This is a genomic window from Alkalilacustris brevis (assembly GCF_003350345.1).
GTDB classification, from domain to species: Bacteria; Pseudomonadota; Alphaproteobacteria; order Rhodobacterales; family Rhodobacteraceae; genus Alkalilacustris; species Alkalilacustris brevis.
This window is the reverse complement of record NZ_QNVJ01000070.1, coordinates 1-57,671: the sequence shown is the minus strand read 5'-3', so window position 1 is coordinate 57,671 and position 57,671 is coordinate 1. Positions and strand designations below refer to the sequence as shown.

At 63.2% G+C, this 57,671-nt stretch carries 44 protein-coding genes and 4 pseudogenes (1 of these 48 running past the window's edge); 25 read left to right on the top strand and 23 right to left on the bottom strand.

Annotated elements, in window-relative coordinates:
• The 4 genes from DQ229_RS11635 to DQ229_RS11620 all read right to left on the bottom strand — a co-directional run.
• Nucleotides 1-579, bottom strand: partial view of an aldehyde dehydrogenase family protein gene (locus DQ229_RS11635; protein ID WP_114966440.1) — the beginning only. The gene continues 891 nt to the left of window position 1, outside the view; the window shows 579 of its 1,470 coding nt (coding positions 1-579); its start codon is at nt 577-579; its stop codon lies beyond the left edge, outside the window.
• Nucleotides 580-589: 10 nt separating this feature from the next.
• Entirely contained in the window at nt 590-2,179 is a 1,590-nt protein-coding gene (locus tag DQ229_RS11630) for a sulfatase family protein (RefSeq protein ID WP_114966439.1), read from the bottom strand.
• Nucleotides 2,176-4,191, bottom strand: coding sequence for a TRAP transporter permease (locus DQ229_RS11625; protein WP_162300849.1), 2,016 nt, complete (start codon nt 4,189-4,191; stop codon nt 2,176-2,178). Before DQ229_RS11625 ends, DQ229_RS11630 begins: the two co-directional genes overlap by 4 nt.
• Nucleotides 4,192-4,363: 172 nt before the next feature.
• Nucleotides 4,364-5,386, bottom strand: coding sequence for a TAXI family TRAP transporter solute-binding subunit (locus DQ229_RS11620; protein ID WP_114966437.1), 1,023 nt, complete (start codon nt 5,384-5,386; stop codon nt 4,364-4,366).
• A 96-nt stretch (nt 5,387-5,482) separates the two neighbouring features.
• Here DQ229_RS11620 and DQ229_RS11615 point away from each other — a divergent pair, with 96 nt between their 5' ends.
• Nucleotides 5,483-6,403: a LysR family transcriptional regulator gene (locus DQ229_RS11615; RefSeq protein WP_114966436.1), complete on the top strand. Its 921-nt coding sequence runs from the start codon at nt 5,483-5,485 to the stop codon at nt 6,401-6,403.
• 67 nt (nt 6,404-6,470) lie between these two features.
• Here the strand turns inward: DQ229_RS11615 and DQ229_RS11610 are convergent.
• From DQ229_RS11610 to DQ229_RS11595, 4 genes and pseudogenes are all read right to left on the bottom strand, one after another.
• Nucleotides 6,471-6,848: pseudogene (locus tag DQ229_RS11610) on the bottom strand (DDE-type integrase/transposase/recombinase); the annotation flags it as partial.
• A gap of 157 nt (nt 6,849-7,005) precedes the next feature.
• Nucleotides 7,006-7,780: pseudogene (locus tag DQ229_RS11605) on the bottom strand (transposase); the annotation flags it as partial.
• A gap of 264 nt (nt 7,781-8,044) precedes the next feature.
• Complete coding sequence (locus tag DQ229_RS11600) at nt 8,045-10,726, bottom strand: DEAD/DEAH box helicase (protein ID WP_114966435.1); 2,682 nt, start codon at nt 10,724-10,726, stop codon at nt 8,045-8,047.
• 2 nt (nt 10,727-10,728) lie between these two features.
• Entirely contained in the window at nt 10,729-12,279 is a 1,551-nt protein-coding gene (locus DQ229_RS11595) for a site-specific DNA-methyltransferase (RefSeq protein WP_114966434.1), read from the bottom strand.
• A gap of 209 nt (nt 12,280-12,488) precedes the next feature.
• Here DQ229_RS11595 and DQ229_RS16835 point away from each other — a divergent pair, with 209 nt between their 5' ends.
• Nucleotides 12,489-12,953 (top strand): helix-turn-helix domain-containing protein, encoded by a 465-nt coding sequence (locus DQ229_RS16835; RefSeq protein WP_114966482.1) that lies wholly within the window; start codon nt 12,489-12,491, stop codon nt 12,951-12,953.
• Nucleotides 12,954-13,082: 129 nt separating this feature from the next.
• Here DQ229_RS16835 and DQ229_RS11585 read toward each other — a convergent pair whose 3' ends face one another.
• From DQ229_RS11585 to DQ229_RS11575, 3 genes are all read right to left on the bottom strand, one after another.
• Complete coding sequence (locus DQ229_RS11585; RefSeq protein WP_114966433.1) at nt 13,083-13,883, bottom strand: alpha/beta fold hydrolase; 801 nt, start codon at nt 13,881-13,883, stop codon at nt 13,083-13,085.
• A gap of 151 nt (nt 13,884-14,034) precedes the next feature.
• Nucleotides 14,035-15,798: a thiamine pyrophosphate-binding protein gene (locus DQ229_RS11580; protein ID WP_114966432.1), complete on the bottom strand. Its 1,764-nt coding sequence runs from the start codon at nt 15,796-15,798 to the stop codon at nt 14,035-14,037.
• Nucleotides 15,799-15,835: 37 nt separating this feature from the next.
• Nucleotides 15,836-17,818, bottom strand: coding sequence for a tripartite tricarboxylate transporter permease (locus DQ229_RS11575; RefSeq protein WP_238381055.1), 1,983 nt, complete (start codon nt 17,816-17,818; stop codon nt 15,836-15,838).
• Nucleotides 17,819-18,046: 228 nt separating this feature from the next.
• On the opposite strand from DQ229_RS11575, the gene DQ229_RS11570 reads away from it, so the two are divergent.
• From DQ229_RS11570 to DQ229_RS11555, 4 genes are all read left to right on the top strand, one after another.
• Nucleotides 18,047-19,099 carry a tripartite tricarboxylate transporter substrate-binding protein gene (locus DQ229_RS11570; RefSeq protein ID WP_162300848.1) on the top strand — a complete coding sequence of 351 codons (1,053 nt, stop codon included), beginning with the start codon at nt 18,047-18,049 and terminating at the stop codon, nt 19,097-19,099.
• 160 nt (nt 19,100-19,259) lie between these two features.
• Nucleotides 19,260-20,891 (top strand): UbiD family decarboxylase, encoded by a 1,632-nt coding sequence (locus DQ229_RS11565; protein ID WP_114966480.1) that lies wholly within the window; start codon nt 19,260-19,262, stop codon nt 20,889-20,891.
• 56 nt (nt 20,892-20,947) lie between these two features.
• Nucleotides 20,948-22,018, top strand: coding sequence for an AbrB family transcriptional regulator (locus tag DQ229_RS11560; RefSeq protein WP_114966430.1), 1,071 nt, complete (start codon nt 20,948-20,950; stop codon nt 22,016-22,018).
• A gap of 83 nt (nt 22,019-22,101) precedes the next feature.
• Complete coding sequence (locus tag DQ229_RS11555; RefSeq protein WP_338014170.1) at nt 22,102-22,812, top strand: GntR family transcriptional regulator; 711 nt, start codon at nt 22,102-22,104, stop codon at nt 22,810-22,812.
• A 71-nt stretch (nt 22,813-22,883) separates the two neighbouring features.
• On the opposite strand, the gene DQ229_RS11550 is transcribed toward DQ229_RS11555, so the two are convergent.
• Complete coding sequence (locus DQ229_RS11550) at nt 22,884-23,450, bottom strand: UbiX family flavin prenyltransferase (RefSeq protein WP_114966429.1); 567 nt, start codon at nt 23,448-23,450, stop codon at nt 22,884-22,886.
• Between the two features lie 82 nt (nt 23,451-23,532).
• Nucleotides 23,533-25,833 carry a xanthine dehydrogenase family protein molybdopterin-binding subunit gene (locus tag DQ229_RS11545; RefSeq protein ID WP_202909564.1) on the bottom strand — a complete coding sequence of 767 codons (2,301 nt, stop codon included), beginning with the start codon at nt 25,831-25,833 and terminating at the stop codon, nt 23,533-23,535.
• Between the two features lie 252 nt (nt 25,834-26,085).
• On the opposite strand from DQ229_RS11545, the gene DQ229_RS11540 reads away from it, so the two are divergent.
• From DQ229_RS11540 to DQ229_RS11520, 5 genes are read left to right on the top strand one after another with little or no spacing between them, the layout of a single operon-like run.
• Nucleotides 26,086-28,455 (top strand): xanthine dehydrogenase family protein molybdopterin-binding subunit, encoded by a 2,370-nt coding sequence (locus tag DQ229_RS11540; RefSeq protein WP_238381053.1) that lies wholly within the window; start codon nt 26,086-26,088, stop codon nt 28,453-28,455.
• A 16-nt stretch (nt 28,456-28,471) separates the two neighbouring features.
• Nucleotides 28,472-29,401 carry an ABC transporter substrate-binding protein gene (locus tag DQ229_RS11535; protein ID WP_114966428.1) on the top strand — a complete coding sequence of 310 codons (930 nt, stop codon included), beginning with the start codon at nt 28,472-28,474 and terminating at the stop codon, nt 29,399-29,401.
• 19 nt (nt 29,402-29,420) lie between these two features.
• Nucleotides 29,421-30,023, top strand: coding sequence for an SRPBCC family protein (locus DQ229_RS11530; protein WP_114966427.1), 603 nt, complete (start codon nt 29,421-29,423; stop codon nt 30,021-30,023).
• A 14-nt stretch (nt 30,024-30,037) separates the two neighbouring features.
• Nucleotides 30,038-30,538 carry a (2Fe-2S)-binding protein gene (locus tag DQ229_RS11525; RefSeq protein ID WP_114966476.1) on the top strand — a complete coding sequence of 167 codons (501 nt, stop codon included), beginning with the start codon at nt 30,038-30,040 and terminating at the stop codon, nt 30,536-30,538.
• Nucleotides 30,539-30,557: 19 nt separating this feature from the next.
• Nucleotides 30,558-31,373 carry an FAD binding domain-containing protein gene (locus DQ229_RS11520; RefSeq protein WP_114966426.1) on the top strand — a complete coding sequence of 272 codons (816 nt, stop codon included), beginning with the start codon at nt 30,558-30,560 and terminating at the stop codon, nt 31,371-31,373.
• A 266-nt stretch (nt 31,374-31,639) separates the two neighbouring features.
• Here the strand turns inward: DQ229_RS11520 and DQ229_RS11515 are convergent.
• From DQ229_RS11515 to DQ229_RS11505, 3 genes and pseudogenes are all read right to left on the bottom strand, one after another.
• A pseudogene (locus tag DQ229_RS11515) lies at nt 31,640-32,174 on the bottom strand (integrase core domain-containing protein); the annotation flags it as partial.
• Nucleotides 32,175-33,032: 858 nt separating this feature from the next.
• Nucleotides 33,033-34,532: a DUF3987 domain-containing protein gene (locus tag DQ229_RS11510; RefSeq protein WP_114966425.1), complete on the bottom strand. Its 1,500-nt coding sequence runs from the start codon at nt 34,530-34,532 to the stop codon at nt 33,033-33,035.
• The gene (locus DQ229_RS11505) at nt 34,529-35,413 is read right to left on the bottom strand and encodes a DUF7146 domain-containing protein (protein WP_114966424.1); all 885 of its coding nucleotides are present in this window, start codon (nt 35,411-35,413) and stop codon (nt 34,529-34,531) included. The genes DQ229_RS11510 and DQ229_RS11505 overlap by 4 nt, the downstream gene beginning before the upstream one ends.
• 738 nt (nt 35,414-36,151) lie before the next feature.
• Here DQ229_RS11505 and DQ229_RS16530 point away from each other — a divergent pair.
• The 4 genes from DQ229_RS16530 to DQ229_RS16340 all read left to right on the top strand — a co-directional run bounded on the left by DQ229_RS16530 (nt 36,152) and on the right by DQ229_RS16340 (nt 37,785).
• A complete protein-coding gene (locus DQ229_RS16530) occupies nt 36,152-36,358 on the top strand; it encodes a hypothetical protein (RefSeq protein WP_162300847.1) in 207 nt (68 codons plus the stop codon).
• A 179-nt stretch (nt 36,359-36,537) separates the two neighbouring features.
• Nucleotides 36,538-36,906, top strand: a complete 369-nt coding sequence (locus DQ229_RS16345; RefSeq protein ID WP_155326507.1) for a hypothetical protein — start codon at nt 36,538-36,540, stop codon at nt 36,904-36,906.
• Nucleotides 36,893-37,309 carry a helix-turn-helix domain-containing protein gene (locus DQ229_RS11490; protein WP_114966422.1) on the top strand — a complete coding sequence of 139 codons (417 nt, stop codon included), beginning with the start codon at nt 36,893-36,895 and terminating at the stop codon, nt 37,307-37,309. The genes DQ229_RS16345 and DQ229_RS11490 overlap by 14 nt, the downstream gene beginning before the upstream one ends.
• Nucleotides 37,306-37,785: a hypothetical protein gene (locus DQ229_RS16340; protein ID WP_155326506.1), complete on the top strand. Its 480-nt coding sequence runs from the start codon at nt 37,306-37,308 to the stop codon at nt 37,783-37,785. The genes DQ229_RS11490 and DQ229_RS16340 overlap by 4 nt, the downstream gene beginning before the upstream one ends.
• Before the next feature lie 35 nt (nt 37,786-37,820).
• Here the strand turns inward: DQ229_RS16340 and DQ229_RS11485 are convergent.
• Together DQ229_RS11485 and DQ229_RS11480 are read right to left on the bottom strand one after the other, a co-directional pair.
• A pseudogene (locus tag DQ229_RS11485) lies at nt 37,821-38,030 on the bottom strand (transposase); the annotation flags it as partial.
• A gap of 328 nt (nt 38,031-38,358) precedes the next feature.
• Nucleotides 38,359-39,552: a tyrosine-type recombinase/integrase gene (locus tag DQ229_RS11480; protein ID WP_114966421.1), complete on the bottom strand. Its 1,194-nt coding sequence runs from the start codon at nt 39,550-39,552 to the stop codon at nt 38,359-38,361.
• 312 nt (nt 39,553-39,864) lie between these two features.
• On the opposite strand from DQ229_RS11480, the gene DQ229_RS17035 reads away from it, so the two are divergent.
• Nucleotides 39,865-40,137 (top strand): Arm DNA-binding domain-containing protein, encoded by a 273-nt coding sequence (locus DQ229_RS17035; protein WP_420796866.1) that lies wholly within the window; start codon nt 39,865-39,867, stop codon nt 40,135-40,137.
• 153 nt (nt 40,138-40,290) lie between these two features.
• Here DQ229_RS17035 and DQ229_RS11475 read toward each other — a convergent pair whose 3' ends face one another.
• From DQ229_RS11475 to DQ229_RS16335, 3 genes are all read right to left on the bottom strand, one after another.
• Nucleotides 40,291-40,848 carry a DUF2231 domain-containing protein gene (locus DQ229_RS11475; RefSeq protein ID WP_114966420.1) on the bottom strand — a complete coding sequence of 186 codons (558 nt, stop codon included), beginning with the start codon at nt 40,846-40,848 and terminating at the stop codon, nt 40,291-40,293.
• A 2-nt stretch (nt 40,849-40,850) separates the two neighbouring features.
• Complete coding sequence (locus DQ229_RS11470) at nt 40,851-42,218, bottom strand: ethylbenzene dehydrogenase-related protein (protein ID WP_114966419.1); 1,368 nt, start codon at nt 42,216-42,218, stop codon at nt 40,851-40,853.
• 180 nt (nt 42,219-42,398) lie between these two features.
• Nucleotides 42,399-42,731, bottom strand: a complete 333-nt coding sequence (locus DQ229_RS16335) for a hypothetical protein (RefSeq protein ID WP_155326505.1) — start codon at nt 42,729-42,731, stop codon at nt 42,399-42,401.
• A gap of 9 nt (nt 42,732-42,740) precedes the next feature.
• On the opposite strand from DQ229_RS16335, the gene DQ229_RS11465 reads away from it, so the two are divergent.
• Complete coding sequence (locus tag DQ229_RS11465) at nt 42,741-43,430, top strand: cysteine hydrolase family protein (protein ID WP_114966418.1); 690 nt, start codon at nt 42,741-42,743, stop codon at nt 43,428-43,430.
• A gap of 27 nt (nt 43,431-43,457) precedes the next feature.
• On the opposite strand, the gene DQ229_RS11460 is transcribed toward DQ229_RS11465, so the two are convergent.
• Nucleotides 43,458-44,009 (bottom strand): cupin domain-containing protein, encoded by a 552-nt coding sequence (locus DQ229_RS11460; protein WP_114966474.1) that lies wholly within the window; start codon nt 44,007-44,009, stop codon nt 43,458-43,460.
• A 329-nt stretch (nt 44,010-44,338) separates the two neighbouring features.
• Here DQ229_RS11460 and DQ229_RS11455 point away from each other — a divergent pair, with 329 nt between their 5' ends.
• The 8 genes from DQ229_RS11455 (at nt 44,339) to DQ229_RS16330 (ending at nt 52,738) form a co-directional block, all read left to right on the top strand.
• Nucleotides 44,339-45,952, top strand: coding sequence for an ABC transporter substrate-binding protein (locus DQ229_RS11455; protein ID WP_114966417.1), 1,614 nt, complete (start codon nt 44,339-44,341; stop codon nt 45,950-45,952).
• A 123-nt stretch (nt 45,953-46,075) separates the two neighbouring features.
• The gene (locus DQ229_RS11450; protein ID WP_114966416.1) at nt 46,076-47,017 is read left to right on the top strand and encodes an ABC transporter permease; all 942 of its coding nucleotides are present in this window, start codon (nt 46,076-46,078) and stop codon (nt 47,015-47,017) included.
• 61 nt (nt 47,018-47,078) lie between these two features.
• Complete coding sequence (locus tag DQ229_RS11445) at nt 47,079-47,975, top strand: ABC transporter permease (RefSeq protein WP_238381050.1); 897 nt, start codon at nt 47,079-47,081, stop codon at nt 47,973-47,975.
• 46 nt (nt 47,976-48,021) lie between these two features.
• On the top strand, nt 48,022-49,068 hold the full coding sequence (locus tag DQ229_RS11440; RefSeq protein WP_114966414.1) for an ABC transporter ATP-binding protein: 1,047 nt from the start codon (nt 48,022-48,024) through the stop codon (nt 49,066-49,068).
• Nucleotides 49,065-50,036 carry an ABC transporter ATP-binding protein gene (locus DQ229_RS11435; protein ID WP_114966413.1) on the top strand — a complete coding sequence of 324 codons (972 nt, stop codon included), beginning with the start codon at nt 49,065-49,067 and terminating at the stop codon, nt 50,034-50,036. The genes DQ229_RS11440 and DQ229_RS11435 overlap by 4 nt, the downstream gene beginning before the upstream one ends.
• A gap of 17 nt (nt 50,037-50,053) precedes the next feature.
• On the top strand, nt 50,054-51,205 hold the full coding sequence (locus tag DQ229_RS11430; RefSeq protein WP_114966412.1) for a M20 family metallopeptidase: 1,152 nt from the start codon (nt 50,054-50,056) through the stop codon (nt 51,203-51,205).
• A gap of 10 nt (nt 51,206-51,215) precedes the next feature.
• Nucleotides 51,216-52,535 carry an amidase gene (locus DQ229_RS11425; protein ID WP_114966411.1) on the top strand — a complete coding sequence of 440 codons (1,320 nt, stop codon included), beginning with the start codon at nt 51,216-51,218 and terminating at the stop codon, nt 52,533-52,535.
• A gap of 50 nt (nt 52,536-52,585) precedes the next feature.
• On the top strand, nt 52,586-52,738 hold the full coding sequence (locus DQ229_RS16330; RefSeq protein ID WP_155326504.1) for a hypothetical protein: 153 nt from the start codon (nt 52,586-52,588) through the stop codon (nt 52,736-52,738).
• 466 nt (nt 52,739-53,204) lie between these two features.
• Here the strand turns inward: DQ229_RS16330 and DQ229_RS11420 are convergent, their stop codons facing one another.
• The gene (locus tag DQ229_RS11420; protein ID WP_114966410.1) at nt 53,205-57,548 is read right to left on the bottom strand and encodes a hypothetical protein; all 4,344 of its coding nucleotides are present in this window, start codon (nt 57,546-57,548) and stop codon (nt 53,205-53,207) included.
• Nucleotides 57,549-57,671: the final 123 nt, after the last annotated feature.

Genomic DNA, 57,671 nt, shown 5'->3' with positions numbered 1-57,671 from the left:
CGCGATAACCTCGGCCAGAACCGTGGCGGACCCGGGCGTCTCCTCCGAGGGTTTGGCGATGGCCGCGTTGCCCATTACCAGCGCCGGCGCCAGTTTCATGATCATCAACAGAAGCGGCATATTCCAGGGTGCGATGCAAGCGATCACCCCGCGCGGGCGCTGTTGCGTATACCAAAGGCCCTGTGCCCCGTCGCTCCCGGTGAAGCTGGCAGATCGATTTTCCATCGCCAGCGCCAGGTCGCAGTAGGCATCGAACTGCCGGATTGCCCGTGCGCCATCGAAGTTCCGCGCCTGCCAGAGCGACCGCCCCGTATCTGCCATATCGGCCTCGACCAGATCATCCATGCGCGCCATGAGCGCCCGGCTCAAATCGCGCAGGATCTGGGCCCTGGCGCGCAGCGGCATTCGCCCCCAACCGGTCTCCACAGCACGACGCCCGGCCATGACGGCTTCGTCTATCATCGAGTCAGTAGCAACGTGGACCCGAGCCACCAGGCGCCCGTCGAACGGACTTGACTTGTCGAAAACCTCAGTTGAGCTGCGCCACGTTCCGTTGATAAAGTTGTGTAGTTCCTTCATGTCGTTCCCTTCATGCTCGCCGGCGCGAACGTGGGCTTTCGTCCATCTGTCCGATCAGACTGTGCGCGAGCGCTTCGGTCATCCGGGCACGTTCTGAAGCATGCTGCGGATCATCCCAGAGATTGCTCAGCTCTAACGGGTCGTTGCGGCGGTCATAGAGTTCGCCCCATTCCTGATCGCGATAGACCGATATCCGCCAGCCATCATGAATCAGCGTCCGCACCCGAGCGGGGGATTCAAACCCCATGCGCAATCCGCTGTCGTTGAATTCGATCAAGAGCCGGTCGCGCGGAACGGTGGAGGGTGTGGTCTCCGTCTCAGCTTGCAGACATTCAGCGAGAGCAATCCCCTGCATGCCGTTGAAGGGCTGCAGTCCGGCCCGGGCAAGGATAGTTGGTGCAATATCGATCGTGGACCCCATCGCCTGGCTGACGCGCGCCCGGCGATCCAATGGATCGGACCAGATGAAGGGCACACGTGAGATACTGTCGCGTTGCCAAGCACCCTTTAGCAGCAGGTCGCTGTCGCCCAGATAGTCGCCGTGATCCGAGTTGAAGACGATCACCGTGTTCTCTAACTGCCCGGTCTTTTCAAGCGTCTGCAGGATGGCACCGATTGCATCGTCCACCATGGTGATCATGCCCGCGCTGAGCGCCATCGCCTCCTGCAAAGACCGGGTATCGGCCATGAACGAGACCTGTTGATGCGCCGGCGTCTTGCCGCTTTCGAACATGGCGCGCGCATGGGTCAGCGGCGGCGGTGGAAAGGCGTGATCGTCGTAGCGCACCTCGGGGGTGAAATCGGCCGGATCATACAAGTCCCAGTAGCGCCCCGGCGGATTGAACGGATGGTGCGGGTCGGGGAAGCTGACGAAGGCAAAGAAGGGCGCATCGCTGCCCGCTCGGGCGGACAGGAAATCTTGCGCGCGGTCGCGTATGTAGAAGGTCGGATACAGATCCTCCGGGATCGGCGTGCGATAGGCCTGCGGGCAGGAATAGTTGTGTGGAAGCTCATTGGTCGGATCAGCCAGTGCCTGCCATTCGGGGGCCGCCTCGCGGAACCACTGCCGGTAGTGCCCCCCTGCTCGATCACCGTGCCCGGTAACCATATCCACATGGTCATAGCCGTAATAGGGCGTCTGAAAGACATAGCGACCGTCGGCCTCATAGCGGCCCGGCTCTTCCTGACTGTAGTTCGCGCTGTCGGGTTTCCATGCTTCGGCCAGCGGGTCGTCAGCAGGCGGCGTGTCGTGGATGGTCGGCTCGTAATCGGTGAAGGGCTGAAGATGGCTCTTGCCGATGCTCGCCGTCAGGTAGCCATTCGCGCGCAGTAGGTCGACAAAGGTATTCGCCCGGTGGCTGAGGACACATCCGTTGTAGCGAAGCCCGTGGGTGCTGGGGTGGCGCCCGGTCAGCAAGCTGGCTCGATTGGGCATGCAGACGGGACTGGCGACATGAAAATTCTCGTACCTAGTGCCCATCGATGCGATCCGGTCGATGTTTGGTGTCTTTACCAGCGGATGCCCATAGCAGCCCAGCCAATCAGCCCGGTGTTGATCGGTGATCAGGTAGAGAAAGTTCGGACGTGTCGACACGCTCATGTCAGGGCCTTTCGTGTTGCAGGCCGACGGTGCGACAGGACCAGAGCGACGGCCGCCGCCACCGCAACCCCGCTGACCATCGGATCAGGAGAAATTACCGCCAGCCCTGTCGCTGCACGCAGTAGGCGCACAAGCGGGGTCATGCGATCGCGGTCAAACCCGGCCGCCGCGCTTGCCAGCATGTAAACCATGGTTGCGAGTTGCAGCAGCATGAAGCCGAAGGCCGGATAGCTGAACGTGCCGCCGGCCTCGGGTACGATCAGCATCACCGGATTGAAGGCGAACAGGAACGGGATGGCAAAGATCACAAGGCCGATGCGCGTGGCCTGGATAGCCGTCGCCATCGCGCCACCCTGTCCGATCGACGCCGCCGCATAGGCTGCGATCGCCACCGGCGGCGTAATCGCCGAAGCCACGCCGAAGTAGAAGACAAAGAAATGCGCTGTCAGGTCTGTCAGGCCCATATTGCGAAGTGCAGGGCCCATGATGATGACGATCGTCAGATAAGCCGGCAGCGTCGGCATACCCATGCCCAGTGCCAGCGCCGCGACAGCGGCCAGCAACAACGTGACCAGCAGGTATTGCGCCGCACCACCCGAGATAAGCTTGGCAAACTCCAGTGGCAGACCCGTCGCGCTGAGCACGCTGACGATGATGCCGACCACACCCACCGCCATCAGCAGGCGGCCGAAATTCACGCCGCCACGCGCCAGCGCCACGATGATCAGATGCGGCCTTCGGCGGATTACCGGGTTGAGCAGGCTCAGTGCGATTAGCACGAACAAGGCGTTCACGGCCGAACCCGCAGGGGATGCCCCCCCGATGAGCGACACGACCACGATCGTTACGGGAACGATCACGAGGATCAGGTTGATCCAGTCCTGCAGCATGATCGGGTCTTCGGCGGTTTCGTCGTCACGCGCCTCGACACCCAGCCGCCGCGCCTCGAACATCACGGTGACGAACAGCGACGCATAATAGGCCAGTGCAGGCACCACGGCGGCGACAATGATTGTAAGGTAGTTGATGCCGATGAAGTCGGCCATCACCAAGGCCGCCGCCCCCATGATCGGCGGCATTATCTGCCCACCGGTTGAAGCCGTCGCCTCGACGCCCCCGGCAAAGGACGGGCTGAAGCCCCTGCGTTTGATCATCGGGATGGTGATGACGCCGGTGCCCACCACATTGGCCACGGCCGAGCCCGACACCGTACCGAACATCGAAGACGACAGGATCGCGGCATGGGCCGGCCCGCCCCGAAAGCCGCGCATCGCATGAAAGCTGATTTTGATAAGCGAGTTGCCCCCGCCGGTGCCTTCGAGCATCGCGCCGAGAATGATGAAGGGAAAGACCGTATTGACTAGGATCGCCAGGATGTGCCCCAGAACGCCGGTGCCGGTATTGAACCAAAGCTCGCTTGCAGTGTCCTCGACGAAATGCATGCCGGTGTGGCGGAAGATGCCCGGCCAGTGCTCGCCCGTGAAGAAATAAAGCAACCCCAGCATCCCGACGATCGCCAGCGGCGCCCCCCACAGCCTCCAGCACATCACGATGATCACCGCGCAGGCCGAAATCGCGATCCAGGCGTGTTCGGGCGCGAAGAAGAAAAGCCCCATCTCCATGATTGCGGTGACGTCGGTGTAGTAGCGGTAGAGCGCGTAGAAGCCGATTGCCAGAAACGCGACATCCATTACCCAGATCGCAGCAGGCGGCACGCGGCCCTCTCGCACCACGGGCGTCACCATCAGGATCGCGATAAGGAGGCTCGCCCCGAACATCACCGAATGCAGCATCGGCGTCGGGAAATAGGGCATCCGTGGCAGAAACGCATAGGCCGGAAGAATGTTGATGAGCCCGAAGATGGTCAGCCCCATTCCCACGACCATGGCAAACAGGCGCGGCCAGCTGCTGCGAGGCCCGTCCGGGCCGCTCTGCGCGGGCTGAGCCGGCATCGCGGTGCTGGGCCCCCGGCTGTCGGTCCGTGCGGCAGTTGAATTGGATTGCGCGGTCATGGGGTTTACCCTTGGGCTGGTATGCAGCAGCATGAGACGCTTGGCTGCAACGGCGGCGGGCCGCTGCGCAATTTACCGCCGACAATTCGCCTTGGGTAAACGGGCGGCCAGTCTCAGGGGGACGTCAGTCTGATCCCCGCCGTTTTAACCACGGCGGAGATCGGTAGCGGGCTCAGTCCGCGATCAGCGCCTCGGGCACATCAAGCCCGATCTCGCGAAAATAGCGAACCGCACCCGGATGCAGCGGCGCGTTCAGGCTGGTAAACACTGTGTCGGGCCGCAGGGAGCGCATGGCGACATTCACGCCATAGGCATCCTCGAGGTTCTCCATCATCACGCGGGTCAGCGCATAGGCAGTCTCTTCGTCCATATCGACATTGACGGCCAGCATCATCGAGTAAGCCCCGGCAAGCACGTCTTCGTCATTGTTGACCTGGTTGTTGTAGGTGCCCGCAGGGATCGGATCCACGGCGCGGCCTGGAACCGTGATGAAGGTATCCCAGTTATCGCTTTCTACAACCTCGGCGGGAACATTCAGCAGCCGGAAGGGCTGCGCGCTACCCAACTGGTCGATGGCGGCCGATCCCATCGCACCGGTCCGCATGAAAAGGTCGAAGCGCCCGTCCTCGTATGCTTGGTTGGCCGCGCTGAAATCGAGCTGGATCGCCTCATAATCCTCGCCGGCGACATAGCCGGTGATCGCTTCGATCAGATCACGGGCTTGCGCCGACGCGGTGCCGGCCGGCGGCCCGACAAAGACACGCCGCCCGGCAACGTCATCAAAGGTTTCGATCCCGCTATCGGCGCGGGTGATCGGGTGGATGTGACCACCAAGAAAAGCAAAGAGCGCGCGGATGTTCCCCGCTGCCTCGATCGCCTCGTCCGACATCTGGGCGTAAGGCCCGGTGCCTTGGGTCATCGCATGGAAGGCGGCCGTCGGCACTGTGCTGATATCGATCGCACCGGCCGCAAGCCGAAGCGCGGAACGCGTAAGCGTCTGATCGACACTGACGCGAATGCTGTAATCGGTGTGCTGATCGGCATAGCGGCTGAGAAGCTGCGGCACGATTGCGGTCAAACTCGCCGCCGAACCGCCGTCGGCGCGCAACTGTGTGGACTGGGCCACAACACTCCCCGCACTGGCAGTCGCGATGACAAGACTGGCGGCGGCGGCCATTTTACGAAAATGAAGCATCTCGTTCCTCCCTCTGAACTCACCCCTTAATCAGAGATTGCCTTCCATAAGTAAAATAGAATAAAATACACCTCCCATACATATTTCTATGGAAACATGGATCCGAAACTCCTCTTTCAACTCGCCGAGATCATCGAGCTTGGCTCGCTCTCGCGGGCGGCCGAGGTTCTCAACGTCACCCAGCCCACATTGAGCCGCAATATCCGGATCATCGAGACCAGGGTAGGCGCGGCGGTGCTGAAGCGGGGCCGGTACGGAGTGGTGCCAACCGAGATCGGAGAGCAACTTGCCTTGCAGGGGCAGGAAATTCGCGCCAGCATGCAGCGCGCAGACGAGGCGCTGGATCGCTGGCGTGCAGGGCTTCAGGGCGAGCTCCGGCTCGGCGTGGGCCCCATGCTGGCAGTATCGGTGATGCCAGGTTTGCTGTCCAAGACGATCGACCGCCAATGGCAATATACGGTACGTGTCACGACCACTACTGCTGCACGGCTGATAACCCGGTTGCGCGACCGCGAACTTGATGTCGCCGTAGCTCCCAGCCGCATGACCTTGCATATGGAGCAATTGGTGCAAACTGAGGTCTTCCGTGATCGCCTCGGGATATTTGCGGGCGCCCAGTCACCTCTGGTCGGTCTGAAACGGCAGGTTTCGATCGAAGAGCTGGCCGCGCAGCCCTGGATCAGCACAGGGGATTTGTCTCGCATTCATGGTGGTCACTCTGAAGTGCTCAGGGCAATTGGCGTGTCCGATGTTGTTCCACGTCTCGCATTCTCGGGCGATATTGCCACACCATTGGCGCTGATGCGGCAGAGCGGAGCCTTGGCGGTTCTTCCGGTCGGACTGACCCGCTTGTTACATGATCAGTTCCGCCCCACGGAACTTGAGGTCGACGCCTCATTTCCTGACCGCAACATCGCGCTCTGGACACATGAGAAATGCGCCGACCGCCCAGAGGTTCGAGATTTCGCCAAACGGGCGACGCTGTTCTTCGCACGACTTCAGCGGAAGGTTGACTGAGGCCGACCTGTGCGGTGTTTCCGACGCGGTGGACCTGTCACGTATTTGCGCCGCTCCAGGTGCTCGTTTAAGCTACTTTCCGTTCGAAGGCGACTGGGCTTTTCCAGCCCAGTGCTGAGTGCCGTCGACGCGGATTGTAGAAGCCATTGATATATTCGAAGATCGCCATCTCGGCTTGCCGCCTGGTTGCCCATGACCGCCGACAGATCAGCTCGGCATTGATAGTTTTGAAGAACGTCTCGACGGCCGCATTGTCATAACAATTACCTTTGCCGCTCATCGAGACCTGGAAGCCATGTTCGCGCAGGATGCGTCGATAGTCATGCGAACAGTATTGGCTGCCGCGATCGCTGTGGAAGATGCAGCCGTTGGGCGGCGATCTGAAGGCAATGGCCATCTTCAAGGCCCGGATTGCCCGATCGCGCTTCATGCGGTTGCTGTCGGCCTAGGCTGTGTGGAAACTCCTGCGCCACAGGGAACCTGCGTTCTGGAGGGTTCGTAGGAGATGTTCGGGACTGCTTGGGTTCCGGCAAGCCGCCACAGGCGCGTATATCGCGCCGATGAGGGCAGTTTGACTGGTTTTGGGGGTGATTTTCACCCTATCAGGCGGGGATGGCGGCAATCAGCCGCTTGATGCCGACCAATGCGCTTGATGTTGTAGGCGAGCACGTTCAGCGCCATCTCAGTGCGCACGTTTTTCAGGCGACGCATCAGGAAATGGGTGGTCCCCATCCAGGCTTTGATTGTCCCGAAAGGGTGTTCGACCGTGCTGCGGCACAGGGTCATGGGATCGGCGTCGCTGCGCAGGCGGTCGTGCATCTCATCCACCAGGTGCTCGTATTCCCAGCGGGTGATGCGGCGTTCATTGCCGGTCGTACAGCGCGATTTCACGGGGCAGTGCTGGCATTCATTGGTCCAGTATCGCGCGACCCTGAGCCCGTCTTCCTCGCGCCTATAGCGATAGGTCAGCTCGTCCCCTGTCGGGCAGAAATAGACGTCGCGGTCGGGATCGTGTTTGAAGTCAGCCTTCACATACGTGCCCTTGCTGCGATTGCCGGAGGTCTCCGGGCGAGGCATGGTCACCGTGATGCCGGCCTTGTCGCAGGCGGCGATCTCGGCACCGCTGAAATAGCCCTTGTCGGCCAGGGCATGCAGCTTGTCACGCCCGAGCGCATCTTTAGCTGCCATTGCCATCAGGCTGAGCTGGTCACGGTCGAAACCCTTGTTGGTGACGTCATGGGTCACGATGATATGGGTCTCGGTGTCCACGGCGCATTGCGCATTGTAGCCCACCAGCCCACTGTTGCGCGCGCTGGTAGCCATGGCCCTCGCATCGGGATCAGTCAGGGAAATCTGGCCGTCCGACGCATCGGCTAGGTAATTACTCCATGCAATTTGCGTTGCTGGAACAGAGGGATTGGCAGTCTAAACTGCAGACGCAGATGCCGCATCCAGTGAAGGTCTGCACCCTGGCCGCAGGGATCAAGCCCTCGATGTGCCGAGCCCAGCAAACTAAGGGCGTGCTGAGCCTGAATCCCCGGGTCGGCGAATGATCTATCCCGATCAAGCGGCCCCCAGTGCCGAGAAAGCCGAGCGTTCAGGCAGGAACCGCATCTTGCCGGAGCAACCACCGACCGAAATTCACCCGACTATTGCATGCTGCATCTGCTCCGCCGGGCCGGCGCCGTGTTGCATTCGTCGAACGGTCAGGAAGACGTTTCCGGTCTTTTCGGCCCAGCGCCTGCCGATGATGTCCTTCTCGCGCGCTTCCTGCGCCGTTACCAGGTGCTCGCCCTTGTATTCGACCACGAAGATCCGGCCATCAGTCAGGCGGGCGATGAAATCCGGATAGAAACGCGCCTGCACGCGCGGCAGCCAGAAGCTGGACGGATGCCGCGGCAAGTTGCGCACCCACAGATCGACGGCCTCGAGACTGTCCAGTGCCCAGGCGCATTGAAACTCGTCGCCTCCGAGGTCGCCGTCGATCAGCGGTACGCGGTCTGGGCCGAGCAGATGGCGTTTGAGCCGAAACGCTCCGGTCGGTGTGGTGGGCACGTTGGCATAGCTCTCCGCGTCGAAGCGGGCGATGCAGGACGGGTCGGTGCCCAGCACGGAGGTCTCGTCGAACAGCGCCATCTGATAAGCATCGGCACGCACGCCGGCGCGCATCTCATCTATTTTGGCGCGGATCCGGGTGGCAAGCGGGTATTGCCAGTCGATCAGCGTGCGCACCGAAAGGTTCCGCTCGGTCATGAGCCAGGAGACCAGCTGCGCCAGCCAGGGTGCCAGTTCCGTGCCCGGGATGTGCTGGGAACGGCACTGTCCTTCCAACCACTGGACCAGCGTCGCCTCCAGCGCCGCGCTGTCGGGCTCGCCCAGATCGGACTGGGGCAACTGCGCGGTCTGCGTCTGGGAATAGACCAGCTTCTCGCCTTCCACGTCGATCTCGATTACGTTCTCGGCGCGGCGAAAGCTCATTTCGGCTTCGGTGATCTGGGCGGGGTGGTTCAGGATCGACCACTCCACACGTTCCATGATCAGCGCGCTGTCGGCCTGGAACAGGTCTCCCTCCATCTCGACCATCAGGAACGGCACCTCGATGCGCGCACCCTTTTCGGCGGGCGACAGCGCCGCCTGCACCCGATCGGCATGGCGACCGATCTCTGCGTGCAGAGTCGGGCGCTCGGCCTCGGGCGTGTGCTGCTCGAGTACGCTCGCCACCGCCTCGGTGACCACCCCTTTCACGCCAACCTTCAGCGTGCCCTCACCGGTTCTAATGAATTCCGCGCCGTCATCCGCGAGTCCGCCCAGCGCCGCGCGGGCCTCTTCCGTGTCGGGGATCTCGAAGCTCATCACCGGTTTCGGCGCCACCGGGTCGGGGTCGAACAACCGGCCCTGATCATCCTGTTCGACGGTTGCGGGGCGCAGCGACTGGCGCACTTCCTCGTCGGTAAAGCCCATGTCGATCAGCTTGTCGCGCAGGCTTGCCGCCACTTCGGCGAAGGAGGGCTCAGCCACATGCGCATAGGCCATGTTCAGCGCCGCGTCCCGCCGCCGTTTCGCGTAGGGCATGCGCAGCACGCGGCCGAGAAGCTGTTCCACCGAGCGGGCCGAGGCGACCTTCTGCGTGGCGCACAGCACATAGGCCGAGGGGCAATCCCAGCCCTCGCGCAGCGCCTGCACGGTGATGACATGTCGCGTCGGCTCGTTCGGGTCGCGCAGGTTCACGCCATCGAGCTCGCGCTGCTCGCCGGTGGCGACCTTGATCCACTCCTCGGGGGCCAGCGCGTGCTCGATCAGGTACTGCTTCAGCTCCGCCACCGTCGGGTGGCCGTTCTTCGCCTGCGCCTGATAGAGGGCCACGGGCCGCAGGAACTCGGCCTCGCGGCGGGCCTTTTCCTCCAGCATGTTGCGGGTGGCCACAGTGCCGCGCACCGCCTCCTGCCAGCTTTCATGCGGGCGCACGCGGATCGGCAGCTTGATCATCTCCTCGTCCTTCAGCGCGCCCGCCGTGACCGAGAACAGCACATTCGACACGCCGCGCGGCGTCGCCGTGAACTCTATGATCGCCGAGGGTCGCAGGCGCGCCTGCACCTCGCGCGACAGCCCCGTGACCGTGTTATGCGCCTCGTCCACGATCATCAGGGGGCGATGGTGATACATCAGGTTGGCGAAGCTGAACTTCACCTGCCCCTCGCGCCCGGCCAGCAAGGGCTCGCGCGCCACGTCCTCGGGGGTGACCACCTCCATCCCCTCGCCAGGCAGACCGGCGAAATGGGGCTCGAACGCCTCGTGATAGGCATAGACCTTGCGTTGGCCGGTGTCCGACACCCGGAAGGACTGGATCGTCGCCACCACCACGCAGGTGAACCGCCCGATATCGGCCGCGCGCAGCGTTTCGAACTCCTCGATGTCGAATACCCGGGTGCGCCCGCCCGTCACCGCCTCCAGCCGCGCGCGATAGGGGTGGCGCAGATCCTTCAGCGCCTCGACCGTCTGGCGCTTGATCGCATCCGACGTCACCATCCACAGCACCACCGGGTGCGGCTTCTGCACGAAATCGGCGCCCAGCCGGATCGCCTCGGCCGCAAGCAGGGTCTTGCCGCCGCCCGTGGGCAGGCGCAGGCAGACATAGGGCACTTCGGGCATGCCCGAGAGGGGCTCATAGCGGCGCGGCTCCAGCTTGCGGCCCTCCAGCCGGGCCTCCTCTTCTTGCCGGGCGACCTCGGCGGCGAAGGCATTGGCGGGGCCTTTGGCAGGCGCTGCTGTCAGGAAGCGCGACAGCGCGTCGAGGGCGGCCTGCTGGTATTTCTTCAACTCCATGATCACACCCGCGCCTTGATGTCATAGGGGGTCTGGCGGAAGGTGACGCCCGCGCCCTGCAGCGTGCGCTCCGACAGCCGGTTGGCCGCGCCATAGACGGTGATCGGCCCGTCCCAGCCTGCGGCCTGCGCGCCCTCGCGCAGCAGGCGCAGCACCGCATGGGTCAGCACATTGCCGCCGCCCGGCGTGCGGTCCTTGAGGATACCGTTGTAAAGCAGCGCCAGCCCGCGCCCGTCATGCGCGCCCAGGAAGGGGCCGGCGGGCGGGCCGGCATCGGGCGTGGCCATGGGCACGCGGAACTCGGTGAACCAGATGTGCCGCGCCAGATCGGCAAAGCGGATATCGGGGTTGATCTGGCCCGAGGCGTCAAAGACCGTGGCACCCAGCGTGCAGAAGCGGAAACCGCCGCCGCCCTCCCATCCGACATCGCGCGAGATGCCACCGTGCTCCCCCTCGATCACCTTGCGCAGGCGGAGTGCGCAGTGGGTGCGGGCATGATCGCCCATCTCCACCCCGATCCAGCGCCGCCCCATCTTTTGCGCGACGGCGGCCGTGGTGCCCGAGCCGAGGAAGCTGTCGAGCACCAGATCGCCAGGGTTGGTGGCGATGTGCAGGATGCGCTGGATCAGCCGTTCGGGCTTGGGGGTAGTGAACGGTGTTTCGCCGAACAGAGCCAGAGTTTCGTTTCGTGCTTCTTGATTGTGCCCAACGTCCGAGTTCAGCCAGATACTTCTCGGAACAACCGGCTTCGGATCTCGGAGAAACTTCTTAATCCTTGGGGACCGAGAGAGCCCGTCCTTTCCCCAGTAAATCATGTTCTCGGCAACATGCTTCGCGTGCGCCTCGGGCCCGTAAGCCCACACGCGGGTCTTCTTTGGCAGGATCGCCTCGCCAGTGTTCGGCTGCGTAATCGGGTAGTAGAGGTTCGGCCGTTCCTCAATTGACTTCGCGCATGTATAGGCAGCCGAGTTCCACGCGCCTCGCGGGTCGTTGTCTGGGTTCCTGTAGTTCGATGCCTGTGCCTCAGAATGGGGCAGCCTGTTGGGCCGCCAATCTGCCTTTGACTTCGCAAAAATTATCGTATGGTCGTGGTCCTTGCTGAAATAGAGGGCATCGTTTGCGGGCGACGTCCTCTTTTGCCAGGAGATGTCGCCTACGAAATTCCGCCGCCCGAACACCTCGTCCATCACCACCTTGAGGTAATGTCCCTCGCGGTCGTCGATGCTGACCCAGATCGAGCCGTCCTCGCTCAGGAACTCGCGCAGCAGCTGCAACCGCGGCACCATCATGGCCAGCCACTTGGTGTGCTCCAGGCTGTCGTCGTAATGCTCGAAGGCCGAGCCGGTGTTGTAGGGCGGGTCGATGTAGATGCATTTCACCCGCCCGGCATAGAGCGGCAGCAGCGCCCGCAACGCCTCGAGGTTGTCGCCCTGCACCAGCAGGTTATCGCCCTCACCTTGTGACAGTTCCGGCACTTCCTCGAGTAGCCGATAAGGCACGCGGTCGGCCGCCTTCAGATCCTGATCGCGGGTCAACCATTGCAGAATGGGCATAAGGGACTGTCCAGTGCTGTTTTTCCCGCACTCTGCCCCCAACGGCGCCCGACCGCAACCGCCGCGCGGCCGGGCAAGGCTGCGTCAACTTGTTTCGAATATTTCGAATGCTCTTGGTGAAGGTCCGGGTTGATGCTATGTTAACTCGGCGGATGGCCTGCCACATGCGACGCAGCGCCCAGCGCCGCCGCGAAAGGGAGTGCGAAACCATGACCATCAACGCCAACATGGCCGAGCCCTTCGGGCATGGCCTGCCGAGCGCGCGTGACCGCGCCACGGCCGACCAGTTGAAGCAGATCCTCGCCGTGCTGCGTGACGAGAACGGCGCACGCTTGCCTTTTCGTGACCCAGAGACCCGCAAGACCGCCGAGATCGTGCTGTCGCCGCTGATGGTCGACCTGATCGCCGATCTGTTGCGCCATATCAGCCGGGGCGAGGCCGTGACATTGGTGCCGGTAGGGCAGATGCTGACCACCCAGCAGGCGGCCGATATCCTCAATGTCTCGCGCCCCTATCTGGTGAAGCTGCTGGAGCTTGGCGATATCCCGCATGAGAAGGTCGGCCGCCACCGCCGGATCAGGGCCGAAGACCTGTTCCGGTACAAGCGCGACCGCGACACACAGCGCGCGGAGGCGTTGGACGAGCTCTTCGCCTCGGACGCCGACCTGATCTGAGCGGCGACGCTGGCCCGCATCGCGGCGGTGCGGGCTGTCTCTGAGCAAGGCGCGCGCATTTGGGCTGTCATTTCCCGCCCGCGCCTTGCGGGCGGGCCGGCCCGGGGGGGGCGCGGCGCCGCCGCCTCTTTAGCCCCGATCCGCCAGCCGGATCAACGCGTCCGCAATATCCTGTGGCACTTCGAGCGGGGTCAAGTGACGCTTGCCGTCGAGCACCTGCAACGCCGAAGCGGGGATCTGCGCGTGCATGGCCTCCGCCATGGCAACCGGCGTTGCGTAATCCTCCGAGCCGACGACAATCTCGACCGGCACCGTAAGTCCGGGCAGCACATGACGCTGATCGCAGGCGCCCAACATGTTGCAGGTCTCGGCATAGGCATCGATGTCGTTTTGCAGGAATACCTGAACGGCCTGCTGAACGACCTCGGGGTGCGCAGCCCGAAAGGCATCTCCGAACCATCTGGTCTGCTGGAACCCGACCAGGGCCTCCAGGCCCTCGTCACGCGCCTTGGCGGCGCGACCGGCCCAGTCCGCGGGGGCTGTATCGCCATACCAAGCGGTGGTGTCGATCAAGCCCAGCCCTCGCAACCCCTCGGGATGGCGCCCGGCATAAGCGATCGCGACACACCCTCCCATCGAGGCGCCCGCGACAAAGGCTTTCTGCCATCCGGCGTGGGCTACAACCGCAGCCACGTCATCGGCGAACTGCTCGACCGAGTAGGGGCCGGGGGTCTTGTCGGAGGCGCCATGGCCGCGGCAATCCAGCGTGATGACCTGAAACCGATCGCCAAGTGCCTCGACCACCGGGTGCCAGAAACTGCCAGTCATCGCGAGCGAGTGGATGAGGACAAGCTTGTCGGCGACCGTGTCCGGCCCGTGCAGTTGATAGTAAAGGGTGGCGCCGTCAGTGGCCGTGGCTTTGAGCGTCATGGAGATGTTCCTCGTGTCTGGCTTCGGAGGGACAGCGGGCCCCCCGGCAAATTGCCTGTGCTGAACCGCAGGCCGCAGGCATGGTGGTGGTGACTTCCCATCGTGTCGGTGCGCGGCGGGCTGCTGTTCTGCAGCCCGCAGGCATGGTTTGTCAGTCGAATTCCTGCATCGGTGCGTGAATGTACTCCTGCTTGACGCGCACATCGAGCACCACGGCGGCACCGGCGGCAACGCGATCGAGCGCCTGCTCTAGCGCGGCGGGCAGATCGGCCAGATCGGTCACTGGCTCGGGCGCCTCCAGGCCAAGGCCGCGCGCCAGGGCGCCGAGGTCTGGCTCCGGGCCTTGCATCCGCTGGCCGATGGGCGCGTTCTCTTCCGGGCGGGCACGTTTGTGCGCGACTTTGATCTGGTGCTCCTCGTCATTGTAGTAGGAATGATTGTTGGCCACGAGGAACAGCAGCGGAAGCTTCTCGGTCGCGGCGTTCCAGATCGAGGTCAGGCCCATCGTATAGTCGCCATCGCCAAGGATCGCCACGGTCAGCCTGTCAGAGCCGATCTCGCGCAGGCCAAGCGCGGCGCCTACCGCAATCGACGGCCCGGCACCAAGGCCGCCGCCGCCGGTGTGGCCTAGGAAATCGAACGGATGCTCGATGACATTGGCATTGGTCGGCCAGCCCAGCGGACGCCCGGTGATGGTGATCTTGCGCCCTTCGCTGGCGAGCGAAAAGGCATGGGCCAGGTCCATCAGCCCGATGGGGCCGGATTTCGCGGGCGCGGTGGCCTTCCAGACGCGTTTTGCGGCGGGCGCGGGCTTCTTGCGCAGCGGGCGCAGGCCTTCCAGCAGGCGTGTCACGGCAGTTTCGGGCACCGTGGGGATGTTCACGTCAACGGCCGGCAGCCCGCCGTAATCCATGTTCCAGCCGCGGTGGATCTGGAAGTCGTTCGACACGGTGATGACCGGCGGGCGCGGTTTGCCCTGCGGGAAGGCCAGCTTGAGCGCGTTTCCGGCATCCAGCCAATCAAGCATCAGGACGGCGTCTGCGTTCTCGATCGCCTCAAGCACCTTGCCCTTCAGTCGCCAGCCGGTCTCGCCGATGAAGGCTGGGTGTGTGGTCGGAAAGCCTGCCGGCAGTTTCATGTGCGCGCAGGTGCGGGCATTCAGGATTTCGGCCAGCTCAATGCGCTCGGCCCATGCCTTTTCGCAGCGGCTGGAGCGGCCGCAGAAGATGAAAGGCCGCTCGGCCTTGGCCAGGATGTCGATCGCGGCCTCAAGCGCGCCCGCGGGTGGCTCCGGGTTCTCGGGCGTGCGGAATTTTTCGATCGGGTCGAATTGCGGGCGCTCGGTCAGTTCCTGTTCCTGGATGCTGACGTCCATCGTCAGGTAGACAGGGCCCATCGGGCGGGTATTGGCCAGTTGGGTGCCCCGACGGATGGTTTCGACCGCCGCTTCGGGTGAGCCTGGCTGATCGTCCCATTTTGTATAGCCGCGCACGATCTCGGCCTGGTCGGTGGTAGTGTGGATCCATTCGATCCAGGGGCGGCGCTTGGCCGCGTCGATCGGCCCGGTCGCGCCGATGACGACCATTGGAATGCGATCGCACCACGCGTTGAAAATCCCCATAGAGGCATGCATCAGCCCGACATTGCTGTGCACCGCGACAGCCAGCGCCTTGTCGGTCACCTTGGCATAGCCCTGGGCGATGCCGACCGCGTGTTCCTCGTGCATGCAGGTGATGATCTGGGGGGTTTCGTTGCCCAGATAGTTGACCAGCGAGTCGTGCAAGCCGCGGTAGCTGGCGCCGGGATTGAGGCAGATATAGGGGAAATCCTGCTCGCGCAGGGCATCGGCGATGATGTCGGAGCCGTAAAGCGTCTTCGCCTGGTTGTCCGCCTTCGGATCGTGCGGCTTGTTCATCTTAGTATCCTTTCTTCGGGGTTGGACAGTGCGCCGTTCACAGGATGCGGCCGAAAGTGGCTCGCAGCGCCGGGAACAGGTCGCCTAACAGCGATTGTGGCCAGGGAATGTTCAGCATGTTCTGAAATAGCAGGTACAAGGCCAGCACGAAGGGGACCACGATCAGTAGCGTGTGGTGCCAGCGCGTGCGCCCTTCGGTCAGCATGTAGACGATGCCAAAAAGCGCAATGGCGGGCAGCATCCCAACGAGGCGTATGCTCACCAGCAGCCCGACCAGCCACGCCATCTGCCGCAGCACCAAGGCAAGCGGCTCGGCCGTGGAGGGCCGTATCCTGGGGGCACGTCCGGTCAGGAAACCCAGGGCCAGTAGCCCTCCCGCCAGCAACCCAGCGTAAGACAGAGCGTGCGGCATCATCCGCGCCGAAAATCGCCAGTCCCACGAAGACCAGAGTACATAAGAGAAGAGGCCGATCACGCCCACCAGCAAGATGATATCCGCGTAGTGGTCCGCACGACGAGCCACGCCCGCGCCGTCTGGGCGGGGAACAGCGGCGGGCTGTGCGGGGGACTGTGCGGTGTCCCGCCGCTTTGTCAGGCTCGCATAGGCCCATTTGATCATGGGTGTCAGCAGCATCAGCGCCATCACGGTCAGCAGCGTGGCGGGTACCGGCATGGTCACCCATGCGAATTCGTACCTGAGCACCGAGATAAAGAGGTAGTTCTCGATCAGCGCCCCCAGCACGAATGCCAGGATCAGGGGCGCGCGCGGCCAGTCTAGACGCTTCATCATCCAGCCAATGATTCCAAAGATGAGCAACACAGCCAGATCGCCCAGGCTCCGCGACGCCTGATAGGCCCCGATCGTCATCACACTGAAGATGAGCGGCACCAGAATGCCGCCCCGGATCAGGGCCAGCTTGGCGAACTGTCCAGCCAGCAGCAGGCAAAGGCCCGCGCCCAGGATGTTGGCCAGCGCCACGGTCCAGATCAGTGTGAAGGTCACATCCAGCCGTGGCCCCAGCATGTCGGGACCGGGTGAAATGCCATGAATAAGGAAGGCACCAAGCAAGATCGCCATGGTTGCCGAGCCGGGCACACCGAAGGCGAGCGTGGGGACCAGTGACCCACCTTCCTTGGCGTTGTTGGAGCTCTCTGAAGCGATGACGCCGCGCACGTCGCCTTTTCCGAAGGTCTCGGATGAATTCTTGGTCACCTGCGCGGCAAAGCCATAGGCGACCCAGTCGATGACATTTGCGCCCACACCGGGGATCGACCCCAGCAAGGTGCCAATGCTCGAGCAGCGCAAGACAAGCCACCAGTTGCGCAAGGTGTCACGCACGCCTTCGAACTGCTGGCGAAAGTCGGTCTGAACGTCGTCGCGGGCAATCTTGCGTTTCGAGGCCCCCAAGTCCAGCATCTCTGGCACAGCGAACAGCCCCAGGGCAACCGCGACCAGCGACAGGCCATCCCAAAGGTAGAAGGTACCAAAGGTCCAGCGCATGGTGCCGGTCTGTGCTTCGTCGCCGATGGTGGCCAGAAGCAGCCCCACAGCGGCGGCGATCAGCCCCTTGACCATCGCGCCCTTGCTAAGCGTGACAACAAGCGTCAACCCCAGCAGGCAGATGGTCAGCATGACCGGAGTGCTGACTGAAAGAATGAAAGGCCGAATCACCGGCACCGAGACCGCCAGGATCAAGGCACCGAAAAGCCCGCCGATCACCGAGGCCGAGAACGCCGCCCCCAGTGCGCGGCTCGCCTGGCCCTGGCGTGCCATGGGGTGGCCATCAAGCACTGTCGCCGCCGAGCCAGTGGTGCCGGGCACCCCGAACAGCACTGCAGGGATTGTGTCAGAAGTGGTCGTAACTGCCGATACGCCAACGAGAAACGCCAATGCGGTGAAAGGATCCATCGCGAAGGTGAAGGGCAAAAGGAGGGATAATCCCACAAGCCCGCCGATGCCGGGGATCACCCCCACCATCAATCCAAGTAGCGTTCCCAGGACCACAAATGCCAACCGCATCGGGTCCGACAATGTGATGAGTGCATCAAGTGCCGCGTCTAGGACCAAGGTCGTTTCCTCCGCAATGTGGTTGGCTGCGCGCTGGATCGCATATTGCCTATTGTCATAATGTATGGCAAGCATACTTGCAGACGTTATTTGCGGATCCCGTTTTTCGGGGCACGCTTTTCAACGTTCAAAAGCAGGTTCCGGCAGGCCGGCGCCTTGATTTGTCTGGGAGGAGAAAAAATGCTCAACTTCACACGCAGGACCACAATTGCCGCCGGCGCGGCCGCGTTGATGATTGCGGCGGCCCCGAATGCAGAGGCGCAAAGCGTCGAAGACATCTATAGCGGGCAAACGCTGACAATCCTCATCGGTCACCCGCCGGGTGGGTCCTATGATCTGTATGCGCAGCTGGCGGCGGCGTATTTCGGCGACTTCGTGCCGGGCAACCCCAACGTCATCGTTCAGCACATGCCGGGCGGCGGCGGGCGGCAGGGGGCGGCCTATTTCATCAACAACACGCAACCCGATGGCCTGACGGTGGCTATTCTGCCTGACACGCTTGGGCATATCGAGTTGCTTTCGCCCGACATCGCGGCCTGGTCGGCCGAGGATTTCCGCTATGTCGGCCGCTTCGCCAACGCAAATGCCGCGTTCCTCGTGCGCGCGGGCGCGCCGGCCACCACCATCGAGGAAATGCGCGATACCGAGATCGTTGTCGGTTGCACCGGTCAGGGCGCGCGCAGTGGTCAGCAGCCCACCGCCATGCGCAATGTCGCAGGGCTCAAGCTGCGGGTGATCTGTGGGTATCAGGGCTCGGCGGCGACCGAACTGGCCACTCTGCGCGGCGAAGTCGACATGGTCACGCAAAACTACGCGTCAGTGTTTGCCGCACCCGAGCCGGTCGACAGCGGCGAGATGATCATCGTGCTGCAAGCCGGCCTTCAACCGGACCCCAACATCCCCGATGTCCCTCTGATGCAAGACGTCGTGGAAGACGAGGAAGCCAAGGAGATCCTGCGCTTCATCTCAGCCGCTTCACCGGTCGGGCGCTCCATGATGGTGCATCCCGACACCGATGAAGAGATCATCGCGGCCCTGCGCACCGCCTTTGAAGAGATGATCCATGATCCAGACTTCCTGGCCGAGGCCGAACGCCGCCAGGCGCTGATCGACTACATGCCCGGCGAAGAAGTCGAGGCGATCATGCAGGATATCATGTCCGTTTCGCCGGAACTGCTGGAAAAGGCAGTGAGCGCGATGGACGATTCCGACGCAGAGGTCGTCGCACAATAAGACCGGGCGTTGGCCCCGACAACGGGGCACCCCACAATCGAAGACACCATCAGCAAGGGCCGGTTTTCCGGCCCTTGCACGTCCAAAAGCTCGCGACAAGGCCAGCGGGTCTGGCATGACGGGCGTCATAATGCGGCATGAGTGTATGAAAGGCCCGAACATGAACGAACAGACATCCGATCACGCCCCCGTTGATCTGCAAGATCACCTTGGCAGGTTGGAAAAGGCCGGCCTGCTGACCCGGATCCAGCGCGCCATCGACAAGGACAGCGAACTGCACCCCCTGGCACGCTGGCAGTTTCAGGGCGGGCTGCCCGCCGAGGACCGCCGGGCGTTCCTGTTCACCGATGTCACCGATGGGGATGGGCGGAAATATGACATCCCCGTGGTGGTCGGGGCCCTAGCGGCAAATCCCGAGATCTACGCAATGGGCCTGGGCGTGCCCGTGGACCAGATCGGTAGCGTCTGGAGCAGGGCCATCGCCAACCCGATCCCGCCCGAGCACGTCTCGGAGGGGAAATGCCAGGAGATCGTCTGGACAGGCGAGGATCTGACCCGGCCGGGCGGCGGCCTTGCGGCGCTGCCGGTGCCCATATCGACCCCCGGCTTTGACGCCGCGCCCTATCTGACAGCGACCCTGGTCGTGACCCGCGACCCCGAGACCGGCGTGCAGAACATGGGCACCTATCGCGGCCAGCTCAAGGCGCAGGACCGGCTGGGGGTTCGGATGGCCTCGCGGCTTGGCGGGGCGGGCGGTTATGTGCACTGGCTGAAATACAAGGAACGCGGGCAGCCCATGCCTGTCGCCATCGTGATCGGCACGGCGCCTGCGGTGCTGTTCACCGGCCCGCAAAAGCTGCAGATTGATGTGGATGAGCTTACTGTCGCGGGCGGACTGATGAGGCAAGCTGTGAAGGTCACGCAGTGCAAGACCTGCGATCTGGTCGTTCCCGCCGATTCCGAGATTGTCATCGAGGGCGAGATCGCGACCGACTACCTAGAGCCCGAAGGCCCCTTCGGCGAGAGCCACGGCCATGTGGCGCTAGAAGATTTCAACATGTCGATGAAAGTTACCGCGATCACCATGCGGCGCAAACCTGTCTTCGTCTCGATCGTCAGCCAGGTGACACCCAGCGAATCCTCCGTGCTCAAGAAAGTCGCCTACGAGCCGCTCTTTTTCGATCACCTCAAGAAGGCGCTGAACGTCAAGGGCATCAAGCGGGTGGTCATGCATGAGCCGCTGACGAACATCCGCAAGGTGATCTTCTTGCAGTTCGACAGGTCGGCCCCGCAAACCGAAGTGTGGCGCGGGCTGCACGGGGCGGCCAGCTTGCAGGCGCAATGCGGCAAGGTGGTGATTGCTGTCTCCGAGGATATCGAGCCCAATAACGCCGATGCAATCTTCTGGTCCATCGCCTACCGGTCGAACATCACGACGGATGTGGTGACGGTGCCCTATCGCTCGGGCGGACATGGACCCAAGTCGAACCGCGGCGTGCCCGATGGCACCTTGCTGATTGATGCAACGCTCAAGGCCGATATGCCGCCCCTGGCGCTTCCCGGCAAACAGTATATGGAGAACGCTCGCAAGATCTGGGAAGAGCTTCAGTTGCCCCGCCTTACCCCACAGCCGCCCTGGCACGGGTATGAACTGGGCGACTGGGATGAACGTTGGACACAATATGCCAACCGTGCCGTCGCTGGAGGCTGGCGTGAGACCGGGCAGGAGACTTTCGAGAATCGGCGCGACGGGTTCAAGCCGGAAACTCCCGTGCGCGACGTCGACGGCTAAGATCGCAGCCGCACGAGCAGTGTACGCGGCGGAGGCGGGAAAGGAACCAAGCAGCCATGCAGCCCGGCAGCGGCGCGCGCCAGAAATTCGATCCCGGCAGGTTCGCGCTTGCGGTCGCCATCAGTATCGTTGGCGGCCTGCTGTTCACTTGGCTCACGATGCCATTGCCCTGGCTGCTGGGGCCGATGGTATTGAATACGATCGCCGCGCTTAGCCGGGCCCCCGTTCAGGGACCGGTGGCGATCAGGCCCTATGTCATCGTGGTCATCGGCGTCATGCTTGGGTCGGGCTTCACGCCGGACCTGCTGGACCGACTCGCTGTTTGGGGCGTGTCGCTGGGCTTTGCGGTTGTGTATCTGGCCTGCGCCGCTCTGATTACAATCCCCTACTACCGGCTGATCGGCGGGTTCGATCCCGCCACATCCTATTTCTGCGCGATGCCCGCCGGCCTGAGCGAGATGACCGTGATCGGCAAGGCCATGGGAGCGGACGATCGCCGGATCGCCCTGGCGCATGCGTCGCGCATCCTGATTGTCGTGATTTCGCTGGGGGTCTGGTTTCGGCTGTTCTCGGGGCTGGACCTGGGCGACGGCATAAGCGGTGGAACCAGCGTGCGCGACACTCCGTCTCTGGAGCTGGTCAAGCTGTCTGCCGTCGGGGTGGCGGGATTTTTCCTGGGGCGCAGGCTGCGGCTTCCGGCGCCCACTCTTCTTGGGCCGATGATCCTGAGCGCGGGGCTGTATGTGTCGGGCATCGTCAGCGCGCCCCCGCCTTCTGAGCTTGTCCTCGCGGCGCAGTTGCTGCTGGGCACCATCATCGGCTGTCGTTTTGTTGGCATGAGTCCGCGCGTGGTTGGGGGCGCGTTGATCATGGGCCTTGGAGCGGCTGCGCTTTTGCTGGGCCTGACGGTCCTTTTCGCCATGGTGCTGATGGGCGTCCTGCAACGCGACTTTCTTGCAATTCTTTTGGCGTTCGCGCCCGGCGGGCTGACCGAGATGAGCCTTATTGCCCTCGCGATAGGCGTTGATGTCGGATATGTGTCCAGCCACCATGTGGTGCGGGTTGCCTGCGTGGTCGCTTTTGCGCCTTTGATCTTCCGGTTATGGCGCCGTTTCTCTGGAAAGTAGCCTGATTTATGCCTATCCTTATTTGTGGGACGGTATGACCATGCCAAATTCTGCAATTTCAGATTGTGAGAGGATCAAGTCGGATGATGCAGCGGGAATCAGGGACTGCCGGGTTGGCGCCGATCCATCAGGAATCTGCACCACTCAGGGCGCGCATCATCGAATCCATGCGCAAGGCGATTGAACTGGGGTTGCTGACACCCGGAGCGCGCCTTGTCGAAAAGGATCTCTGCCAGCAACTTGGGGTCAGCCGCACTTCGTTGCGCGAGGCGCTGCGCGAACTCGAATCAGAAGGCGTTGTCCGGCAGGCGGCTTCACGCGGGTTGACCGTGGCGCGGATATCACTGCGCGACGCCGAGAATATCTATTTGATACGCGCCGATATCGAGGCCTTGATTGTCCAGCAGTTCATCGAGCGTGCTACAGATCCGCACATGGACGAGTTCACGAAGATCTGCGGCCAATTGCTCGATAGCTACCGCGCCGGAGAATTCCAGATGATCACCGGTGCCAAACGAGAATTGCACCGGCATCTGTGCAAGGTGGCCGAGAACGATGTCGCGCTTGAGTTTCTGTCACGCCTGACGCTGCGAACGGCGCAGTTGCGGCGCAATTCGCTCAATCGTGCCGACCGGCAGGCACAGAGCATCCGCGAGATCGAGGCCATGCGCGACGCCGTTCTCGCGCGCGATGTGGCGATGGCGCGAAGGATGGCGTGGGAACATGTCAACAGCGCTGCCAATTCAGCCCTCGGCCTGGCGCGCAGTTCGGAAATCGAGCAAGCCAAGGGATAGGCCGACGGTCTTGCGGCAGCGAACCGGGGCGCGTTGTCTGCCGGGGGGCGTGCGCGCGGCATTCAGCGCGCTCAAGAGCTTTCGGTCCAGCGATGCACCATCGGCAAGTGAATACCGAACAGGTCCAGGGCCCGCCCAACCGTTTGTGTCACCATCTCGTCCAGTGAGGCAGGCTTGCTGTAGAACGCCGGCACCGGCGGCATGATGATGGCGCCATTGCGGTCGGCTTGCTGCATCAAGGCCAGGTGACCGGCATGAAACGGTGTCTCGCGCAGCATCAGCACGACGCGGCGGCGTTCCTTCAGGCAGACATCGGCGGCCCGGACGATCAGCTCGTTATTGTAGCAATGCGCGATCCCGCTCAAAGTCTTGATCGAGCAGGGCGCCACCAGCATACCCTCGGTGCGAAACGACCCCGAAGCGATCGAGGCGCCGATGTCGCGATGACTGTGGACATGATCGGCCAGTTTCTCGATGTCGCTGGCAGCCATGGAGGTTTCGTGCAGCGCCGTGCGCAGTGCCGCCGGCGATATGACGGCGTGGGTTTCGATGTCTTCGACCTCGCGCAAGAGTTGCAGCGCCCGAATTCCGTAGATGGAACCCGAAGCACCGCTTAGCCCGATGATGATGCGCCGCATGTGATGTCCTTTGCATGGTGCCTTATTAGGTTTGCTAGCCGCCCTCGGCGCCGCGCTTGCAATCAGTAAATAGAAGTGCGGATCAAAGGCTTTCGGTGTCGCGGATCGCTTGCCAGACCCGTGCGGGCGTGGCGGGCATATCTAGGTGGCGCACACCTAGTGGAGCAAGCGCATCCGAAACCGCGCTGACGACTGCGGCCAACGCGCCCACAGTGCCCGCTTCGCCCGCACCCTTTACGCCAAGGGGATTTTTCCGTGTCGGAACCGGGTGGCTGATGACCTCGATCATCGGGACATCCATGGCACGCAGCATGCTGTAATCCATAAAGCTTGCAGTCAGAAGCTGGCCTGAGTCCGGGTCGTAGACGATCTGCTCGCCCAGGGCCTGACCCGCCCCCTGAACCACACCGCCAACGATCTGGCCCTTTACGATTATCGGGTTGAGGACAGTGCCCACGTCATCGACCACGACATAGCGCAGCAGCGTGACGACGCCGGTTTGCGAGTCGATCTCGACTTCGCAGACGTGACAGCCGTTCGGATAGGTCGGGCCGTCGGTGGCTTGGTAATGTTCGGTCCGTATCGTGCTGTCGCGCTGCGCCAGCACCTTGCGCAACGCAACGGTGAGATCCGTGCCCATCACCCGGAATTCACCCCCGATCAGTTCAAGGTCATCGGGGGCGACCTCGAGCTGGTCGGCTGCGTCTTGCTTGAGAATGGCTATGATTTCATCCAGCCCGGCAAAGATCGAGGTGCCCGCCGCTGCCAGCGTTCTTGACCCGAAGGTGCCGATCCCGCGCGCCACGAGATGCGTGTCACCGGTCAGGATGCTTATCTCGTCAGGCTCCAGGCCCAGTCTTTGGGCCACCAGCATGCGAAATGAGGTGGTATGCCCTTGTCCGGCATCGCAAGAGCCGACGCGCAACATGACACGTCCCTGCGGGGTCAGCTCGATCGCCGCGTATTCGGGGTTTGGTCCGGTTGCGGGGCCGCCGGCGATCTCGATGGGGTTGGATATGCCGATCCCCCTCAGCCGCCCGCGTTTGCGCGCGGCTTCCCGCCGTGCGGGAAACCCGGCCCAGTCCGCCGCATCAAGCGCCTGGTCCAGAATCGCGACAAAATCCCCGGAGTCGTAGTTGAATGCCAGCGGTGTCTGATAGGGGAACTGATCGACCGTGATCATGTTGCGCCGGCGCAGCTCTGCCCGGTCGATGCCAAGCTCGGCGGCGGCCAGGTCGATCAGGCGCTCGATGACATAGGTGGCCTCGGGGCGACCGGCACCGCGATAGGGCGCGGTTTGCTGCGTATTAGTGAAATACCCTTCGACGGTGACATGCGCGACGGGGGTGCGATAGACACCGACCAGTCCGCCGATATTGGCCACCGGGGGATGCACGGTCGAGGGGCCGAGGCGCGCACCTAGGTTAGCACGTATGGTTACGTCCAGGCCCAGGAAGTGGCCGTCACTATCGATCGCCAGCGCGGCATCGACAAGCTGGTCGCGGCCATGGGAATCGCTGTTGAACGATTCCACTCGGCTGGCGGTCCAGCGCAGGGTGTGGCCGGTCTTGCGCGCGGCCCAGAGCGCCAGCGCATATTCGGGATAGCCAAAGTTCTTCATCCCGAAAGAGCCGCCGCAGGCTCTGCTGATGACGCGAATATCCTTGGGCTGGAGCCCCAACGTCGCCGCAAGATCGCTGGCGATGCGGTGCGGGGCCTGGCTGCCCAGATCGAGTGTGTAGACGCCCGTCGCCGCATCGAAATCGGCGCGCAACGCTCGTGGCTCCAGCGCCGCGGCCGTGACCCGCGAGATGGGCAGCGTGTGGCGCACCACATGCGCCGCATCTGCCAGCGCTGCGCGGGTCGCTTCAGCGTCACCTTTGTGCAGGCGAAAGCACAGATTGTCGGGATATTCCGGCCAGACGCGGGGCGCATCGGGATGCATGGCACGGGCCAGATCGGTGACGGCTTCGGTCTCGTCGATGTCCCACTCGATTAGTTCCGCGGCGTCTTCGGCCTGCGCCCGTGTGCGGGCAAATACGACGGCCACGATCTCACCGATCGCGCGCACACAGTCGGTGGCGATCGGCGGGTGCGGGGGGCGGCGCATCTTGCCGTCGTCGGGGCCGGGGTGGTTCAGTCGGCTTTCCAGCATGCCCATGCCATCGGCAACCCAGTCTTCTCCGGTCAGGACGCAGGCAACGCCGGGCATGTCTCGCGCGGCATCGGCTTGAACCTTGCCGATCCAGCCCGCCGCGCTCACCGAGCGGGCGAAGGCGATATGCAGCCCGTCGCTATCGGCCCCGAGATCGTCGGCGAATTCTGCCTGACCGCGCAGCAATGCATTGTCTTCGACGCGGCGCATTCCGTTGTCGAAATTCATTCCGTTCCCCTCGTTTCGGCGTCAGTCCGCCCGGATCGCCACTTGCCGCGCCTGCCGCTGGCACCTTGCTTCGCATGAATTTCTGCTTGTAAGCCATACTGTCATACATTAATACAGCAGACAATGGTAGGCAACATGGTGCGGCGCGGCAACAGCATGGAATTTGAAGGCGACGACGGAGGGCGGCGGATGAATGCGCATCCAGATGGCGGCAGGTCAGGGAACGCCCTGGGCGCGGGTGACATACCCCAAATGAACTGGGATCAAACCGGCCCAGAGATGAAGATGGTGCGCGATGCCCTGTTTCGTCATGTCGGCAAGCCTGTGCGGCGCAAGGAAGACCATCGGCTGCTGACCGGGAAGGGGCGTTTCACCGACGACTTCCTGCTGGAGGGGCAGACCTACGCCGCGATAGTGCGCTCGGAGCATCCGCATGCGCGCATAATATCGATCAGCGCCGACGCCGCCCTGGCCGCGCCGGGGGTTCTGGAGGTGTTGACCGGTGCGGACATGGTGCAAGACGGCATTGGCCCGCTGGCCCATAATCCGCTGCCCTCGACCAAGTTCGACATGAAGTTGTGCGCACCGGGTGGCGGCATTCCCTTTGTCGGCGAGCATCACGCCCTGGCCATCGACAAGGTGCGCCATGTCGGCGAAGCCGTCGCCGTTGTCGTGGCCGAGACGCCCGGCCAGGCGGCGGATGCGGCGGAACTGGTCGAGGTGGAGTATGAAGCGCTGCCCCATGTCGTCGACTCCGCCCAAGCCGCGGCACAGGGCGCACCGGTCATCTGGGACGAAGTGCCCGGCAACGTTTTCGTCGAATCGTCCTTTGGCGACTGGGACGCCACCGAAAGGGCCTTCGCCACCGCCGCGCATACCGTCGAGGCGGATTTCCATGTCAGCCGCGTGACGGCCGTGACGATCGAGCCACGCGCCGCTGTGGCGCAATACGACCCCGAGACCGGCCGCTACGAGCTGTTTGCGGGAAGCGGTGGCGCTGTCAAGCACAAGGGCGAGCTGGCCAGATGTTTTGGCATCGACGCCAATCGCATCCGGGTGCATTCCTATGATGTCGGCGGCAATTTCGGGGCGCGCAATCGGGTGTATCCCGAGTTCGCTCTTGTCATGTGGGCGGCACGCCGCACAGGACGGCCGGTGAAGTTCACCGCGACACGCTCCGAGGCATTCCTGACAGATTACCAGGGCCGCGATCTGCGCACCAAGGTTGCGCTGGCGCTTGACGCCGATGGCAAGTTCCTGGCCATGCGGGCGGACAACTTGAGCAATGTAGGCGCGTTTTGCGTATCGCTGTCACCGCTGAGCAAGGGCGCGGGCCTTATCACAGGCTCATATGACATTCCGGTGGCCGCGCTGCGGGCGCGGGCGGTGTTCACCAACACGATGTGCACGCAGGCCTATCGCAGTTCGGGCCGGCCCGAGGTGACCTATGCCATCGAGCGACTGGTTGAGCTGGCGGCGCGGAAACTGGGAGTCGATCCGCTGGAGCTGCGGCGCAAGAATCTGGTTCACCCCGAACAGATGCCTTACCGCAATGCGGTCGGCCAGTATTACGACAGTGGCGAATACGAACAGAACATGGACCGGGCGCTGGAGCTGTTCGACTGGGACGGCTTTGCCGCTCGCAAGGACGAAGCTTCCCAGCGGGGCAAACTGCTTGGCCGCGGCTTTGCGAACTATGTGGAGTCCTCCATCGGATCGCCGAAGGAACGCGCCGAGATCGAGGTGTTCGACGACGGCCGGATCGAGGTGGTCATCGGCACCCAGCCTAGCGGCCAGGGGCACGAGACAAGCTTTGCGCAGGTTGTGGCCGACATGTTGCAAGTTCCGGTCGAGCGGGTTTTCATCATCATCGGCGATACCGATGTCGTCAGCGTGGGGGGCGGATCGCATTCGGGCCGTTCGATGCGCCATGCCGGCACGGTGATGGCGATGGCCTCGGCCGAGCTGTTGGCGCTGGCGCGAGGTCACGCAGCCGAGATGCTGGAGACCGCCGCCGATGAGCTTGCGTATGCAGACGGTGTGTTTCACCAGCGCGGCACCAACCGCTCTGTCAGCCTTCAGGATCTGGCCGCACGCCTGGCCGATCCCCTGCGGGTGGTGACGGACAATGAAATGCACACGCCGGTCTTTCCCAACGGCGCGGCGATCTGCGAAGTCGAGATCGACCCGAACACCTTTCACGTCGCGATCACGCGCTATGTCTCGGTCGATGATGTGGGGCGCTGCATCAACCCTATGATCGTGCATGGTCAAACCCACGGCGGGATTGCCCAAGGGGTTGGCCAGGCGATGTGGGAACTGTGCGCGATCGACCACGACAGCGGCCAGCCGATTGCCGGCTCGTTCATGGATTACGGGATGCCGCGCACCGACAACATGCCGTTCTTCATCTCGGAGATCGCCGAGGTAATATCGCCAACCAACCCGCTTGGGGTGAAGGCCGGGGGCGAGGGGGGCACCACCCCCGCGCTCGCCACCGTGACGCTGGCGGTACTGGATGCGCTTGCCGGCATGGGAGTCGAGGACATCGCGATGCCGCTGACTCCCCAGGCTGTCTGGCAGGCGGTGCAGGACGCCGCCAACACGCAAGCAAAGAAATGAGAGCAGGAGATGGACGATGAGTGACACCCCACAGCCGCTTCGCGTGATCGCCTTTCCCGGCGCACCGAACTTGCCGACCTTTGCCGCGATCGAGAAAGGCTATTTTGCGCAAGCGGGCCTTGATGTCACCGTGGAACTGACCGCCAGCTCGATCGAGCAGGCCAAGCGCACCGCCGCGGGCGAATTCGACGTGGTGTGCACGGCCTTCGACAATGTCGTGGCCTACGCCGAAGGGCAGGGTGCGGCCGGGCCCGATGTGGACCCCGAATATGTTGTGATCGCCGGTGCCACGCAGCTTGAGTTGAGCCTGGTCGTCGCGTCCGAGATCACCAGCTTTGAGGATCTACGCGGCAAGACGCTTGCGCTTGATGCGGTGGCGACCGGATTTGCTTTCGTGCTCTACGAGATGCTCGCGCGTCACGGGCTGTCGCGTGACGATGTTGAGATGGTCGAAGTCGGCGCCACACCCCAGCGGTGGCAATCGCTCAAGGCAGGCGAACATGTCGGAACCCTGACCATCGAGCCATTCACTAGTATTGCGCAGCGCGCGGGCTTCAATGTGCTGGCGCGTTCGTCAGACATATTCGACAGCTATCAAGGCGGGATCATCGCGACGCGCCGGTCGGTTCTGGCGCAATCGCCCAAGCCGTTGCAAGCGTTCTTGCGCGGGTATCTTCGCGGGCTGGAATGGGTGCAGAACCCTGCAAACCGCGACGAGGCGGAAACCATCTTGCAAGCACGCATGCCGCAGATTCTGCCCCAGGCCGTGACGCCCGTCATGAAAAGCCTGCTGTCGCCCCGATCGGGGCTGACGCCGGGTGCCGCGATCCTGCCCGAGGGCATGCGCACCGTGCTCAAGCTGCGCAGTACCTATGGCGGCGGCGCGCGCCTTGAAAACCCGAAGCGCTATCTTGATCTGTCGCTGCTAGAGTCGGCCCCGGAATGAGCAGGCAGGAGGCACCCCCATGGAGATGACCGGCGAACACGTCATCCCGGCCCCCCGCGACAAGGTCTGGGAAATGCTGAACGACCCTGCCGTGTTGCGGGCCTGCATCCCCGGCTGCACCGAACTGGAGGGGAGCCCGGAGCAGGGCTTCACCGCCACGGTCAAGCAAAGCATCGGGCCGGTCAAGGCAACCTTCAAGGGCGAGGTCACCCTGTCGGACCTGAACCCGCCGGAAAGCTATACCATCTCGGGCAGCGGCAAGGGGGGCGTAGCCGGTTTTGCGAAGGGCGGCGCCGACATACGCCTGAGCGACGCCGAGCAGGGCACAAGGCTGCGCTATGACGTCCGCGCGCAGGTGGGCGGCAAGCTGGCGCAGCTTGGCTCGCGGTTGGTGGATTCGACTGCGAAAAGGCTTGCCGGGCAGTTCTTTTCCAACCTCGAAGACCACGCCCTGAGCCGGCATGAGGCGGGCACCGTGAATGCCACGGCGGCAAGACCCGCCGAAGATACCAGACAGGCGCCCGCGTCAGCCGGCTCCGTGGCGGCACGGCCACGCATGTTGATCCTGCTCGCCGCAACCGCAGTGCTGATCGTCGGCCTGCTCTTTGCCTTTAATTCATGATGACAGGTGAACCCATGCAAGAGGTGACACTTCGTGTGAACGGAGAGGACTATACGCGCAAGGTCGAGGGACGCACTTTGCTTGCGCAGTTCCTGCGCGATCAGCTGCGGCTGACAGGAACGCATATCGGCTGCGACACGACCCAATGCGGTGCCTGCACGGTGCTGATGGACGGGCGGGCCGTCAAATCCTGCACGATCCTGGCGGCGGCCGCCGATGGGGCCGAGGTCCAGACCATCGAGGGCGTGGCCGAAGGCGAGCGGCTGAATTTCGTCCAGCAGGCCTTTCACGAACACCACGCGCTTCAGTGCGGGTTTTGCACACCGGGCATGGTGATGGCCGCAACCGATATCATCCGCCGGCACGAAGGCGTTCTCGATGAAATGACAGTGCGGCGCGAACTCGAAGGCAACCTGTGCCGCTGCACGGGCTATCACAATATCATCAAGGCGGTGCTGGCCGCCGCCGAGGTCTATCGCCGCTCCAAGGCGCCAGCCCAGGCAACGGCCAACTGACCTTTGACCGGAGGAAGCCATGTATCAGACCACCTATCACAAGGGTCAGTCGCTGGATCAGGTGCGCAAGCTCCATGCCGAACTGCCTGAGCCGAGTTATATTTCCGGCGGCTTCACGCTGATACCGGCGATGAAGAACCGCCTTGCGGCGCCTGAAAACCTGATCGACCTGCGCGCCCTTCCCGAACTGCGGGGCATCACGCGCGATGGCGATCGGCTGCGGATCGGGGCGGCGAGCTGCCATGCCGAAGTCGCGGGCAGCCCCGAAGTGGCCCAAAGCATCCCCGCACTGGCGCTGCTGGCGGATTCGATCGGCGACATGCAGGTGCGTCACATGGGCACAATCGGCGGATCGGTGGCCAACAACGATCCCGCCGCCGATTACCCCGCAGCGGTGCTTGCGCTTGGCGCGACGATCATCACTGACCAGCGCGAGATCGCGGCCCACGACTTTTTCACGGGCATGTACGCGACCGATCTGGCAGAGGGCGAAATCATCCTGCGCATCGACTTTCCCGTTCCGCGCAGCGCCGGGTATGCCAAGCTACGCAATCCGGCGTCAAAATACGCGATCGCGGCAAGTTTCGTGGCGCGAGGGTCGGACGGTTCGGTGCGTGTCGCTGTAACTGGCGCGGGTGAGGATGGCGTGTTTCGCTGGTTTGATGCTGAACAGGCGCTTGCGGATCGTTTCGAGACTGCCTCGGTTGAAGCGCTGCAACCTGATCCGGGCATGATGCTTTCCGACCTGCATGGCTCGGCCGAGTATCGCGCGGCTCTGGTCAAGGTGATGACCGCGCGCGCTGTCGATGCCCAGGGCAGTGTCGACATCTGTTGAGCCGCTAAAAGGGGCGAGCGACAAGATCTCTGTCTCCCGCGCTTATGTGACAGATTAGGCAGTTTGTATAACGGAGATGCGGTCATCGGGCCGATTTGCCACCATTGTCGTAGTGATTTACGGCAAAGAGGAGATGACCATGACTTATTCCATAGGGCTTGATGTTTCGGTTGAGCGTACGGCTGTTTGCGTGATGGACGCCGCGGCCTGCGTCGCAAAAGAGTTTTCCGCGCGGAGCCTGATCTTGCCCCCGTTTCACCGGACAGTCAGGCGGTTGCGGTTTGAGCTGCGATGAACTCGCGGGGCGAGCGCCATTTCGCTTCGCGGACCTTCGGTTCAGCCCTGAGTGCAGGTGGTTCTCATTGTAATCCTCGATCCACCCATCGATCAATTCAAGCGCGGTCTCCGCGTCTGGCAATGGCGTGACGCGCACGTAGTCGCGCTTCAGCGCGTTTACGAAGGCTTCCGACAGGCCATTGCTTTGCGGGCACTTCACCGGCGTGAAGCAGGGTCGCAGGCCGAGTTGCTCGGCGAAGATGCGCGTGTCTTTCGCCTTTTTGGGACGCGCCGTTGTCGCTGAGCACCTCGACGAGATACGGCGTCTGTTAGGTACCGAAGCGCTTCTCCACGGCCTCCAGCATCATGTCGCGGATGTCCGATCCTCTGATGCCGGCATTCACCACCGCGCGCCAGGCGATGACGTCGCGATCATGCGCGTCGATGAACGAGACCTTGTTCGCCAGTGGTTCAAGAACAATGGTCGAGTGCGCCAAGCACCACGTCGCCGTTCCAGCACGTGAAAGCGAGTTTTCCAAGTTCATGGGGCATCGCCGACCGTTTTTGAAAAGGCTTTGCCGATGCGATCTACACATTTGCTTCGTTGCAAACGTGCGTGGCAACGGTGGGCTCACCTAGCGCGGGAGGCGGGACAGCTGCTTTCTCCTCTCGCTCAGCGCACACAACCAAAACGACCCGCGCAGCTTCGGAGTGGCTCGCATCGAAGTGCGAACCTGCGAACCCAAAGTGCGAACCCAGATTTTTCTTTTGGCGCTAGTGGTTTGACGCGCCTATGCCCCCCGCATACGCCCGGCGCCGGGAAGGACCCGAACGGGTCAGGGAAAGGGACCGCCCAGCGCTCCTTCCCGTTTTGGCAGGTTCCATGCATACCTGCAGCTTGCGACTGCGGTCTGAAGGTCAGCGGCACGCGCGGTCGCTTGCGCCAATCGTAACGCAATTGCAGCGCTGTTCGCGCCTCGCCTTGACCAGCGCGTACCGTATCATGACAGCCGCCTTGCGGTTGGCACTGCCTGCCCGAGTTCGTTCATGCGCACCAGCCCCGCCGCACGAAGCTTGGCCTCGGCCCGCCACGCTCGATTCGCGCTCCAGCCTATAGCGGTTGCCATCGCGCCATTGGTTGCAGGCCCGTGAAAGCGTAGGCGGTCGAGGAATGCGCTCGCGTCCAAGTCCAGCCCATCGGCCCGAGCCGGGGGCGCGCGTTCAGCCCTTCCCCCTTCGGACAAAACTGACGAAACTGACAAAACCTCCTTTCCGGTTGTATCAGCACCGTCTTCAACAACCTTTGGCATGGGTTTTGTCAGTTGTGTCGGTTTTGTCCCGCGGTCGGTTGCCCGTTGCGCCGCTTGAAGCCATCGCGTCATGTCAGCCCCCCAGAATTGCCGGGTTCACAGAAAAAAGGCGTTGCGGCCTTCCGCCTTGCGGGTTCGCGGGCGGATCAACAGGGCGGACGCACTCGCCATCTTCCAGCATTGCCAGTGCCGGGTTGAGTTCCGCCACTGTCCCCAGCCCCGAGCGGTCGAGCCGCAACACGTCGCGCGCCGTGAAGCGCTGCCAGCCCTGTTCGCGGATGATGCCCACCAGCCGCCGCGCGGCCCGCTCGGCCTTTGGCGTTGCCGCGTCGGCATAGGCCCGCCGTGCCATCGGTAGCAGATAGGCTTCCACCAGATGTCCCGCGCGCCCGAAGTGCTTCACAGTGATTGCGTGCGGTTCTTCGGCCTCGTCAGCGGCCCATTCGAGAAAAGCCAGCACCAGCGCCAGCCGGGCGGTCAGGCCCGGAAGCTTGCCCAGAAAAGAAAGCATCAGCCCTTCGGCCCCGGCTTCCCAGCCGCGCACCGCCACCCGCAAATCATCCATCAGGGCGCGGGCGTCATCCGTGAAGGGGATAAACCACGGGCGGGCTTCCCCGGCTTCATCGGTCACAAGGGCGAGCTTCAGCAGCCGCGCCAGCGCCGCTTCCATCAGCGCTTCATCCGCCCAGGCTTGCGGGCGTCGCAGGGGGGCGGGTTCCGGCCAGATGGGCAGGAAGCGCGCCAGCAGCCCGTCATCATCGCTCTTGAACAGCAGGCTTTTCAGGCGGTCGGGTTGAATGCCGCCCAGCACGCCGATCGACAGCCGCTCGATTGTCAGCGGCTCGCGGCCCATGCGTTCAACCGTGTGGCCACGGCCACCGAAGGCTTCCAGCCAGAAAGGCCGGTCAGAGCCACCGCCGGAGTAGCGCTGCATTCCTTCCAGCCATCCCGCCAGTTCATCGCGCATTTGCAGCGTGCCGCGCGGTTGCCGGTCGAGAATCGCGCCCAGCCGTTCAATGGTGCCATCGTTCACCACCAGCCGGGGGATATGCGGGGGCGGCCCTGCATCGCAGCCGGTCGGCCTATCGGGGGGCGTTTCCCCGGCCTTGATTGCCGCCTTCGCCGCTTCCTTCCATGTCGATTCCGCCAGCTTGGCAAGTTCGGCTTTTTCGGCCCATTCCTTGCGCTGGGCTTCCGCCGCTTCGCGCAGGGGGCGTTCGGCCTTGCGCAGCGGTTGCAGCGCCGCGTCGATTGCCGGGCTTTTCCCCGCGCTGGGCAGGCCAATGCACATTGCCCAGATGACGGGCGGTTCGGCCCAGCCCTGCCAGATTGCCGCCCAGCGCGCGTTCCCGATTGTCGCGCCCGCTACGGCCAGCACCGCCGCGAAAACATAGTCAGCGGGTGCGCCCTTGGCTTCGGCTGCATCCGCCACCCATTGCGCCAGGCGCGGCCCCAGCACGTCGCGCAGCGGCAGTTCCGGGGCGGGGGGCAGTTCGGCACGTAAGAGGCGGGGGGCAGGGGCCAGCCAAGAAGGCGTAAAAGGGGTTTCCTTCGGCTTGGCTTGCACGTTCATGCTGCCACCGCCTTTCCTTGAATGTAATCGTTCCAGTCGAAGCCATCCGGGGCAGGCAAGAGCGACACTTGCCAGCCCAGCGCGTGCGCCCGTTCGGCCAGGGCGTGCGCAGCGTTGCGGCCCGGTTTATCGCCGTCGGCAGCAATGGTCAGACGCGCCGGTTGCGTTGGAAGGTGCAGCCCGCGCAGGCCCGAGGTCGAAAGCGCGGCCCATACCGTCGCGGGGTCATCCAGCAGCCCGCACAGCAGCGACAGCGTGCTTTCTATGCCTTCACCCACCACCAGCCGCGAAGGCCCGCCAGCGAGTTGCACAGCGCCGCCAGCGGTTGCCCCCAGCATCGCCTTTGCGAGGTCAATATCGGCCTTGCCCGAGCCGTCAGCGCGCAGCCATGTGCGATGCACAGATGCCGCGCCCGCGCCCTGCACCGCCGCCACCATTGCCGGATAGCGCTTCGCAGTTGGCCCGTGCCAGCAAGCGCCGTGAAAGCGCAGCGTTCGGGGCAATTGGCAGGTGATACCGCGCCCGCGCAAATAGGCTTCGGCGGTCGTGCCCGCGATGGGCTGGGCTTCCTGCCACAGCCGCTTTGCTTGTTCCGCCTTGCGCTGGGCTTCGGCCCGCCGTTCGGCTTCTCGCCGGACAAGGGTTGCCGCGTCCGGGGGCGCATAGTCCCCCGAGCGCAGCCCAGCCGCCGCCAGAATGTCGAGAAAGGCGCAGGCGGATTTCTTGCAATGCAGCACCAGCCGCCCGCCGTCGCCATCGGCCACGGTCAAGGCGTTCTGCCCCTTCCGCCGTTCCGGCTGGCATACGGGGCAAGGCGCGGCCCCGTAGCGGCCATGCCAGCGCCCGCCCAGCGCCAGGGTCAGTTCGCGCGCGTCAGTCATTGAAGGCTACTTGGACGGCCATCTGCCATGAGCCCCCGTCGTCGCAAGGTCGGCCGTACGATCGACGAGAGCACGCAAATGGTCATCAATATCCGGCTCGAACCACAGGAGTCGGCCGCCAAGCTTTAGCGGCTTTGGTAGTCGGCCAGCCTGAAGATCGCAGTAGATCGCACTCCGGCTGCGATTGCCAAGTTTGCGCCGCAGTTCGGCAAGTGTCAGGTAGCGATCCATCACAACATCCAATGTCGTCCTCGATAGTGCGAGTCTGGCAAAACTTGCCCAAAAAGTCGCGCCGAACGTTCAGCGTCCAGCGCCGTTTGAACCACGATTTCCGCCGCTCAAAGACGCATCAAATGCGGCGTTCATCCGAGCCCTCACTGCCGCGAATCGCTCTCCATTCCAATTTTCATATTTTTCGCAGCCACTTAAGGGTAGCATCCTGTCCCTTCAGAAAGACCGGAATCTGCCCCCACGCTGGAAGCGGCGCGGCGAGGTGCCAAGGGGGAGCGCGTGACCCCCGGCTATCTGTAGGTCGTGCAAATCCCGCGCTAGGGAATACTGCCGCAACAGCGGTGCCTTCCTGATCCCGTTCGGCGCCGAAATCGCCGGCGCGGTGGAGGCGATCGCCGCGGCCGCGCGATCGACCGGGCTCGACCCCGAAGAGGTCTGGTGCGCCGCCGGCTTAGGCGTGCTGGCCCGCGGCTTGCCGCCGCATGGCCGAATGCCCGGCGCCATGTCGTGCAGGTCGGCCACGATCTCACCCCGCGCGCAGTCGCCGGCGCGCAAGTGCACCGCTATCCGCTGGCGTTCGGGAAGGTGGCGAAGATCGCCCGGCCCCTCCCAAGTGATCCGCAATATGATGCCAATACATGGGAGGTCTGCCTTGCACGGCATCGATCGGTCCGGGTGGTGTTCTGGAACTTGGCGCCTGTCACGCAGGCGTGAGGCACAACCGTACGTTGACGCCCGAACCACTTTGGGAAAAATCATTGCGATAGGCCCACCTTCTTGTGTACCAACCTATGGCAACCAGCGACACCTAGCGCATTGACAAACGACCCCGCATGTTTAGCTTTATCTTAACTTGAACTAGGCAGAATACTGTGATCGAAGGATACACAAGGATGGCTGCCGGAGCTTACTGCGAGGTACACATCGCCGATAAGGCTTTGAAAGTATACAGGAAAGCACCTGCGAAAGACCGGGCGCGCGTCGAAAGTATCATAGGCGAACTTGCTACGAACGGTCCGGACGACCTCGTCGACACTCAGTTGAAGTTCGAGGGACGCTTTCCGACGGGAGGAAAAACGGGGACCAAGCTTGCGGTGTGGGTGGTCAAGTCGTACCAGCTTCGTGTCTATGGCGGGTATTGGAGCAAACACCCGCTTGTATTCTTGTGCCCTGAAGTTGCGATAAAGAAAACCAACAAGGCAGATCAGGAGCTGCTGCGAAGGGTAGCAAAAAAGGTTGGCGAACATCATGACGATCAATAAGGAAATTTTCGGAGCTCGGAACGCTTCGGAAGTTGAAGAGTTTGCAATTGAGGATCTCGTTTTCTCGGTTCAGATCGCTCTTCAAAAAGCGATGCGCCGGTCCGGGGTTTCTCAAGCTGATCTCGCAGCTAAGCTGGGTATGACGCCGGGCCGTGTGTCCCAGGTGTTTTCCAAAGGCGGCCCCAATCTGACACTCAAAACCATCGCTAGAATTGCCAATGCATTGGGCGAGGATTTTGATCTTGTTTCCAAGAATGAACTTGCAGAATTGCGGAGGCGAAAGAAGGTCCGCACGAAGCCTGTTGCTGTGATGTGGAAACCGCTTCAGGATTCCAGAGCGAACCCTTGGGAGGAAACGCACGCTAACTCCAAGATGAAACCGCTCAAAGACCTTGCAGCATGAGTGACACGAAATCCAGAACAGGCAAGCTCTCTTTCACGTCTGGTGATTTCGACCAAGCGAAGTATGCAGGCGTTTCGCAAAACGCGAAGCTGTCTGAACTCAGACTGATCTCTGTTGACTACAAGGCTTCCACGGAGGCGTTGTTTAATTCGCTTCACGAGCTTAGTCCGAAATTTTCTTTTGAGGGAAGTGCGTCTGCCTTCGATTTTTCCAATGAAGACGGCAGGGTCTTCGGGGTTTATGAATGGGTGGCTGCGGTAAAGGCGGGTCGCAAGAATGCGATACGTTCGAAGTGCAGGTATTTATTGGTTTATTCTGGTTTGCAGAATCATGATCCTGAATACGTAAAGCTATATTTTGAGAAGATTGGGAGATTTGCGTCGTATCCGTACTTTCGAGCCCAGTTCGCTTCAGACGTTGCGAGCTCGGGGGTCTTTTTACCTCCTCTTCCGTCTTTGACCGAGCGAGTCGATTAAAGCTTTCGACAATAAGCGACCAGCCATCAGCGCAACATCTCGCCGGCCTTGGTGTGCAGCGCACGCTCGTAGCTACCCGCGCGCGTGTCCTGGCGACCCTCGCTGCGCTCATAGCGCCCTGCGCCGCACAGTTGATCGGCTTCGGCGTCAAGCATCGCATTCAGCGCCTCCTCGACCGTCCCGCGCACCATCTCGCCAAGGTGATCCCGGATCCGGCCCTCATCAATCTGGATCACCTGACCCATCGCACCGTCCTACTTCTCGTCAGCCATCCTTTCGCTCCTTCCGTCACTGTAGAAGGAGCCGTCAAACCTGAAAGTGCGAAAGATTCTTTACGTTATCACGCCCAGCCGCGGGCCGGGCTGCGGATGCCGAAATCGTAGAGATACCGACCGCCGGGCTCGAAGCTACGGATGAACTTCACGCTGCTGCCTCCGCCCGGGCCTCAAGGGCGATCACGCAGAGGTCGCGATATCGGGCCATCGCCTTTGGGCTGGAAGATACCGGGTTGATCTGGAAGGCGCGCAAAGCGTCGATGTCGCCCGCGCCGGCAAGTTCGGTGAACTTCGCAGATCAGTTTGCGTCTGTCAGCTTCACCACCTGCCCAGCGCCTCCAGTCACATGGTCGGCCCAGCGCTCAATCAGCACCTGCCGTTGTTTGAGAAAGTCGGTTCTGCGATAGGCGCGCACCACCCCGGAATCGGTCACATGTCCCAGCATGGCTTCTGCCACTTCGTGTGGTGCGTCGGTCGCTTCGGCAAGCCATGTACGCAGAGACGTGCGGAAGCCATGCGGGCGGGCTTCAAGGCCCCGCCTCTCCATGTGCCGCGAAAGCGTCATGTCGCTAATCACGCCGCGCCGGTTATTCGGAAACAGAAAGCCGTTGCGGGCGTGCGGGCGCGCAAGGCCGATTATGCGCTGGGCTTCGCGCGACAGGGGCACGCGGTAATCTTCGGTCGCACCCTTGCGGCCCTTCATCGCTTCGGCGGGAATGGTCCACACGTCGCCGTCAATCTGTTCCAGCCGGATATGGCGCAGCGGGGCCGAGCGGACGCCGGTCAGAACCAACAACCGCAAGGCAAGATGCGTCAGCGTCGGTTCTTTTAGGCTTTCATAGAAGTTCGGCACTTCGGCCCAAGCCATCGCGGGAATATGCTTGGGCACGTGCCGCGATCTACCCAGCAGCGCCTTTGACTTGTCGGTTGCTTGCAGGTCCACATCGAGGCCCAGCGCCGCCGCATGGCGCAGCACAATTGAAAGCCGGTTGAGCGCCTTCCGCGCCGTGTCGGCCTTGGTGTGCCAGAGCGGGGCCAGCGTGTCGCGTATGTCGCGCTGATCAAGATCGGTTACGGGCACCTTGCCCAGCTTAGGCAGAACGTGAATTGTCAGGGGCGAAAGCCACCGCCCGGCCGTGCCATCGCCTTTCAGTTCCGCCTTGCGGGCTTCGAAGGCGTCAGCGGTCAGCACCGCAAGCGATATATCTTCGCGCCGTGCCGCCCGTTCTTCGGCTTCGCGTTCCTTCACCGGGTCGCGACCAGCCGTCACCACATTGCGCCAACGTTCGGCAAGTTTGCGGGCGTCAGACAGCCCGAGCGCGGGAAAGCCGCCCAGGCCCATTTCACGCCGCCGCCCGTGAACCGTCACGCGCAGCACCCATTGCGCGCCGCCATCTTCGCGCTTCACCAGCCACAGCCCGGCGCCGTCGCAATGCTTGCCCACCGGGGCCGAACGCAGGAAGCCCGCCGTCAGCCTGTTCCTCGCCCGCACTTCCTATCCCCCTAATTATCCACCTTACGCTAATGGATAGGGTCGGGCGCGGCAATACATGATCGGACAGGTTGGGTTTGTTTTAAAGGGGGATACAATCACAAACGGACAGGAACAAACATTCCAAAACAACAGGTTGGTGCAGCCCCCGGGCACCATTAGCCTCTTGCACGGCTGAACACATAAGGTAAAAAACCGTTTACTTTCAGTGCACTGGCGAGATTCCGGTGCGCATTTCTCCTCCTTGTTTCGCATGAACTTGGGGGTATTATTCGGGGGTATCGGCGAAAACCGCAGAAGCGATACCCCCAGATGGCGCTTTCAGAGTTCGCACTGCGCAAGGCAAAGCCCCGCGATAAGGCCTATAAACTGGCCGAGGGCAGCGGGTTGCATGTGCTGGTTCAGCCCAGTGGCTCGAAGCTGTGGTGGCTGAAGAAACGGTTTGGGGCAAGGAGAAGCTCCTGTCACTCGGCCCTTACCCCTGATCACGATCTCCAAGGCACGCACGAAGCGGGGCGCAGCCAAACGGCTGTTGCTGGAGGGTGCCGAAACCGAGGGCCGGCAGACATTCGGATTGATCGCTGACGAGCATCTCGAACGCATCTGCAATCGCGGTGCGGCGAAAAGCACGCTTCCTCGACAACCGGGCAAACGGAAGGCGCTGCACGGCTCCGTGCAGCGCCTTTGCTCGTCTGGTTTCCTTCGCCGCGCCTTGACGCCTTGGCGCGAAGGGCAGGCTTAAGCCGTGGTCGATCGCTTTCGGCCCATCAGGCCTATGGCGATCAGGATCAGCACCACGACGCCGATAATCGCCAGGGTCATGTTCGGCAGATAATAGGTGGAGTAGACTTCCCACCCCATGGCCCGGAGAAGTTCGCTGACCTCGGTATAGTTTCCGACCAGATGCCCTCCAAGAGTGCCGGTGATACCGACAAGGCCCACACCGATCCCGGCCAGCAGAACCATGACCCAGCGCGACAGACCGTGCCAGATCGCCTCACCATGTCGATAACGGATGAAGGTCAGCAGCGTGAAATAGGCCAGCGACCAGCTTGCCATGAGCATGTGGTTGCGTCCCATCGGCGTCGATGAGAGTGTCTCCCACGGCCAGACCAACAGGCCGACCACATAGGCGAGAGCGCCCAGGATCACACCCAGCACAAGAAACACCGGCAAGGCGCGGTCCATTGCCTGGCCAAGCGCGCCGTCATTGAAGGCGCGGATGACGATGCAGAGCGCAGAGACCATCCAAAGAGCAATCGGAAAGTGTATCAGAACAACGTGATAGGCGGCCATGATCAGGCTCCTTTCCGTGAAGCGATGGTTGCGTTCAGCGCCATGCCGAAGGCTGCGATCAGCAAGACCCCCGCCAGAAGCGTGAACAGCCACTGTCGCCGGATCTCGTTTCTGAACTCATGCTCGATACCGTAATGCGCCAGCTGTTCGGGGCTGTGACGCGCGCTCACCGGAACCCGCGCGGCAATGCCGCTGGCGCCGCCATGGACCGCGCTGTTGAGCGAGGGCCAGGTGACCTGTCCCGGGTAGAACAGCGTGACATCGCTCCAGCTATCGCTCCATTGCGGGGTGGCGCCGGTGAAGCGTGTGGCCATGATATCGGCCTCATGCGCCAGTCCCAGGCTGAAGGGCAGCGACACATAGTGCCAGCGCCCGCCGGTCGCATCGCGGTGAACGGCAAAGGCCACGTCATAGGTGCCATGATCTTGCAGGATCTTGTCGTCCAGCGGGTTGCCGGTATCGAGCGCACGCGCCAGCGTGACATCCCAGTATCCATCGGCCCAGCGACCGTCGGCGCGGATATCCCCGCGCGACCCACTGCCTGGCCGGATGATCCGGCGTGGCAGCACGTCGCCATTCTGCCAGCCGGCATCCGGATCGAAGGGCACCGCCTCGCCGGTGATCAGGGCATAGGTCTGCTCCTGCGAGATGCGCCCGTTTCGCACATCGTCCCAGCTCAGCGCCCGATACCCGGCCGTGGCGACATCGAACATCACGATCGGCTGCTCGGCATCGGAATCCCAGTTCGTGGTGTAGGTTGAAGATCCGGCATCGCCATCGCGCCCGGTGCCCACATTCTGGTCATCGGCCTCGTTGACCGGGTTGGAGCGCGCGCCGCGCCAGTGCCAGAGATCGAGAAAATAACCCGCCGCGCGCAGCCGCGCCAACTCACTGTCGGGCGCCATGTCATCCCACTGACCCAGCGTGTTGCGCGTCATCGGCAGGTATTTCGTGACCTCCTCGGGGGCCTCGTCGGTCAGACCGGCCAGACCGGCGCCGATGGTGATGTAACCGCCATAGCGGCCAAATTCTGGCACGCTGCCGTCATCGAGCATCATCGCAACGCGGTCTTCGTGTGTGCCAAAGGGGTTGGGGCCGGGCATATCACCGCCCTCCCTGATCCAGGCACCGTCCTCGTAGCGCACAACGTCGTGCAAGATACCGACGCTGTCCGAGGGCCAGCGGTAGCGGAAAAAGATGTCCTGACTGTTATAGGCCGCCTGCACCTGAAGCGGCACAGTCAGCGTTTCGGGGATGCTTATGTTGCGTTCGGGGTCATCGCGCACGACTCCCGTGCCGTGGGTCACCCACGAAACGAGCAATGCGCCCGAAAACAGCGCGACAGCGCCGATCAGCTTCGGGTTCTGCATGTTGGCACTCCTGCCTTGTTGCAACTCAGGCATCAAAGACAAACAGTAAAGCACATCAAAAATTTACAGCATGACCCTGAGCATTATCCAGATTCTATTCACTCAATCCGAAGTGGGCATTGATCGAAATCAACAACCCGTGTTTAACCCTATCACACCAAGCAAGCGCGCGTCATCCATTCAAAGCGGATGGAAATGACGGGAAAAGACGCGCATCAAGGCGTGTAGGCCGCACGGCGTTTTCGTGTCCGGATAATCCGTCAGCGCGACGAAGGTGTGCCGCAGGTCATGGATGCGCACATCCGGCAGCCCGGCTTTCCAGACCGGATTCCCAACTCGGCCATTCGTGTTTGTTCCGGCGAAGTCGTTCGCCAATGCTGCTGGTCGGTTGCGGTGCCGAGTATCCTGCTCAACAATTGCGCGGTTGCCTGACATCAACCCGGTGGAGCCATAACCGGGGTTTACTTGGAGGCCGAGCTGGAATGAACTGCGTGGATTGTCCGGTCCACGCAAGGAGGCTCCATGTCCTGGAAAACCGCTTACCGATCCTTTTACTACGAGGGCGCCGAGCAGCCTGATGATCTGCGCCTCGATCACACAAGCACGGCACTTCTGGTTGTCGATATCCAAAACACATACCTTGCCCCCAAGGACACCCCGGAAGAGAACGCCCGTTGGCAGCCCTTTTTTAAGCGGATGCGTGAGGTGGTGATCCCCAACACGGCAAAGCTGATAGCCGACTGCCGAAACCGTGGCGTCGAGGTCATCCACGCACGCATCGCCTGCCTCAAGGAGGATGGCAGAGACCGCTCGCTGAGCCAGAAGAAACCCGGGTTCAACTACTTGCTGCTGCCCAAGGACACCGAAGAGGCGCAGATCGTTCCCGAACTTGCTCCGGAGCGCGACGAAATCTGCGTGCTGAAGTCTACCGACAGCGCGCTGACAGGCACCAATCTGCGCCTGATCCTGCACAACATGGGTATCACCGACGTGATTGTGGCCGGCATCTTTACCGATCAGTGCATCTCGTCCACGGTGCGCAGCCTGGCTGACGAAAGCTTCAACGTCTGGGTGGTCGAGGACTGTTGTGCTGCTGCGACCAAGGCGCTGCACGAGCACGAACTTCGGGTCATCAACATGATCTACTGCCACGTGCTCGGCCTGTCGGACATTCTTGACGACCCGGCGGTCTGGAGCCGAGGGCCGCACTGAGCCGCCCGCTGGTATCACGGCGACAGGTCAGAAGGTCGGGGGCGTGTTTACCCAGAAGATACGCGCCCGGCCGTCACCGACGTTGCGATAACCGTGGTCACGGTTCGAGCGAAAGTGAAACGCATCGCCGGGGCCCAGCAAATGCACTTCGTCGTCGAGCTTCAGTTCCACCCGGCCCTCGATAACATATCCCACCTCTTCGCCCTCGTGTGAGATCTGCCCGTCCGAGGCGCCACCGGGCTCAAGGATATGGATATTGCATTGCAGCGCATTCTCGGGCGCATGGGCGATGATCCGCTCGAGCGTGACGCCACGGCCGTTGCGTAGCGGATCAAGGGTGATCAGCGGGCGCCGCCCGGGGCGCAGGACAACAGCTTTCTCGTCGCCGGTGTAATCGAACAGATACGCAAGGTTGATCCCGAGGCGGCTGGCGATGCGGTGCAACACTGGCAGTGATGGCACAGCCTTGCCGGTCTCGATCTTCGACAAGTGCCCTTCGGACACGCCGGCGCTGGTCGCAACGTCCTTCAGGGTGCGTCCCAGCCGGCGGCGAGCGTCTCGCAATTTCTTTCCCGGCATGCAAGTCTCCAAACCACGTTGCACCGACTTGGTCAGCGCCAATCTCAACATTCATGGCTTTCTCGGCGGTGGGAGCATTTTACGACTGCCAAATAAACATTCAACTCGCTCAAGAATCGCTCGATGCGGCCAGCCATTGCGGCCAGAATCTGCCCGGTTTCATCAACACATGCAAGAAAGTTGCATTTCATGAAAGTCTGTCGCAAGGTGGTTGGGCCAGCGCGATGCCGCGAACGGTGCCGCTGAGACAGGGAGAGTTGCGACAGCGATATCGTGACCGGAACGGTCACGGATCGTCTTGGGTGTCGCTAAAAAAAGGAGTTTTTTTGATGACTGGAATCGTGAAGGGTTTGCGCCCACTGTCCGGCCTTGCCGCCGGGCTGGCGCTGGCACCTGTTGTGGCTGCCGGGTTGATGTCTGAGCCTGCCCAGGCCCAGGACGGTTCGGTGCTGCGTATCGTGCCGCACGCGGACTTGCGTAACATCGACCCGATCTGGACCACTGCGTACATTACCCGCAACCATGGCTATCTGGTCTGGGACACGCTTTTCGCGCTCGATGAAAATCTTGAGGTGCAGCCTCAGATGGCCGAGGGCTATGAGGTGAGTGACGATGGGCTGACCTACACCATCACGCTAAGGTCTGGCCTGACCTTCCATGACGGCAGCCCGGTAACCGCCGCGGACGCGGTCGCATCGCTGCGCCGCTGGGGCGCGCGCGACGGCATGGGCCAGAAGCTGATGAGTGTCACCGACAGCATTGAGGCGGTGGACGACCTCAGCTTCACCATCACGCTCTCCGAACCCTATGGGCTTGTGCTGGATTCGCTTGGCAAGATCTCGTCCAACGTGCCGTTCATCATGCCGGCCCGCCTGGCAGAGACCAGCCCCAGCGAGCAGATCCCCGAGGTGATCGGGTCCGGCCCGTTCCGCTTTGTCGAGGCCGAATGGCAGCCCGGCAACCTGGTGGTCTATGAGCGGTTCGAGGATTACGTCCCGCGCGACGAGCCCGCAAGTTACGCCGCCGGCGGCAAGCTGGCCAATGTCGACAGGGTGGAATGGCGCTACATCCCCGATGCCGCCACCGCCACCCAGGCGCTGCTGGCCGGCGAGGTGGACCTTTACGAACAGCCCGCCGTGGACCTGATCCCGATGATCCAGGCCGACCCCTCCATCACTGTCCAAACGGTGGACCCGCTGGGCACGCAGGGCGTGATCCGGTTCAATTTCCTTCATCCGCCCTTTGACAACAAATATGCCCGCCAGGCGGCGATGCACGCGGTCTCGCAGGCTGACTACATGTACTCGATCATGGGCAACCCCGAATATTTCGAGGAGTTCTGCGGCGCCTACTTCATGTGCGGCGGCCCCTTCGAGACCGATGTGGGCAGCGAAATCCTGCGCGGGCAGGACCTGGACCGGGCGCGCGAGTTGCTGGAGCAATCGGGCTATGACGGCCGCGAGGTGGTGATCCTCGATCCGACTGACGTGCCGGTTGCGCATGGCCAGGCGCTGGTGACCGCACAGGCGCTGCGCGAGATCGGCATGAACGTGCGCCTTGCGGCGCTGGACTGGGCCACCATGACCTCGCGCCGGGCGGTGCGGGATGCACCGGAAGACGGCGGCTGGAACATCTTCCCGACCTGGTGGCTCGCGGTGGATCAGCTCAACCCGATCACCAACATCTCGGTGGCGGCGTCGGGCGACACGGCGTGGTTCGGCTGGCCCGACAACCCGCGCATCGAGGAACTGCGCGACGCGTTCGCCCGCGAGACCGACCAGGACGCACAGCGCGCCATCGTGGTGGAGTTGCAGGAAGAGCTTTACGACTTTGTACCCTACATCCCCACCGGTCAGTACTACCAGCCGACCGCCTGGCGCTCGAACGTCAGCAACGTGCTGGTCGCCCCGGTTCCGTTCTTCTGGAACATCACGGTCGATTGACCTTTGCGGACGCGCCGTACCGGCGCGTCCCCTGCCGGCGCCTGCGACCCGGGCGCCGGTGCCCCCCCCGCCCCACACCACGACGCGGTGCCGCCGCGGGTTGTGAAAAGGAGCCCATGAGCCATGTTTGCTTACGTCGTCCGGCGTCTTCTGGCTACCATTCCGATCATGGCGCTGGTCGCAGTGTTCGTCTTCATGCTGCTGCACATGAGCCCGGGCGACCCGGCCGTTGTGATTGCCGGCGATTTTGCCTCGGTCGCTCAGGTCGAGGAGATACGCACCCAGTTGGGCCTCAATGATCCGCTGCACGTGCAGTTCCTGAACTGGGCCGCAGGCCTCTTTCGCGGCGATCTGGGCACTTCGATCTATTCCGGCCTGCCGGTGTCGCGGCTGATTGGCCAGCGTATCGAACCCACTTTCATGCTGACCCTCACGACCATGATCATCGCCATCACTCTGGCGATTCCGCTGGGGGTGATCGCGGCGTGGAAAGTGGGCACCTGGATCGACCGGGCGGTGATGACAGTGGCCGTGCTGGGCTTTTCGCTGCCGGTCTTCGTGCTGGGTTATGCACTGATCCTGGGCGGCTCGGTCCGGCTGGGCTGGTTTCCGGTCCAGGGCTATACGTCGATCTTCACCAGCTTTCCCGGCTTCCTGCGGCACATCACACTGCCGGCGCTGACGCTGGGGCTGGTCTACATGGCGCTGATCGCGCGGATGACACGGGCCACGATGTTGGAGGTGTTGAACGAAGATTACGTCCGCACCGCCTATGCCAAGGGTCTGCCCACCCGCAAGGTGTTGATCAAGCACGCCCTCAAGAACGCGATGGTACCGATCAGCACAACGATCGGGCTTGGGCTGGCGCTGCTGATTGGCGGGGTGGTGGTGACCGAAAGCGTTTTCGCCATTCCGGGGCTGGGCCGGTTGACCGTCGATGCGGTGCTGCGCACCGACTATCCGGTGATCCAGGGCGTGATCCTCGTATTCTCGCTGACCTATGTGCTGCTCAACCTGCTGATCGACCTGACCTATGTGCTGTTCGATCCGCGCATCCGCTACTGACCTCCACGCCAACGGCACCTGACCCCGCCCTAAAACCCCGAGACCCGAGGATGACCCACCCGTGACCGACCGTTCCCACGACAGGCTGCAGGACCCGCCACTTTCGGCCCGACTGACGGAAAACGCCGTTGCCATGGCAGACGCGCTGCGGCGCAACCCGACCATGCTGTTCGGGCTGGTGGTGCTGACGGTGATGGCGCTTCTGGCTTTCGGCGCGCCCTATTTCGGGCTGCCGGAGCCGATGCGCCAGTCGCCCATCGACCGGCTGCAGGACCCTTCTGCCGCGCATTGGTTCGGCACCGACATGTATGGTCGCGACCTGCTGTCGCGGGTGCTGCATGGCGGGCAGATATCGCTGGTGGTGGGGCTATCGGTGGCGGCGATGGCGACCTCCGTGGGGCTGGTCATCGGGCTGGTGGCCGGCTTCAACCGCCGCGTGGACGCGATCGTGATGCGTTTCATGGATGCGCTGATGTCCATTCCGTCGATCCTCCTGGCTATTGCGCTGGTCGCGCTCTGGGGGTCGAGCGTGCAGAATGTCATCATTGCGCTTACCATTCCCGAAGTGCCGCGTGTGGTGCGGCTGGTGCGTTCGGTCGTGCTGATGCTGCGCGACCAGACCTTCGTGCAGGCCGCCATCGCCTGCGGCACCTCGACCACCCGGATCCTGTTTCGCCACATCATGCCCAACACGATCCCGCCCCTGATCGTGCAGGCCACCTACATCTGCGCGCAGGCGGTCATCTTCGAGGCCTATCTCAGCTTCGTCGGGGCCGGCACCCCGCCCGAGATCCCCAGCTGGGGTAATATCATGGCCGAGGGGCGAATGTTCTTCTTCCAGAATTTCGGGATCATCATGTATCCGGGGATATTCCTGGCCATCACGGTCTTCGCCATCAACACCTTCGGCGACGGTCTACGCGATTCGCTGGATCCGCGCATGAAGCGCCGGATCTGACCTTTGCCCGCCGCCTTCCCAACGACGCCCGCAAGGAGCCGCCTTCATGTCTAACGCCCCCGAATCCGATGCCGCCGCGCTGCAGGACAGGAACGCCGCGCCGGTGCTCGAAGTCGAGGATCTGCGCACCTGGTTCGACACCCGCGACGGTGTGGTCAAGGCGGTCGAGGGGCTGAGTTTTGATCTGCGCCCCGGCGAGATTCTGGGCGTGGTGGGTGAATCCGGCTGCGGAAAATCAATCACGTCGCTCTCGATCATGCAGCTGGTGCCGACGCCCCCGGGCCGCTACGCCAGTGGCGCAATCCGCTTCAACGGGCGCGACCTGCTGAAGCTTTCGCCCGATGAGATGCGCCGAATCCGCGGCAACGAGATCTCGATGATTTTCCAGGATCCGATGAGTTCGCTCAATCCGGTGCTCACCGTGGGCGACCAGCTGACCGAGGCGATCATCCTGCACCAGGGTCTGGGCTACAAGGGCGCCATGACCCGCGCGCGTGAGATGCTGGACCTTGTACATATCCCCGAGCCCGAAGCACGCCTGCGCGAATACCCCCACCAGCTGTCCGGCGGGATGCGCCAGCGGGTGATGATCGCCATGGCGCTGTCGTGCAACCCGTCGGTTCTGATCGCGGACGAACCCACCACGGCGCTGGACGTGACCATTCAGGCGCAGATCCTTGCCCTGATGGAAGAGATCCGCGACAAGCTGCAAACCGCCATCATCCTGATCACCCACGACCTGGGCGTGGTGGCCGAAATGGCCGACCGGGTGCTGGTGATGTATGCCGGCCGCAAGGTCGAAGAAGCCAATGTGATCGACCTGTTCGAGCGCCCGCAACACCCCTATACGCGTGGACTGATGCGCTCGGTCCCCCGCGTGACGGGAGGCGAAGCCAGCGCGGTCGAGCGTCTGTCCGAAATCCCCGGTATCGTGCCGGCGCTGAACAACCTGCCGAAGGGCTGCGTCTTTGCCGACCGCTGCGCCTTTGTCACCGACCGCTGTCGACGTGAATACCCGCCGCTGGTGGACCGTGGCGAACGCCATCTGGCCGCCTGCTGGGAGAGTGAAAACTTGCCGGAGTGGACCGCATGAGCAAGGCCCCGATCCTGGAGGTCAGCGACCTGACCAAGCATTTCCCCATCCATGGCGGCCTTCTGCAACGCGAGGTGCAGCGGGTCTACGCCGTCGATGGCATCAGCTTCACCATCGGCAAGGGCGAGACGCTGGGGCTGGTGGGCGAGTCGGGCTGCGGCAAGTCAACCACCGGCAAGGTCATCCTGAAGCTGCAAGACCCGACATCGGGATCGATACGGCTGAAGGGCACCGATATCACCGGCCTCAGCCGGGCGCAGATGCACCCCCACCGCCGGGTGATGCAGGTGATCTTTCAAGATCCCTATGCCTCGCTCAACCAGCGGATGCGGGTGAAGGACATCGTGGCCGAGCCGTTGGGCAATTTCGAGCCGGACGCCAGCCGCGCGGAGCGGCTGGAAAAGGTGGCGGCGCTGTTCGACCGGGTCGGCCTGCGGCGCGATGCGCTCAACCGCTTTCCGCACGAGTTTTCCGGCGGGCAGCGGCAGCGGCTGGGCATCGCCCGCGCGCTTGCGCTGAACCCGGAACTCATCATCGCCGACGAGCCTGTGTCGGCGCTCGATGTATCGGTGCAGGCGCAGGTCATCAACCTGATGATGGACCTGCAGCAGGAGTTCGAGCTCTCATATCTGTTCATCGCTCACGATCTGGCCGTGGTGCAGCACATCTCGCACCGGATCGGCGTGATGTATCTGGGCCGGCTGGTGGAACTGGCGCCCAAGCGGGAGCTTTTCCGCAACCCGCAGCACCCCTATACCGAAGCGCTGCTCGACTCTGTCCCGGTGCCCGACCCGCGCCGGCGGCGCAAGCGGCAGGTCCTTCGCGGCGACGTGCCCAGCCCCATCAACCCGCCCAAGGGCTGTCATTTCAACACCCGCTGTCCGCTGGCGGTGGACCGGTGCTTTCATGAAACCCCGAAACTGCGCGAACTCGCCCCCGGCCATATGGCCGCCTGTCACCTGCGCTGAACCACGCGAAAGGCCCCATGACGAACGCCGATACCCCCCTGACGACCCTCGACGCGGTGGAAATCACCCGCCGCCTGATCCGTTTTGACACTATCAACCCGCCGGGCAACGAACGTCCGGCGCTGGAATGGCTTGCCGGGCTGCTGGCCCCCGCAGGCTTCGAGATCGTCTGGCAAGAGATGGGCGAGGGGCGCGCGAACCTGCTGGCCACCCTGTCGGCGACCAGGGCCCCGGCTCGCGCGCCGCTTGTGCTGTCGGGTCATGTCGACACCGTGCCTCTGGGCAATGCGCCCTGGACTGTCCCGACGCACGAGGGCCTGGAGCGCGATGGCCGTCTTTATGGACGCGGCGCCTCGGACATGAAAAGCGGCGTGGCGGCCTGCGTGCGCGCCGCGCTGGACCTGGCCGCCGAACCGGACCGAGCCGCTGACCTGCGCCTGATTCTGAGCGCGGGTGAAGAGACCGGCTGCGAAGGGGTGCTGGCACTCGCCGGCGACAAAGCGTTGCTGGGCACCGCCGGCGCGCTGATCGTGGCCGAACCCACCGACAACCGCCCGCTTCTTGGCCACAAGGGCGCGCTCTGGCTGCATCTCAACCATCGCGGCGTCACCGCACATGGCTCCATGCCCGAAAAGGGCCGCAACGCGATCTTTGGCGCCTGCGCCAGCGTCGCCGCGCTACGGGACCTCGATTTCGATGCACCGGCGCATCCGGTGATGGGGCCCGTGACGCTGAACCTGGGGACGCTGCGGGCGGGGCTCAACATCAACTCTGTGCCCGATCTGGCGACGCTGGGCGTGGACATTCGCACGACGCCTGAACTGTCCAATGCCCGCGCGCGCGATCTGGTGACCGCGGCGGTGGGGGCCGAGGTCGAAATCGAGACGCTGACCGACATGGCGGCCGTCTTCACACCCGCAAACGACCCCTGGATGGCCGAGACCCGCACACTGGCCGCGAGTATCACCGGCGTCTCGGCAGGCGACGAGACGGCGCATTACTTCACCGACGCCTCGGTGTTGACCGCGGCCTTCGGGCATCCCCCGACGCTGATCATGGGCCCGGGTCCGATGGCGCTGGCCCATCAGACCGACGAATACTGCGAAACCGCCCTGATCACCGCCTGCGCCCGTGCCTTTGCCGAAATTGGCCGGAGATACCTGTCATGAGGAACCACCAATGAGCACGGCGTCGAACCTGTCGGACCCTGCCCGCCTGAGCGCGCGCGCGGCGCTTGCGGCCATCCGCGCCGGCCGGCTTTCGCCCGCGGCGCTGGTGGAAGCCTGCCTGGACCGCATCGCCAACAGGGACGCGGTGGTGAAGGCCTGGGCGTTCCTCGATCCGGCGGTGCCGCGCGCTGCCGCCGGCTGCGTCGATCCGTCCGCCGGACCGCTGGCTGGCCTACCGGTCGGCGTCAAGGACATCCTCGAGACCTCCGACATGCCCACCGCCTGCGGTTCGCCCATCTATGAGGGGCGCCACACCGGGCGCGACGCGGCTTGCGTGGCAGCACTCAGGTCTGCCGGCGGGTTGGTGATGGGCAAGACCGCCACCACTGAATTTGCCGCCTTTACACCCACCGACACGCGCAACCCCCACGCGCCAGGGCACACACCAGGGGGGTCGTCCAGCGGCTCGGCTGCGGCGGTGGCCGATTTTCAGGTGCCGCTCGCGATCGGGACCCAGACTGCGGGCTCGATCGTGCGGCCGGCGGCCTTTTGCGGCGTGGTGGGCTTCAAGCCCAGCTTCGGCACCATCGACACCTCCGGCATGCATCACTTCGCCTCCAGCCTGGACACGCTGGGCGTATTCGCCCGCAGCGTCGGTGACGCAGGCCTCTTCGCAGCGGCAATGTCTGGCTGGAAGGCGCTGGCCGATCCGCAACCCGCTCCGCCAACCCGGGTGCGGCTGATCCCCGCCCCGGCCTGGGATCGCGCCACGCCGGAGGCCCTTGCTGCCCTCACCTCCGCTGCCGAGCGCGTCGCCGAGGCGGGCGTGCCAGTGGATGACAGCCCACTGCCGGATGAATTGGCTGATGAGATCACCGCGCTCTTGGTTGCCCAGGAGCGCATCCAGCTTTGCGAAGGGCGCCGTGCCCTTGCCTGGGAGCGCATGGCGCATCTCGACCGCCTCAGCCCCGGGCTGCGCGATCACTTCGAAAGCGTGGCCGACATTCCTTTCGAAGGGCTGCTGGAGGACAGGCGCCTACTGGTCGAGGGCCGGCGTCGTATCGCTGCGCTGATGGCCGAGGGCGAAGTCTGGCTTACTCTGCCGGCCCCGGGCGAGGCCCCCGAGGGCATGACCACCGGCGATCCGGTGTTCTGCCGGGCCTGGACGGCGCTGCACCTCCCCGCCATCGCCCTGCCGCATGGGACCGGGCCGGCCGGGCTGCCGCTTGGCGTGCAACTGGTGGGCCGCCCGGGGGGCGATCCGGCCCTGCTGGCGACAGCCGCCTGGCTGGAGACCCGTCTGGAACCGGCCGGAGCGCCTGGCGCATGAGCAATCGGAACAGGGGCAAACAGGTCTCCTGCCTGGCTTGCGGGCGACCGTTGAGCCGATTCACCGCCACCTGCCCCACCTGCGGCACGCCGCAGCCGCACAAGCGGTTGGGCAGCAGCCTCGGGCTTGTGCTGTTACTTGCACTGCTCCTGGCGCTGATCCTGTATTCCGCCCTGGCCACGATGTCCGGGCCGTATCAATGATCTTCGCGGAGTCTGAAGCGGCCTTGATCCGGCGACAAGATCGTGTCCAGAATCCTTCGCACATTTTTCAGGGTCAGACCCATTAACCGGCTTTAAGCGGTTGTGGCTGCATGATTCCAGCACCCAAACTGAGGGGACATGATGCGCAATCCTTTCTGGCTGGGCGACGGGCAAATGGCGCGTGACCTGCCCCGCTGGCGCCAGCCGAAAAAAGGATTCTCGCGACTGTTCGTTTGCCCGCGCCGTTTTCTGTCGTAGCAACGCGCGGCAGTCTTGTGCCGGCCACTCGCAAACCCGGGCGCAGTAACCTCATGCTTGCTGAGTGGTCTCTTCCTCAAGAGGCTCGGCAGGGCTGCGAAAAGGCATCGACAGTGCGCTGGAAAACTACGGCCAGCTGCACACCGGGTTGCTCATGATGCTCCCATCCCGCGCAAAAAACTGCAGCCTCCGGCAAACCCGCCGCAGTTCAGTTCACCGATGCCTGAAGATGCGCGGCAAGCTCGGGTGAAATCAGCTGCGGAGTTCCATCTCCCGCGCCTTCACCTTCTTCGCCGTCTTCTTCACTGTCCTCCACAAGTTCTTCCTCGTCCTCGTCAAAGAGTTCCATGACCTGGAAGATCTGCCGCACCACCCCGCCGGGCGCCGTGCCACGGATGAAGGTGCCGCCCAGGGTCTCGGTCTCGGAGCCGACATCATAAGTGAAGCCCTGCCCGCCATCGAGATCGACGCCGGCGAGCTTGCGGTTGAGCACCAGCACGTCCTCGGCCGTGGTGAGGATGATCTCGTCCTCGATGGTAAAGCCCACGCGCCCTTCGTTCTGGAAAGCGTAGATCTGCGCGTCGGCGTCCACATCAAGGAAGCGATAGAGGATGTGCGCATAAAGGTCGAAAGTGCGCTGGCGGAAGTAGACATCGCCGTCGATGCGGTTGTTGTCGAGGCCCACGAAATAGGGCCCGGCGTGGATCACCTCGCCCCAGCCGATGCGGCTGTTCTCGAGCCAGAGCGTGCCATCGGCCTCAAGCCGGTCGTCGATCAGATGCTGGAAATCCTCATAAGGGTCATCCAGCAGGATGCGTGGCCCGTCGCCGATCACCCGGATGTAGAGCGGGATATCCTCGCTGCCCACGAACCCGCCTTCGGGGTTTGAAGTCTCTAGGAACAGCCCGTTGTCCGGGTTCACGTCATAGGCGCGCGCGTCGATATGCTCGTAGGCATAAAGCTGCAGCCGGTCGCGCAGGTTGATCAGGCCAACGTCGATCGAGCTGCCTGCGCCCAATGCGGTCAGCGTGGCGATGCCGGGCGCGTGGGCCTGATAGACGTCGTCGTAGTAGGCCGAACGCACCAGGTTGAGCGGCGCGCCCGCATCGATGATGTCGAACTCGGTATTGCCGGCGAGATTAATGTCGATGGCGTCCTGCGCCTCGATCCGCACATCCTCGGCAGCGCCCATCAGGCCCACGGTGAGGCTGCCGTCTTGGACCTCGACCTCCATGTGGCCGGTCGCACCATCCTCGGTGCCCGCGAACATGAACAGGACGCGCAGATCGTCTGCACGCTCGCGATAGCGCAGATCCTGACCCGCCATCATGCGCAGTTCGGCCCCCGCCGAGGTCGTCGCCTCGAAGAAGCCGCCGCTGCCAAGCTGGGTGCCCGCGCCCTCGCCGGTGATATTGCCCATAAACGAGAACAGCGCGAGGTTGTCGCCCGTGATCCGCGTATCAGCACCCGAGCGCAGATCGCCCAGCACCGACAGCACCACCGTGGCATCATCCTGCGGCGCCTCCACCAGGTTGACCAGCATGTCATGACTGGCATCACTGCCAGCGAAGATGTCGATATTGCCGGCCTCGACCAGCACGCTTTCCAGCGTCAGGCGGCCCACATCGTTCAGATGCATGTCGCCCGCCTGAACCACCGCATCGAGCCGGTCGAGATCGGTGCGCAACCCATCGGCCAGATCGGGGTCGTCATTGCCCGCCGGGTCCAGCGCGCCCAGCCGCAGCGTGGTTAGCGCGCCGCTCGCATTGGCCAGAAGGTCCAGATGCGCCAGCCGCCCGGTGTTGAAAAGCGTGCCGCCCACGGTGAGTCGCAGCGCGTCGTCGGTGGCGTTTTCGCTCCAGATCGAGGCGAGAGTGAAATCGTCTTCCACTTCCATCGCGATGGTGCCCTGGCCGGCGATGATGCGCTGGCCATCGTCCTGATCGGCGCTGCCTTCGACGAGGATGTCGATATCGCCGCCCGCCCCGAACCCGGTGCCCGAAGCGCTGGTGTCGATCGTTGCACCGAGCGACAGCGAGGTGCGCGTTGTTGTCGGATCGGAGTTCACAAGGTGGAAGCGCATATCGCCGCCGCGCGTCATGATACCGCGCCCCGAGCCCAGCCCGGCGCCCTCATCCGTCCACGCAAAGGACCATTCGGCGCCTTCTTCCAGCAGCCGCACCGGTGCATCGCGCGTCAGCAGGTCAAGTGCGCCACCTTGCAGCGAGATATAGTCGATATCCACCGCGCGGTCGCGCAGGAGCAGCGTGGCGTCGCCACTGCCCGCTTCAGCCCGGAACAGCCCCGTCACCGCCTCGAACCGCGTGTCGGTGCCGATGCCGCCATCGGCGAACAGTTCGGTTTCCTCGGCGATCACGGTGCCGCGTGTGATGTCGCCCGCGCTGCCTTCGCCTGCGTTATCCTCGGCCTGCAGGCGCGTGCGCGACAGCGATTGCGCAAGACCCAGCGTCATGTCGCCGACAGTTTCCACATCGGTTTCCGAGAGCAGATTGGCGTTCTGGATCATCTCGCCGATGTCGATGGAACGCAGGTTGCGCAGCCACAGCGCTGTAATTTCCTCGTTCCCCGCGAAGTGGTTGCCATAGTAGCTGAACAGGTCGATCGCGGTCATCAGACGGTGCTCGTCACTGCCAACCTGTCCGCCGGAATTCAGCAGCAGGTCATGGCCGGTGATGTCAGTGCCGGTGGAGAACTGTGTATCAATCCCCAGAGCGGTGCGGATTTCCAGTTCGGCAGTGTCGCCAAAGACCAGCGTCTCGTCGCCAAACAGGGTGATGCCCTTGCGCGCGTTGATCAGCCCGCCCTGGTCAATCCGGCCAAAGAGCAGGTTAAGTTCACTCACCACATCAAGATAGACATCGCCATCATAGGCATCGTCGGCGAAGGTCTCGAGCGTGACGCGGCCTTCGTCCTCGTCGATCAGTTCGATCCCGAACAGGTTGTCATCGGAACCGATCTGCGCCGCTGTGAGATAAACATTGCTGGCCACTACACGCGGCAGGTCCGAACCCACGTTATCGGTTATCGCGCCGGTTGCATGGAGCGAGGCAGTATCGCCCGCAAACAGTGCCTCGACCGGAAGGTCGCCAAAGGCGGTGATGTAGACGTTCTGGTGCCCCGGCGTTCCGGCGCGCGCGTTGAGCGAACCACCGGAGAGGATATGCACGCTGAGCGGTGTCTGCACTGTGCCAATGGAATTGTTGAGGCCCGACTCCAGCACCAGGTTGGTGCCGATCACGGCCACATCCTCGGCCTCGGCGGTGCCGCTCGTGGGATCGTAGCCGGAAACATCAGTCATCGCGCCGTCGATCAGGATCTGCACGTCGTTCGTGCCGTGCACCTGGCGGATGCGCACGTCCTCATCCGACCCGAGGAAGATCTCGTGCTCGTCGGTAGTAACCGTGAGCGCGCCATTCGGCCCGGTAAACTCGACGTTGAAATCCTCGCGCTGGACGATGCGGATGATCCCGTCTTTGGAATATGTGATCCGGCCGTTGTCGTTTTCGTCGGGTTCGTCCGTCGGGTTGATCAGGTTGCGCAGGTCGAGCCGATCGGCCCCGGCCAGCGCCATGAGGTCTTCGGCACTCAGGTGATACTCTAAATTCTCTGCATTCGGGTCGATCGGGTGAATTTCGTAGTCGTCCAGCAACTCGCCCACCGAATCCCGCGCTCTCAGCGTGATGTCGCCATGGGCGATGATGTTGGGGGCCTGCACGCGGGTGCGGGTATCGCCCGTCTGCCGCACGAGCCCGGCGGCGATGGAGGTGGTAAGCTGCTCCTCGGTCCAGCTTATGCCCTCGAGGAAGGGTTCGTATTCCTCGGAAGTGAGGATGTAGGTGAAGCTATCGTCGAACTGGGCCGTCTCGTTCCACTGATCGTAAAGCCCCCAGCGCTCATCGACGAAGGCATCAATGAACTGCTGGGCGGCTTCTTCCGCCGCGCTGTCGGACCAGCCGTAAATGTCGATATAGCTTTGGGTCAGGCCGGAGAACATCTCCCCTGCCATTGCCTCGACGTCTGCCTTTGTGATCGGGGCGGTATCCGTGGCATCGAGGCCCTCCTCCCCGGTGCGCAACTGCCAGTATTCCAGATACTCGCGCTGCCGCCGCTCGCGCAGGGCGTCGATCTGCGCCTGTGCGCGCTCGCCATTCTCGTCCTTGAGGTCAAGTTCGTCGAAATAAAGCGCCAGAAGCTCGGCCTCGGTGCGGATGTCGCGCTCCTCGACCTGGTTGCGGTCGAGGATGGAGCCGTAATCGGCGATCAGCGTCACCGATCCACCCGACGACTCAACCAGTTCAACCCGCAGGTCGCCGTCGGTGCCTTCCATCTCGGTGATGGCGATGTCGCCGGTGGCGCGTGCGTTCAGCCGCCCGCCTTCGGTCTCGACTCTGAGCGGGCTTTCGCCGTTGTTACCGATACTTCCGGACTGCGCCTCAAGCGTGACATTCGCGCCGCGCACGGTGTTATCGGGCACGGTGTTATCGGGATCGTCGTCATAATGAACGATGCTGCCGTCGGCGATCAGATGCACGTTGCCGCTGCTGGCCGCGCCGAAAAGCTCGCCCGAGGAGGAGTCCGTGACGCGCGCCGATGTCTGAAGTCAGCGCCCATGGGACAATTTAGGCATATTGCGGAACGGAGGGTTTCTGGCTCA

Excerpts from the sequence above, each read along its gene's own strand:
- DQ229_RS11630 (WP_114966439.1), bottom strand. The coding sequence starts at position 2,179 with ATGAGCGTGTCGACACGTCCGAACTTTCTCTACCTGATCACCGATCAA.
- DQ229_RS11625 (WP_162300849.1), bottom strand. The coding sequence starts at position 4,191 with ATGACCGCGCAATCCAATTCAACTGCCGCACGGACCGACAGCCGGGGG.
- DQ229_RS11620 (WP_114966437.1), bottom strand. The coding sequence starts at position 5,386 with ATGCTTCATTTTCGTAAAATGGCCGCCGCCGCCAGTCTTGTCATCGCG.
- DQ229_RS11615 (WP_114966436.1), top strand. The coding sequence starts at position 5,483 with ATGGATCCGAAACTCCTCTTTCAACTCGCCGAGATCATCGAGCTTGGC.
- DQ229_RS11600 (WP_114966435.1), bottom strand. The coding sequence starts at position 10,726 with ATGGAGTTGAAGAAATACCAGCAGGCCGCCCTCGACGCGCTGTCGCGC.
- DQ229_RS11595 (WP_114966434.1), bottom strand. The coding sequence starts at position 12,279 with ATGCCCATTCTGCAATGGTTGACCCGCGATCAGGATCTGAAGGCGGCC.
- DQ229_RS16835 (WP_114966482.1), top strand. The coding sequence starts at position 12,489 with ATGACCATCAACGCCAACATGGCCGAGCCCTTCGGGCATGGCCTGCCG.
- DQ229_RS11585 (WP_114966433.1), bottom strand. The coding sequence starts at position 13,883 with ATGACGCTCAAAGCCACGGCCACTGACGGCGCCACCCTTTACTATCAA.
- DQ229_RS11580 (WP_114966432.1), bottom strand. The coding sequence starts at position 15,798 with ATGAACAAGCCGCACGATCCGAAGGCGGACAACCAGGCGAAGACGCTT.
- DQ229_RS11575 (WP_238381055.1), bottom strand. The coding sequence starts at position 17,818 with ATGCGGTTGGCATTTGTGGTCCTGGGAACGCTACTTGGATTGATGGTG.
- DQ229_RS11570 (WP_162300848.1), top strand. The coding sequence starts at position 18,047 with ATGCTCAACTTCACACGCAGGACCACAATTGCCGCCGGCGCGGCCGCG.
- DQ229_RS11565 (WP_114966480.1), top strand. The coding sequence starts at position 19,260 with ATGAACGAACAGACATCCGATCACGCCCCCGTTGATCTGCAAGATCAC.
- DQ229_RS11560 (WP_114966430.1), top strand. The coding sequence starts at position 20,948 with ATGCAGCCCGGCAGCGGCGCGCGCCAGAAATTCGATCCCGGCAGGTTC.
- DQ229_RS11555 (WP_338014170.1), top strand. The coding sequence starts at position 22,102 with ATGATGCAGCGGGAATCAGGGACTGCCGGGTTGGCGCCGATCCATCAG.
- DQ229_RS11550 (WP_114966429.1), bottom strand. The coding sequence starts at position 23,450 with ATGCGGCGCATCATCATCGGGCTAAGCGGTGCTTCGGGTTCCATCTAC.
- DQ229_RS11545 (WP_202909564.1), bottom strand. The coding sequence starts at position 25,833 with ATGAATTTCGACAACGGAATGCGCCGCGTCGAAGACAATGCATTGCTG.
- DQ229_RS11540 (WP_238381053.1), top strand. The coding sequence starts at position 26,086 with ATGAACTGGGATCAAACCGGCCCAGAGATGAAGATGGTGCGCGATGCC.
- DQ229_RS11535 (WP_114966428.1), top strand. The coding sequence starts at position 28,472 with ATGAGTGACACCCCACAGCCGCTTCGCGTGATCGCCTTTCCCGGCGCA.
- DQ229_RS11530 (WP_114966427.1), top strand. The coding sequence starts at position 29,421 with ATGGAGATGACCGGCGAACACGTCATCCCGGCCCCCCGCGACAAGGTC.
- DQ229_RS11525 (WP_114966476.1), top strand. The coding sequence starts at position 30,038 with ATGCAAGAGGTGACACTTCGTGTGAACGGAGAGGACTATACGCGCAAG.
- DQ229_RS11520 (WP_114966426.1), top strand. The coding sequence starts at position 30,558 with ATGTATCAGACCACCTATCACAAGGGTCAGTCGCTGGATCAGGTGCGC.
- DQ229_RS11510 (WP_114966425.1), bottom strand. The coding sequence starts at position 34,532 with ATGAACGTGCAAGCCAAGCCGAAGGAAACCCCTTTTACGCCTTCTTGG.
- DQ229_RS11505 (WP_114966424.1), bottom strand. The coding sequence starts at position 35,413 with ATGACTGACGCGCGCGAACTGACCCTGGCGCTGGGCGGGCGCTGGCAT.
- DQ229_RS16345 (WP_155326507.1), top strand. The coding sequence starts at position 36,538 with ATGGCTGCCGGAGCTTACTGCGAGGTACACATCGCCGATAAGGCTTTG.
- DQ229_RS11490 (WP_114966422.1), top strand. The coding sequence starts at position 36,893 with ATGACGATCAATAAGGAAATTTTCGGAGCTCGGAACGCTTCGGAAGTT.
- DQ229_RS16340 (WP_155326506.1), top strand. The coding sequence starts at position 37,306 with ATGAGTGACACGAAATCCAGAACAGGCAAGCTCTCTTTCACGTCTGGT.
- DQ229_RS17035 (WP_420796866.1), top strand. The coding sequence starts at position 39,865 with ATGGCGCTTTCAGAGTTCGCACTGCGCAAGGCAAAGCCCCGCGATAAG.
- DQ229_RS11475 (WP_114966420.1), bottom strand. The coding sequence starts at position 40,848 with ATGGCCGCCTATCACGTTGTTCTGATACACTTTCCGATTGCTCTTTGG.
- DQ229_RS11470 (WP_114966419.1), bottom strand. The coding sequence starts at position 42,218 with ATGCAGAACCCGAAGCTGATCGGCGCTGTCGCGCTGTTTTCGGGCGCA.
- DQ229_RS11465 (WP_114966418.1), top strand. The coding sequence starts at position 42,741 with ATGTCCTGGAAAACCGCTTACCGATCCTTTTACTACGAGGGCGCCGAG.
- DQ229_RS11460 (WP_114966474.1), bottom strand. The coding sequence starts at position 44,009 with ATGCCGGGAAAGAAATTGCGAGACGCTCGCCGCCGGCTGGGACGCACC.
- DQ229_RS11455 (WP_114966417.1), top strand. The coding sequence starts at position 44,339 with ATGACTGGAATCGTGAAGGGTTTGCGCCCACTGTCCGGCCTTGCCGCC.
- DQ229_RS11450 (WP_114966416.1), top strand. The coding sequence starts at position 46,076 with ATGTTTGCTTACGTCGTCCGGCGTCTTCTGGCTACCATTCCGATCATG.
- DQ229_RS11440 (WP_114966414.1), top strand. The coding sequence starts at position 48,022 with ATGTCTAACGCCCCCGAATCCGATGCCGCCGCGCTGCAGGACAGGAAC.
- DQ229_RS11435 (WP_114966413.1), top strand. The coding sequence starts at position 49,065 with ATGAGCAAGGCCCCGATCCTGGAGGTCAGCGACCTGACCAAGCATTTC.
- DQ229_RS11430 (WP_114966412.1), top strand. The coding sequence starts at position 50,054 with ATGACGAACGCCGATACCCCCCTGACGACCCTCGACGCGGTGGAAATC.
- DQ229_RS11425 (WP_114966411.1), top strand. The coding sequence starts at position 51,216 with ATGAGCACGGCGTCGAACCTGTCGGACCCTGCCCGCCTGAGCGCGCGC.